This is a genomic window from Parasphingorhabdus sp., from assembly GCF_048267785.1.
Taxonomy (GTDB): Bacteria; Pseudomonadota; Alphaproteobacteria; order Sphingomonadales; family Sphingomonadaceae; genus Parasphingorhabdus.
Map to the genome: position 1 here is coordinate 1 of NZ_JBLWWU010000008.1, position 55077 is coordinate 55077.

At 57.6% G+C, this 55077-nt stretch carries 62 protein-coding genes and 1 tRNA gene (1 of these 63 only partly in view); 45 read left to right on the forward strand and 18 right to left on the reverse strand.

What is annotated here, in order from left to right; genetic code table 11:
- Nucleotides 1–185: hypothetical protein (locus ACN0VD_RS07965; protein ID WP_417593409.1), on the forward strand; the 185-nt coding region annotated here is incomplete at its 5' end.
- Nucleotides 186–237: 52 nt separating this feature from the next.
- Here ACN0VD_RS07965 and ACN0VD_RS07970 read toward each other — a convergent pair.
- Nucleotides 238–777, reverse strand: a complete 540-nt coding sequence (locus ACN0VD_RS07970) for a hypothetical protein (RefSeq protein WP_417593410.1) — start codon at nt 775–777, stop codon at nt 238–240.
- Between the two features lie 50 nt (nt 778–827).
- On the opposite strand from ACN0VD_RS07970, the gene ACN0VD_RS07975 reads away from it, so the two are divergent.
- The 4 genes from ACN0VD_RS07975 (at nt 828) to ACN0VD_RS07990 (ending at nt 4470) form a co-directional block, all read left to right on the forward strand.
- Nucleotides 828–1580 (forward strand): TlyA family RNA methyltransferase, encoded by a 753-nt coding sequence (locus ACN0VD_RS07975; protein WP_417593411.1) that lies wholly within the window; start codon nt 828–830, stop codon nt 1578–1580.
- A 77-nt stretch (nt 1581–1657) separates the two neighbouring features.
- A complete protein-coding gene (locus ACN0VD_RS07980) occupies nt 1658–2824 on the forward strand; it encodes a mechanosensitive ion channel family protein (protein WP_417593412.1) in 1167 nt (388 codons plus the stop codon).
- Between the two features lie 110 nt (nt 2825–2934).
- Entirely contained in the window at nt 2935–4113 is a 1179-nt protein-coding gene (locus ACN0VD_RS07985; RefSeq protein ID WP_417593413.1) for an acetyl-CoA C-acyltransferase, read from the forward strand.
- 63 nt (nt 4114–4176) lie between these two features.
- Nucleotides 4177–4470 (forward strand): putative quinol monooxygenase, encoded by a 294-nt coding sequence (locus ACN0VD_RS07990; protein WP_417593414.1) that lies wholly within the window; start codon nt 4177–4179, stop codon nt 4468–4470.
- Here ACN0VD_RS07990 and dgcA read toward each other — a convergent pair.
- Genes dgcA through ACN0VD_RS08005 form a run of 3 tightly spaced genes read right to left on the reverse strand, consistent with a single transcriptional unit; the run spans nt 4467 to nt 7055 of the window.
- On the reverse strand, nt 4467–5447 hold the full coding sequence (gene dgcA / locus ACN0VD_RS07995) for an N-acetyl-D-Glu racemase DgcA (protein WP_417593415.1): 981 nt from the start codon (nt 5445–5447) through the stop codon (nt 4467–4469). The two genes, ACN0VD_RS07990 and dgcA, sit on opposite strands and share 4 nt — an antisense overlap.
- 35 nt (nt 5448–5482) lie before the next feature.
- On the reverse strand, nt 5483–6895 hold the full coding sequence (locus tag ACN0VD_RS08000) for a putative O-glycosylation ligase, exosortase A system-associated (RefSeq protein ID WP_417593416.1): 1413 nt from the start codon (nt 6893–6895) through the stop codon (nt 5483–5485).
- Nucleotides 6888–7055, reverse strand: a complete 168-nt coding sequence (locus ACN0VD_RS08005) for a hypothetical protein (RefSeq protein WP_417593417.1) — start codon at nt 7053–7055, stop codon at nt 6888–6890. Before ACN0VD_RS08005 ends, ACN0VD_RS08000 begins: the two co-directional genes overlap by 8 nt.
- Nucleotides 7056–7164: 109 nt before the next feature.
- Between ACN0VD_RS08005 and ACN0VD_RS08010 the strand changes: the two genes are divergently transcribed.
- A complete protein-coding gene (locus tag ACN0VD_RS08010; protein ID WP_417593418.1) occupies nt 7165–8397 on the forward strand; it encodes a TIGR04063 family PEP-CTERM/XrtA system glycosyltransferase in 1233 nt (410 codons plus the stop codon).
- Nucleotides 8398–8434: 37 nt separating this feature from the next.
- Complete coding sequence (locus ACN0VD_RS08015; protein ID WP_417593419.1) at nt 8435–9448, forward strand: hypothetical protein; 1014 nt, start codon at nt 8435–8437, stop codon at nt 9446–9448.
- A 3-nt stretch (nt 9449–9451) separates the two neighbouring features.
- Here ACN0VD_RS08015 and ACN0VD_RS08020 read toward each other — a convergent pair whose 3' ends face one another.
- Together ACN0VD_RS08020 and ACN0VD_RS08025 are read right to left on the reverse strand one after the other, a co-directional pair.
- Nucleotides 9452–9799, reverse strand: coding sequence for a hypothetical protein (locus ACN0VD_RS08020; protein WP_417593420.1), 348 nt, complete (start codon nt 9797–9799; stop codon nt 9452–9454).
- Entirely contained in the window at nt 9789–9977 is a 189-nt protein-coding gene (locus ACN0VD_RS08025) for a hypothetical protein (RefSeq protein WP_417593575.1), read from the reverse strand. The genes ACN0VD_RS08020 and ACN0VD_RS08025 overlap by 11 nt, the downstream gene beginning before the upstream one ends.
- A gap of 83 nt (nt 9978–10060) precedes the next feature.
- On the opposite strand from ACN0VD_RS08025, the gene ACN0VD_RS08030 reads away from it, so the two are divergent.
- Both ACN0VD_RS08030 and ACN0VD_RS08035 read left to right on the forward strand, forming a co-directional pair.
- The gene (locus tag ACN0VD_RS08030) at nt 10061–10771 is read left to right on the forward strand and encodes a S24 family peptidase (RefSeq protein WP_417593421.1); all 711 of its coding nucleotides are present in this window, start codon (nt 10061–10063) and stop codon (nt 10769–10771) included.
- Nucleotides 10772–10827: 56 nt separating this feature from the next.
- Nucleotides 10828–11490 carry an MBL fold metallo-hydrolase gene (locus ACN0VD_RS08035; RefSeq protein ID WP_417593422.1) on the forward strand — a complete coding sequence of 221 codons (663 nt, stop codon included), beginning with the start codon at nt 10828–10830 and terminating at the stop codon, nt 11488–11490.
- Between the two features lie 6 nt (nt 11491–11496).
- On the opposite strand, the gene ACN0VD_RS08040 is transcribed toward ACN0VD_RS08035, so the two are convergent.
- A complete protein-coding gene (locus ACN0VD_RS08040) occupies nt 11497–11889 on the reverse strand; it encodes an MAPEG family protein (RefSeq protein ID WP_417593423.1) in 393 nt (130 codons plus the stop codon).
- A gap of 197 nt (nt 11890–12086) precedes the next feature.
- On the opposite strand from ACN0VD_RS08040, the gene rpmF reads away from it, so the two are divergent.
- The 4 genes from rpmF to ACN0VD_RS08060 all read left to right on the forward strand — a co-directional run bounded on the left by rpmF (nt 12087) and on the right by ACN0VD_RS08060 (nt 15479).
- Complete coding sequence (rpmF, locus tag ACN0VD_RS08045) at nt 12087–12266, forward strand: 50S ribosomal protein L32 (protein ID WP_176279738.1); 180 nt, start codon at nt 12087–12089, stop codon at nt 12264–12266.
- 52 nt (nt 12267–12318) lie between these two features.
- Complete coding sequence (gene plsX / locus ACN0VD_RS08050; protein WP_417593424.1) at nt 12319–13362, forward strand: phosphate acyltransferase PlsX; 1044 nt, start codon at nt 12319–12321, stop codon at nt 13360–13362.
- Nucleotides 13359–14327: a beta-ketoacyl-ACP synthase III gene (locus ACN0VD_RS08055; protein WP_417593425.1), complete on the forward strand. Its 969-nt coding sequence runs from the start codon at nt 13359–13361 to the stop codon at nt 14325–14327. Before plsX ends, ACN0VD_RS08055 begins: the two co-directional genes overlap by 4 nt.
- Nucleotides 14328–14438: 111 nt before the next feature.
- Nucleotides 14439–15479, forward strand: coding sequence for a helix-turn-helix transcriptional regulator (locus ACN0VD_RS08060; RefSeq protein ID WP_417593426.1), 1041 nt, complete (start codon nt 14439–14441; stop codon nt 15477–15479).
- 20 nt (nt 15480–15499) lie between these two features.
- Here the strand turns inward: ACN0VD_RS08060 and ACN0VD_RS08065 are convergent.
- Both ACN0VD_RS08065 and cpdR read right to left on the reverse strand, forming a co-directional pair.
- Nucleotides 15500–15574 (reverse strand) — tRNA-Val (locus ACN0VD_RS08065).
- 43 nt (nt 15575–15617) lie between these two features.
- Nucleotides 15618–15995, reverse strand: a complete 378-nt coding sequence (gene cpdR / locus ACN0VD_RS08070; protein ID WP_417593427.1) for a cell cycle two-component system response regulator CpdR — start codon at nt 15993–15995, stop codon at nt 15618–15620.
- Between the two features lie 174 nt (nt 15996–16169).
- Between cpdR and ACN0VD_RS08075 the strand changes: the two genes are divergently transcribed.
- Entirely contained in the window at nt 16170–17021 is an 852-nt protein-coding gene (locus ACN0VD_RS08075; RefSeq protein WP_417593567.1) for an N-formylglutamate amidohydrolase, read from the forward strand.
- Nucleotides 17022–17249: 228 nt separating this feature from the next.
- On the opposite strand, the gene ACN0VD_RS08080 is transcribed toward ACN0VD_RS08075, so the two are convergent.
- Both ACN0VD_RS08080 and ACN0VD_RS08085 read right to left on the reverse strand, forming a co-directional pair.
- On the reverse strand, nt 17250–18035 hold the full coding sequence (locus ACN0VD_RS08080; protein WP_417593428.1) for a SapC family protein: 786 nt from the start codon (nt 18033–18035) through the stop codon (nt 17250–17252).
- Nucleotides 18036–18086: 51 nt separating this feature from the next.
- Complete coding sequence (locus tag ACN0VD_RS08085) at nt 18087–19535, reverse strand: FAD-binding oxidoreductase (protein ID WP_417593429.1); 1449 nt, start codon at nt 19533–19535, stop codon at nt 18087–18089.
- Between the two features lie 175 nt (nt 19536–19710).
- On the opposite strand from ACN0VD_RS08085, the gene ACN0VD_RS08090 reads away from it, so the two are divergent.
- Complete coding sequence (locus tag ACN0VD_RS08090) at nt 19711–20217, forward strand: hypothetical protein (RefSeq protein ID WP_417593430.1); 507 nt, start codon at nt 19711–19713, stop codon at nt 20215–20217.
- Nucleotides 20218–20324: 107 nt separating this feature from the next.
- Nucleotides 20325–21692: a DEAD/DEAH box helicase gene (locus tag ACN0VD_RS08095; protein ID WP_417593431.1), complete on the forward strand. Its 1368-nt coding sequence runs from the start codon at nt 20325–20327 to the stop codon at nt 21690–21692.
- Between the two features lie 7 nt (nt 21693–21699).
- On the opposite strand, the gene ACN0VD_RS08100 is transcribed toward ACN0VD_RS08095, so the two are convergent.
- The gene (locus ACN0VD_RS08100; RefSeq protein WP_417593432.1) at nt 21700–22305 is read right to left on the reverse strand and encodes a hypothetical protein; all 606 of its coding nucleotides are present in this window, start codon (nt 22303–22305) and stop codon (nt 21700–21702) included.
- Between the two features lie 137 nt (nt 22306–22442).
- On the reverse strand, nt 22443–23870 hold the full coding sequence (locus tag ACN0VD_RS08105; protein WP_417593433.1) for a sigma-54-dependent transcriptional regulator: 1428 nt from the start codon (nt 23868–23870) through the stop codon (nt 22443–22445).
- 174 nt (nt 23871–24044) lie between these two features.
- Between ACN0VD_RS08105 and ACN0VD_RS08110 the strand changes: the two genes are divergently transcribed.
- The 9 genes from ACN0VD_RS08110 to ACN0VD_RS08150 all read left to right on the forward strand — a co-directional run bounded on the left by ACN0VD_RS08110 (nt 24045) and on the right by ACN0VD_RS08150 (nt 31242).
- Nucleotides 24045–24167, forward strand: a complete 123-nt coding sequence (locus ACN0VD_RS08110) for an aa3-type cytochrome c oxidase subunit IV (RefSeq protein ID WP_417593434.1) — start codon at nt 24045–24047, stop codon at nt 24165–24167.
- Between the two features lie 16 nt (nt 24168–24183).
- Nucleotides 24184–25314 (forward strand): Re/Si-specific NAD(P)(+) transhydrogenase subunit alpha, encoded by a 1131-nt coding sequence (locus ACN0VD_RS08115; RefSeq protein WP_417593435.1) that lies wholly within the window; start codon nt 24184–24186, stop codon nt 25312–25314.
- Between the two features lie 206 nt (nt 25315–25520).
- Entirely contained in the window at nt 25521–25910 is a 390-nt protein-coding gene (locus ACN0VD_RS08120; RefSeq protein WP_417593436.1) for an endonuclease domain-containing protein, read from the forward strand.
- 24 nt (nt 25911–25934) lie between these two features.
- Nucleotides 25935–26231, forward strand: a complete 297-nt coding sequence (locus ACN0VD_RS08125; protein WP_066743604.1) for an NAD(P) transhydrogenase subunit alpha — start codon at nt 25935–25937, stop codon at nt 26229–26231.
- 98 nt (nt 26232–26329) lie between these two features.
- Nucleotides 26330–27778: an NAD(P)(+) transhydrogenase (Re/Si-specific) subunit beta gene (locus ACN0VD_RS08130; RefSeq protein ID WP_417593568.1), complete on the forward strand. Its 1449-nt coding sequence runs from the start codon at nt 26330–26332 to the stop codon at nt 27776–27778.
- Nucleotides 27779–27814: 36 nt separating this feature from the next.
- Nucleotides 27815–28510, forward strand: a complete 696-nt coding sequence (locus ACN0VD_RS08135) for an aspartate/glutamate racemase family protein (RefSeq protein WP_417593437.1) — start codon at nt 27815–27817, stop codon at nt 28508–28510.
- A gap of 95 nt (nt 28511–28605) precedes the next feature.
- A complete protein-coding gene (locus tag ACN0VD_RS08140; RefSeq protein ID WP_417593438.1) occupies nt 28606–29799 on the forward strand; it encodes a parallel beta-helix domain-containing protein in 1194 nt (397 codons plus the stop codon).
- Nucleotides 29799–30809, forward strand: coding sequence for an SO2930 family diheme c-type cytochrome (locus ACN0VD_RS08145; RefSeq protein ID WP_417593439.1), 1011 nt, complete (start codon nt 29799–29801; stop codon nt 30807–30809). Before ACN0VD_RS08140 ends, ACN0VD_RS08145 begins: the two co-directional genes overlap by 1 nt.
- 10 nt (nt 30810–30819) lie before the next feature.
- Complete coding sequence (locus ACN0VD_RS08150; RefSeq protein WP_417593440.1) at nt 30820–31242, forward strand: GFA family protein; 423 nt, start codon at nt 30820–30822, stop codon at nt 31240–31242.
- A gap of 180 nt (nt 31243–31422) precedes the next feature.
- On the opposite strand, the gene ACN0VD_RS08155 is transcribed toward ACN0VD_RS08150, so the two are convergent.
- Both ACN0VD_RS08155 and ACN0VD_RS08160 read right to left on the reverse strand, forming a co-directional pair.
- Nucleotides 31423–31857 carry a DUF2147 domain-containing protein gene (locus ACN0VD_RS08155; RefSeq protein ID WP_417593441.1) on the reverse strand — a complete coding sequence of 145 codons (435 nt, stop codon included), beginning with the start codon at nt 31855–31857 and terminating at the stop codon, nt 31423–31425.
- A 30-nt stretch (nt 31858–31887) separates the two neighbouring features.
- Nucleotides 31888–33141: a multidrug effflux MFS transporter gene (locus ACN0VD_RS08160; protein WP_417593442.1), complete on the reverse strand. Its 1254-nt coding sequence runs from the start codon at nt 33139–33141 to the stop codon at nt 31888–31890.
- Between the two features lie 92 nt (nt 33142–33233).
- Between ACN0VD_RS08160 and ACN0VD_RS08165 the strand changes: the two genes are divergently transcribed.
- Nucleotides 33234–34805: a pentapeptide repeat-containing protein gene (locus tag ACN0VD_RS08165; RefSeq protein ID WP_417593443.1), complete on the forward strand. Its 1572-nt coding sequence runs from the start codon at nt 33234–33236 to the stop codon at nt 34803–34805.
- A 39-nt stretch (nt 34806–34844) separates the two neighbouring features.
- Nucleotides 34845–35951 (forward strand): DNA polymerase IV, encoded by a 1107-nt coding sequence (gene dinB, locus ACN0VD_RS08170; protein WP_417593444.1) that lies wholly within the window; start codon nt 34845–34847, stop codon nt 35949–35951.
- Between the two features lie 33 nt (nt 35952–35984).
- Here dinB and ACN0VD_RS08175 read toward each other — a convergent pair whose 3' ends face one another.
- The 3 genes from ACN0VD_RS08175 to ACN0VD_RS08185 form a co-directional block, all read right to left on the reverse strand.
- Nucleotides 35985–37358 (reverse strand): glutamate--cysteine ligase, encoded by a 1374-nt coding sequence (locus ACN0VD_RS08175; protein WP_417593445.1) that lies wholly within the window; start codon nt 37356–37358, stop codon nt 35985–35987.
- A 74-nt stretch (nt 37359–37432) separates the two neighbouring features.
- Nucleotides 37433–38014 (reverse strand): YqaA family protein, encoded by a 582-nt coding sequence (locus ACN0VD_RS08180; protein WP_417593446.1) that lies wholly within the window; start codon nt 38012–38014, stop codon nt 37433–37435.
- A 131-nt stretch (nt 38015–38145) separates the two neighbouring features.
- Nucleotides 38146–39702: an alanine/glycine:cation symporter family protein gene (locus tag ACN0VD_RS08185; RefSeq protein ID WP_417593447.1), complete on the reverse strand. Its 1557-nt coding sequence runs from the start codon at nt 39700–39702 to the stop codon at nt 38146–38148.
- A gap of 143 nt (nt 39703–39845) precedes the next feature.
- Between ACN0VD_RS08185 and ACN0VD_RS08190 the strand changes: the two genes are divergently transcribed.
- From ACN0VD_RS08190 to ACN0VD_RS08275, 18 genes are all read left to right on the forward strand, one after another.
- A complete protein-coding gene (locus tag ACN0VD_RS08190) occupies nt 39846–40916 on the forward strand; it encodes a DUF2855 family protein (protein ID WP_417593448.1) in 1071 nt (356 codons plus the stop codon).
- 73 nt (nt 40917–40989) lie between these two features.
- Nucleotides 40990–42783, forward strand: coding sequence for a patatin-like phospholipase family protein (locus tag ACN0VD_RS08195; RefSeq protein WP_417593449.1), 1794 nt, complete (start codon nt 40990–40992; stop codon nt 42781–42783).
- 172 nt (nt 42784–42955) lie between these two features.
- Nucleotides 42956–43444: a hypothetical protein gene (locus tag ACN0VD_RS08200; protein WP_417593450.1), complete on the forward strand. Its 489-nt coding sequence runs from the start codon at nt 42956–42958 to the stop codon at nt 43442–43444.
- A complete protein-coding gene (locus tag ACN0VD_RS08205; protein WP_417593569.1) occupies nt 43437–44825 on the forward strand; it encodes a DNA-packaging protein in 1389 nt (462 codons plus the stop codon). Before ACN0VD_RS08200 ends, ACN0VD_RS08205 begins: the two co-directional genes overlap by 8 nt.
- A gap of 159 nt (nt 44826–44984) precedes the next feature.
- Nucleotides 44985–46121: a phage portal protein gene (locus tag ACN0VD_RS08210; RefSeq protein WP_417593451.1), complete on the forward strand. Its 1137-nt coding sequence runs from the start codon at nt 44985–44987 to the stop codon at nt 46119–46121.
- 271 nt (nt 46122–46392) lie between these two features.
- Nucleotides 46393–46701 carry a DUF6127 family protein gene (locus ACN0VD_RS08215; RefSeq protein ID WP_417593452.1) on the forward strand — a complete coding sequence of 103 codons (309 nt, stop codon included), beginning with the start codon at nt 46393–46395 and terminating at the stop codon, nt 46699–46701.
- Complete coding sequence (locus tag ACN0VD_RS08220) at nt 46698–47216, forward strand: HK97 family phage prohead protease (RefSeq protein WP_417593453.1); 519 nt, start codon at nt 46698–46700, stop codon at nt 47214–47216. Before ACN0VD_RS08215 ends, ACN0VD_RS08220 begins: the two co-directional genes overlap by 4 nt.
- Nucleotides 47217–47266: 50 nt before the next feature.
- Nucleotides 47267–48109 carry a DUF5694 domain-containing protein gene (locus tag ACN0VD_RS08225; RefSeq protein WP_417593454.1) on the forward strand — a complete coding sequence of 281 codons (843 nt, stop codon included), beginning with the start codon at nt 47267–47269 and terminating at the stop codon, nt 48107–48109.
- A 73-nt stretch (nt 48110–48182) separates the two neighbouring features.
- Entirely contained in the window at nt 48183–49361 is a 1179-nt protein-coding gene (locus tag ACN0VD_RS08230; protein ID WP_417593455.1) for a phage major capsid protein, read from the forward strand.
- A 117-nt stretch (nt 49362–49478) separates the two neighbouring features.
- A complete protein-coding gene (locus ACN0VD_RS08235; RefSeq protein WP_417593456.1) occupies nt 49479–50024 on the forward strand; it encodes a head-tail connector protein in 546 nt (181 codons plus the stop codon).
- The gene (locus tag ACN0VD_RS08240; protein ID WP_417593457.1) at nt 50024–50350 is read left to right on the forward strand and encodes a head-tail adaptor protein; all 327 of its coding nucleotides are present in this window, start codon (nt 50024–50026) and stop codon (nt 50348–50350) included. The genes ACN0VD_RS08235 and ACN0VD_RS08240 overlap by 1 nt, the downstream gene beginning before the upstream one ends.
- Complete coding sequence (locus ACN0VD_RS08245; RefSeq protein WP_417593458.1) at nt 50347–50568, forward strand: hypothetical protein; 222 nt, start codon at nt 50347–50349, stop codon at nt 50566–50568. The genes ACN0VD_RS08240 and ACN0VD_RS08245 overlap by 4 nt, the downstream gene beginning before the upstream one ends.
- Nucleotides 50565–50963: a DUF3168 domain-containing protein gene (locus ACN0VD_RS08250; protein WP_417593459.1), complete on the forward strand. Its 399-nt coding sequence runs from the start codon at nt 50565–50567 to the stop codon at nt 50961–50963. The genes ACN0VD_RS08245 and ACN0VD_RS08250 overlap by 4 nt, the downstream gene beginning before the upstream one ends.
- Before the next feature lie 270 nt (nt 50964–51233).
- The gene (locus ACN0VD_RS08255) at nt 51234–51641 is read left to right on the forward strand and encodes a phage tail tube protein (RefSeq protein ID WP_417593460.1); all 408 of its coding nucleotides are present in this window, start codon (nt 51234–51236) and stop codon (nt 51639–51641) included.
- Nucleotides 51634–51954, forward strand: a complete 321-nt coding sequence (locus ACN0VD_RS08260; protein WP_417593461.1) for a gene transfer agent family protein — start codon at nt 51634–51636, stop codon at nt 51952–51954. The genes ACN0VD_RS08255 and ACN0VD_RS08260 overlap by 8 nt, the downstream gene beginning before the upstream one ends.
- Nucleotides 51947–52243 carry a phage tail assembly chaperone gene (locus tag ACN0VD_RS08265; protein ID WP_417593462.1) on the forward strand — a complete coding sequence of 99 codons (297 nt, stop codon included), beginning with the start codon at nt 51947–51949 and terminating at the stop codon, nt 52241–52243. The genes ACN0VD_RS08260 and ACN0VD_RS08265 overlap by 8 nt, the downstream gene beginning before the upstream one ends.
- Entirely contained in the window at nt 52236–52823 is a 588-nt protein-coding gene (locus ACN0VD_RS08270; RefSeq protein ID WP_417593463.1) for a tail tape measure protein, read from the forward strand. Before ACN0VD_RS08265 ends, ACN0VD_RS08270 begins: the two co-directional genes overlap by 8 nt.
- A gap of 1 nt (nt 52824) precedes the next feature.
- Nucleotides 52825–55077, forward strand: the 5' portion of a protein-coding gene (locus ACN0VD_RS08275; protein WP_417593464.1) for a DUF2460 domain-containing protein. 96 nt of this gene lie beyond the right edge of the window; only the first 2253 of its 2349 coding nucleotides appear in the window; it begins with the start codon at nt 52825–52827; its stop codon lies beyond the right edge, outside the window.

The following is a 55077-nucleotide window of genomic DNA, read 5'->3' on the forward strand; positions in this document are numbered from 1 at the left end:
CGGGTTGCCTGATCGCTAGATCAGATTTGCCCCCCGAACGGATTTTTCCGACCCCTGTGCTGAACCATGAGACATCGGACCACCTCCTTTCGCTTGTGAATAAAACACGAACTGTTGCATTGAAATTCTCTCCGCTGTTCGACGATTCAAATGTGAATCAAATCGGACCTGCGATCAAGTCTTGAATTTTTTTATTTTGCTGTCACAATCGCGCGTTCCGACCTGAGATCAAGCGGTTCAGGCGCGGCAGTCTTCCACCACACGACTGAATTCTGGCGAGACCGGTATAGCGAGCGATTGCAGGCCGCTTGTTTCGACGGCAAAGCGGCCGCGGCTATAAGCGATGCGGTCCATCATCAGGTCGCCCGCTGATACCGAAATCGCGGCATATTGTGGTGTTCCACCGCTATTGCTGGCGGGATAGGATTGCAGACCCGCACTGGCACGCAATCGCATGGTGGCTTTGCCACTGACCGAGCCAGAGCGGGACAGGATTAATTGCCGGCGCGATTTGTCGCAACGGATGATGAAAGTCGCATCTTCCCCGGATGGACCAAACAGAGCGAGCGAACCCCGGCTGTCTTGCCGATACACCCATCCGCCCGGGGTGATGGGCCAGTCGATCCATTCGCCCTGCGGTTGCGCCGGCGGCGGAGGCGCGGTCGCAACGGGTTTTACCGGTTGCGGAGCGGGAGCCGGTTCTGGCGGCGCGGGCGAGCAAGACGCAAGCGCAAGCAAGAGCAGCGGAATGGACAGCGGTACAGGAATGATTCTCATGGTAAAGGAATATGGCCAAAAGCACGGCGCTAGGCTAGTCCTGATTTGCAATGACCCAGTCTCAATCCAAAGTCGCGAAACAACGCGTTGACCAGATACTCGCGGATCGCGGTCTCGCTGAAAGTCGTGCCAAAGCGCAAGCCTATATCATGGCCGGTCTGGTGACCGTGGCGGGCAAGAAAATCGACAAGCCGGGGCACAAGATAGCGAGCGATGCAGCGATTGAACTGAAGGGAAAGGATCATCCCTGGGTATCGCGCGGCGGCATCAAGCTGGAGCACGGGCTGCGTCATTTTGATATTGATGTCACCGCTCTGACCGCCATGGATGTCGGTAGTAGCACCGGGGGCTTTACCGATGTTCTGCTTACCCAAGGTGCTGAAAAAGTCTACGCCGTGGACAGCGGTACCAATCAACTTGCCTGGAAGCTGCGGCAGGATGACCGGGTCATTGTGCACGAGCAAACCAGCGCCCGTATTCTCACCGGTCAGCATATCCCGGAAAAAGTCGATATCATCGTCTGCGATGCAAGTTTTATTTCGCTGGTCAAAGTGCTGGAACGGCCGCTCGAATTTGCCAAGAAAGGAGCGACCCTGATTGCGCTGATAAAGCCGCAATTTGAGGCTGAAAGACATGAAGTCGGCAAAGGCGGGGTTGTTCGGGATGAGGCGGTTCGGCAGGAAGCTTGTGAAAAAGTAAGGGCCTGGCTGGTTGCATCGGGTTGGGATATTCTGGGTATTACGGAAAGCCCGATCACCGGTCCCAAGGGCAATGTGGAGTTTCTCATCGGGGCTATAAAATAGCTGAAGGGGCGGATGCAGCGGGGTCGCGAATATCGCGCGGCTTGTTATTGGTGATGCTACTCCCTAGCTGATAGACTATGACCAATACAACCGAACCCGCGTTATTGCCGACAGTCCCGCATATCGGGGCCGCTTTCCAACGTTTGATCACAGATAGCTCTGACTGGCTGACCAACCATTATGTGGAACTTATCATTGCCCTTGGCATCGGAACCGGGATTTTCTTTCTGCTCGGTGCCGTCAAACGCTTTGCTGCCCGCTATGTCCGCAACAATGACGGCCTGACCGGATATCGTACCATCATCGTCAAGGCGATCGCCCGCACCAGCAAGATATTCATGCTGATGGTCTCCGCCCAGCTCGTAGTCAGCTTTGCCAACGCGCCCTCCAGCGTCGACCGCATCGTGCAGGTACTGTTCACCATCGCTGCCGTGGTCCAGGCGGCCATCTGGCTCCGCGAGATCATCCTGGGGCTGATCATCCGCCGAACGTCGCAGGATCCCGATCAGCACGAAACGCTACACAGCGCGATGACCCTGATCCGCATATTGGTCACCTTTGTGCTGTTCGCCATCGCGACCATCATGATTCTCGACAATCTCGGGATCAATGTCACGGGCCTGATTGCCGGTCTCGGCGTCGGCGGCATCGCCATCGGCCTCGCGGCGCAGGGGATTTTTTCCGATCTCTTTGCCGCGCTGTCGATCATCTTCGACAAGCCCTTCCGGGCCGGTGATACAATCACCTATGGCACAACCACGGGGACGATCGAGAAAATCGGCCTGAAAAGCACACGCCTGCGCTCGATCATGGGGGAAGAGGTGATCATCTCGAACACCAATCTTCTCGATATGGAAATAACCAATCTGACTCGTCTGGCGCGGCGGCGGACACGATATGGCATAGGTGTGATCTATCAGACAAAACCGGATGACGCGCGTCGGATACCCGCTCTGCTAAAGGAAATAGTTGAATCTCATGGCGCGAACTTCATCCGTTCGGGCTTTATCGGATTTGGAGACAGTTCTATCGACTTCCAGCTCGATTTCGATATCATGAGCAGCGATTATGAAGTGGTTTTCGAGGGGCGACACCGGATCGGCCTTGCGATTTTGCAACGGTTTAACGAGGAAGGTCTCGAATTTGCCTATCCGACGCAAACGACTTTTACTGCGGCGCCCGACGGAGAGATGATCCTGCCTTATCCAGAGGGCGGCTTTCCGGTGACGGTCACCAACGACTAGCGTTCCGTAACGGCAGCGCCGGGCTGAAAAAATCCCTTGTTAATTGGCCGATTAACGGGGACAATGCGCTCAAAATTCGACTCCGATCTAAACTATAAAGGAATTGCAAAATGCGTGACGCAGTCATCGTCTCCACCGCCCGTACCCCCATCGGGCGCGCCTATAAGGGCGCTTTTAACACTACAACCGGGGCCACACTCGGCCATTATTCCGCAAAAGCGGCCGTCGAAAGAGCGGGCATCGATCCCGGCAAGATCGACGATGTCGTCTGGGGCAGCGCCTTGCAACAGGGATCGCAGGGCGGCAATCTGGCCCGTCAGGTTGCATTGCGCGCCGGCTTCCCGATCGAAGTCCCAGGCATGACGATAGATCGGCAATGTTCCTCTGGGCTCATGGCGATTGCTACCGCGTCCAAACAGGTGACGCTCGATATGATGGATATCGTTGTCGGCGGCGGACAGGATTCGATTTCGACCGTCCAGACACCGGAAATGCGTGTGCAACCGGACCGTGAACTGCTCAAGATGCATGAAGATATCTATATGCCGATGTTGCAGACGGCTGAAGTGGTCGGCGAGCGCTATGGCATCAGCCGCGAAGCCTGTGACGAATATGCCCTGCAGTCGCAGATGCGCACCGCGGCGGCTCAGGAAGCTGGCCGTTTTGACGCCGAAATCGTCGAAGTGACCACCACCATGGGCGTGCAGGACAAGGAAACCAAAGAGATTTCCCACGTTGAAGTCACGATCAACAAGGATGAAGGCAACCGTCCTTCGACAACGCTCGAAGGCTTGCAAAAGCTGCAGCCCGTCCTTGGACCTGACAAGATCGTAACCGCCGGCAACGCTTCGCAGCTTTCCGACGGTTCGGCAGCCAGCGTTGTGATGGAAGCCAAGGCAGCCGAGAAAGCCGGCCTCAACCCGCTCGGACGCTATGTCGGCATGGCGGTTGCCGGCACCAAGCCTGATGAAATGGGTATCGGTCCGGTTTTCGCGATACCCAAGCTGCTTGAACGCTTTAACGTCAAAATGGACGACATCGGGCTTTGGGAACTCAATGAAGCCTTTGCGGTTCAGGTCCTGTATTGCCAGCAGAAGCTCGGTATTCCCGATGAGCTTCTCAACGTCAATGGCGGTTCGATCTCGATCGGTCACCCTTATGGCATGACCGGTGCGCGTTGTACCGGCCACGCGCTGATCGAAGGCAAGCGTCGCGGCGCGAAATATGCCGTGGTCACCATGTGCATCGGCGGCGGCCAGGGCGCAGCCGGCCTGTTCGAGATTTTCTAGAAATCAATATTTTACGGGCCGGCGGGAAATCGCCGGCCCTTTTTTTATCAGGGAGAGACTATCATGGCAGCAGTAGGCGTCATCGCAACATTAACCGTGGCCGAAGGCAAGAATGCCGATTTTGAAGCCGCGTTTTCCGAGCTCATGGCAGCGGTTAGCGCCAATGAGCCGGGTAATGAATTCTACGCGGTGTTTCAGTGCAAGGACAATCCGCAGCAATATAAGGTGCTCGAACGCTATGTCGATCAGGCAGCACTGGATGCGCACGGCAAGTCGGATCATTTCCGGGCGAGCGGTCCGAAGCTGGCGCCCTGTATGGCGGCCGCTCCGGTGATTGAATATCTGGACGGAATCTAGCTCGGGCTTTCCGAGGGCGATATTCTGCCGAATTTAAATTGAAAGGCATCGACGCGGTCCTTTGCGAGCAGCAGGGGCCCGTCGAGGTCGACCCAGTTCGCGAGCTGCGCCAGAGCGAAGGCCGGTCGAATCCCCAGCGATGTCGAGAGCATGCAGCCGACCATGATTTTCATCCCCATGGCCTGCGCTGCATGGGCCATGGCTATCGCTTCGGTCAGACCGCCAGCCTTGTCGAGTTTGATGTTCACGACATCGTAAAAGGGCGCGAGACGTTCGACATCGGCGCTGGTGTGGCAGCTTTCGTCGGCGCAAAGCGGAACCGGTGACCGGACCCCGCTGAGCAGATGATCCTGCCCGGCGCTGACCGGCTGTTCGATCAGTTCGACAGAATATTGCGCGAGCTGTGCGGCTTCGGCGGCAATGTCGAGATCGTTCCAGCTTTCGTTGGCATCGACGATCAGGCGAGCATCGGGCGCGCCGCGGTGGACGGCAGCAACCCGTTCGCGGTCGTTCTGGCCCGATAATTTCAGTTTCAGAAGGTCGTGCCCATCCTTTGCCGCCCGGCGAGCCTGAGTTTCCATGACCTCCGGCTTGTCGAGGGAGATGGTGAAGGCGGTTGTCAACGGGACAGGCTCGGGCAAGTCGGCGAGTTGCCACAGGGGCCGTTTCTGTTGTCGACACGCAAGATCCCAGAGCGCGCAATCGAGGGCATTGCGAGCGGCTCCACGGGTCATATTCTGGAGCAGCACAGCATGGGTGAACTCGGGATAATCGGCTGCAAATCGGCTGATTTCTTCGGCACAGAGTTCGGCGCTTTCGCCGTCATAATAAATAGGTGTTGCTTCGGCGAGCCCCTTGTTGATGCCATCAGAAATCTCACATAGCACGACGTCAACATGGGTTTTGGCGCCTCGACTGATAATGAAGGAACCAGCGGCCGGCCATCGTTCGATGGTGACAGAAACAGACAGAGTCATATTCTGCTATTAATCCGTATCACCGAATACGTCACTCAGTTAGTGAATGGGCGACGTGGTGGCGGCAAAGCTGTCGGTTTTGTCGCACCGGTTCCTTGTTTGGCGATCGGTTGCCACGCGGCTTCCGCTGACCGGCGCTTCATATAGGTGTCGAGACCGATCTGCAGCGCAACCAGCATATAGATGAACGGCTGATAGGCTATGCCGACGAACAATGCGCCGACGAGGAAAATGATGTGGCCGTGCTGCAAGGCAATGGCGAGGGGAGCCACCCATTGTTCGCCCTGTTTTTCGGATTTCGCATATTTCCGTCGCAGCATTTCCATGCGCCATATGCCGCCGACATGAATGAGCAACCACAGGATCAGACCGGGATAGCCTTGTTCGCCCAGCATTTCGAAATAGCTGCTGTGGAATGCGCGCGATTCATCTTCGATAAGCCGGGCGTCGACATCGTCGGGATCAATGCCCCATTGCTCATATTGCTCGACATCCACTTCCGACAATTCATAGGTCAGCTTGTTGATCCGGTAGACATCAAAGCCCCCTCCGAACGGGTGCTGGTTTGCATATTCAATCGTCCACCGCCAGACCGCGAGCCGGGTCGACGCAGACTGGTCTGCTTCATAATTTTCGATCGTCGCCATTCGCTCGGTGAAACTTTGCGGCAAAAATGGAATGGCAAGAAGGCCGAGTGCCATTGCCAGCCCCCCGTAGATCAAGCGGTGGCGGGCGAAGCGCAATTGCAGCACTGCCAAAACTCCAATGCATACCAGACCGGTGCGCGCCTGTGTGCCAATGGGGATCAGCAGAGCGGCGAAGACCAGGCAATAAGCGAATATCTTCACTCGCCAGTCTGGCGGGAAAATGGTCCCATAATTGGCGAGCCAGAGGATCAGCGGTATGATGCAGATGGCGACGGTCGAGATGATCGATCCTTCATAGAGGCCGCTATTATTGTCGACCAGCAGCACCAGAACGCCATAGCCGCCGCCGGAAGCGAGTGTCTTGATCCCGCCGGTGATGATCAGGGTGCCGGCGCACAACACCATGAACAGGGCCAGCGCTTCGAGCCGCAGTTTGGTTTTAAGCGTGAGCGGCAGGAATATTGCGAACACCAGCGCTTTCCATACCCAGTCCCATTTTTCCAGCGCCGCATCGGGGACTTCCGCCTGAACTGTCGTATATCCGCAATAGATGAGCAACAGGATCATCATCCCCTGACGGACGGAAAAGCGGCTGTCCTGCTTGTTATCGGCAAGCATGTAGCCCAGAAAGGCAAGAGCAAAGACGATCAGTGACAGGGGAACCGAGTTGAGCATGAAATAGCTCAAACGCTGCGGTGCCACGATATCCACATAGGCGTAGACCAGAGTGAACAGAAAAGGCCGTTTAAAGGCGATGAACAACAAAGCCACAAGATATCCGACGAAGACGAGATCACGCATCGGGGCGTGATCCGCTGCTGGCCGGTCGTTTCACAAAACCCGCTGGTTCCTTGTCGCGTTCCGGCGGGTCTTCGACATCAAGATCGTCGCGATGGATCAGCCGCCATGCTGCGATCAGCAGCAAGCCATGCGTCACAGCGATAGAAAAATTGTCTATCATCTACCCAATTCATCCCGGCACGAGCGGCAAAAACACGCTCTTCTGATATCGCGCGATACAGGCATTGGGTTGACGGGACGTTAATCCTTTTTTGGCAAGGCGTTGGGCCATGACGCGTATTCTTCATATTCTTGATCACAGCCTCCCGTTGCACAGCGGTTATTGTTTCCGCACACGCGCTATCATGAAGGCGCAAATTGCTGCCGGTCTGACCGTCGCCGGAATCACCGGCGTGCGCCAGAACCAGCACGGCTATATCGCAAAGCAGCCACTGGAAGAGGCCGATGGTCTCCAGTTCTTCCGTACCCTGGCTCAGGTGCATGGACCATCACCGGTGCGCGAATGGCGGGAAGTGGCGGCGCTGGCAGAGCGGATCGATCAAGTCATCCGCGACTGGCAGCCGGATATATTGCACGCCCATTCGCCCGCCCTCAACGGATTGGCCGCCTTGCGCGCCGCTGAAAAGTCAGGATTGCCGCTGGTCTACGAAATTCGAGCTTTCTGGGAAGATGCTGCGGTCGGCAATGGCACGGGCAAGGAAAATAGCCCCCGTTACTGGTTGACTCGGCAATTGGAAAATCACGTCATTAACGGAGCGGATGCGGTCGCCGTGATCTGCAACGGGTTGCGGACCGATCTGGTCGGACGTGGGGTGAAGCCTGAGAAGATAACCATTTCGCCCAACGGCGTCGATCTTGAGCTGTTTGGTAAGCCGCCGGCGCGTGACGAAAAATTTCTGGCCGAATTGGGTCTGACCGGGAAGGCCATATTGGGATTCATCGGCAGCTTTTACGATTATGAGGGACTCGACGATCTGATCGCAGCCCTGCCGATGCTGCAGCGCGTCCATCGGGATGTGCATCTGCTGCTCGTCGGCGGCGGTCCGATGGAGGATCCGCTGAAGGTGCAGGTTGATCGACTGGGGATCGGTTCTGCCGTGACCTTTACCGGGCGTGTAGAACATGCCGAAGTGGAGCGCTTTTATGGTCTGATGGACATAATGGTCTACCCGCGCAAGGCGATGCGGCTCACCGATCTGGTGACTCCGCTCAAACCGCTCGAAGCGATGGCGCAGGGTCGGGTGGTGGCAGCATCGGATGTCGGCGGTCACCGGGAGCTGATCGAAGATGGTGTTACGGGCACGCTTTTCCCCGCTGGTGATCCCGAAAAAATCGCGAAAAAACTGGCCAGTTTGCTGGATAACAGCGAGTCCTGGCCTCAAACCATTGAAATGGCGCGCAAATTTGTTGAGGCAGATCGTAACTGGTCGTCAAACATTTTGCGTTACACTCCTGTTTACCAAAGGTTGATTGCGCGCAAATCCTACGTGCGCGCAGCCTGAGATTGTGGAGAATGATGTGGACCAGACAGAGCAGGATATGGCTCGGTTTAAACAGCCCGCGATGGCCGTTGCGGGAGGGGTTGCGGCGGCGCTCGTGGTTGCAACCTTGCCGCACGTCTATCTCGAAAACATCGTTGGTGCGGTCGGACTATCGGAAATTATACCCGCCGCTGCGCCCCCTTTGGGCAATACTGCGCGAGGCTTGATTGCCTTGCTGACCGGGATGGTTTCCACTTCGGCACTCTATCTATTCTTGAACCATAAACCAAAATTTCCTCGAGGAGGCTCCAATATGAGCTTGGCAATTCGCAAAAACCTGACGACGGACGCAATCGATGACGTAGGGAAAGGCAAATCGCGCTTTGCCGCATCGAAACTGAACCTGTCGGTGAAATCACTGACAAAGTTTTTGAAGAAGCCGAAAAAATCTGCCGGACAGGTGACTGAACTGAAAGATCTGCCAGATATCAAGCCTTCGGACCGTCATCCGGATGCTCCCGCTCGTCAACCGATCTTTGCGTCCTCCGATTTGGGCGCTCCGCTTGCCGAGACAATCAGGCGGTTCGACGAGCCGGAGGTTGAGCACGATCTTGCAGAGCCTGTAGATGAAACGGCACAGCTCGACGAGGCACCTGCTGCATCCAAGGCCGACAAGATACTGCATTCGCCGACGGAAGAGGAAAAAGCACCGGTTCGAACCGAAGCCATTGCTCGACAAGAGAGTGGCGATACTTCGAGCGAGGATCTGGCAGGCTTGTCACTTGCTCAGCTTGCGGACCGTCTGGAAGCCGGTATCCGTCGACTGGAAGCACTGGAAGTCTCGAGCGAACGCGAAAAGATGGAGCCGCCCGCAAGTGTCCAGCCGCTGCCGACAGTCGAAAACACTGTTCCCCTCACCGAAGTTCCCGAACCGGTTGCGCCGACCGACATACCCCCGTTGCGGTCAGTTGATTCGGTTGAAATTGATGCTCAAAATGATCGCCAGGCGGATATGGATCTCGCGTTGAAGGCTGCGCTTGGTACGTTGGAGAGGATGACAGTCCAGCGTTGATCGCTAGTCGCTTACGGAATCTTCTACCGGATCGATAATCAGGAGGGCTTCGACGAGAAACTGCGTTTCAGATCGTTCGGTGACCAACATATCTGCGACAAAATAGCCGGGGATGGCAAATTCATGTTCCGCTATTGTCTTTGCAATATTGTCCCTTTGATCCGGGCTCGGCGCGTTCGGCCAATTCACTGCAAAACTATGTCGCGTTCCGGTGAAGGTGATGCTCGCCCACGGACGTTCGCGTTGTATCGTGACGTGAGGCTGATCTCCGGCTAGCGCTTCTAACTGCCTCGCAAGCAGGGAGCCGGGGTCCCGCCTGCAGACTTTTAGACGTTCTGGGTCAACCGGCATGGTCCGCCCTCCACATGTTCATGAAATGTTCTGCCTTGTTCGACACGGCCTCGCCGGGTTGGCGTCCGTTGCGCAGGTCCGCAACGAATCGCGGGTCGCGAACAGAGAGGCGGCCGAATTTGGTCCACGGCATGTCGGTTTCGTTCAGAAATATCTCAATTTTCCGTAACAATGGCACTGGCAATCTCCTTCTCGCCGCCCGTCGTGCGAAATGCCGACTCGATTAATAGGGAAATTCCTATCTGAAATGTGATTTCCTACATGTCTAGGAAAAATCCTATTGCCAGTTTCGGCCAACGGGGCTATGACGCTGATATTGTGACCGATGATCCGCGCACCAATCTGGAACAACTGATCCGTGAAAACGGACATGATTTTGCTGCGATCTCGAAAATGCTCGGCAAAAATGCTGCCTATATCCAGCAATATATTCGTCGTGGTTCACCGAGAAAGCTGGATGAGGAAGACCGGCGGAGGCTGGCGGAATTTTATGGCGTGGAGGAGCATTTTCTCGGTGCGCCTGCGGTTCGCGAATCCCGTCGGTCCGGCCCCGCCAGATCTGATGGCCTGCTCCGGATCAAGCAATTGCAGGTTGGTGCTTCGGCCGGTCCGGGATCGCTGGCGGATGACGAATATGCTGAATCCATGGGCTTTGGCCCGAAATGGCTGAGGCGGCTTGGCATAGATCCCGCCAATCTTTCGCTGATTGCGGTTGATGGCGATTCGATGAATCCGACCCTGGGCGACGGCGATGACATCATGGTCGACCACAGCGCTGCTTCCCGGCCCTTGCGCGACGGTATATATGTGCTGCGCATGGATGATGTGCTGCTGGTCAAGCGCGTCGCCATGGGCCCCTCGGGAAAACTGTCGATCCGCAGCGACAATCCGCAATACCCCGACTGGGACGATGTCAGCCCGGAAAGCGTGAATATTATCGGTAAAGTGGTCTGGACCGGACGGCGGCTATAGCGCCTCTCCATTTTGGGGCCTTGCAAGTTGGGCAGCGCGCCGCCAAATAGCCAGACATGACAGATGCACCCCTCAAGGCCGTGATCATTCCGGTCACGCCGCTCCAGCAAAATTGCACGCTCCTTTGGTGCACCAAGACCAACAAGGCGGCGCTCAGCGACCCCGGTGGCGATCTGAACCGGTTGAAGGCAGCGGTAGAGGAGCATGGCGTGGATCTGGAGAAGATCATCATTACCCACGGACATCTCGATCATTGTGGGCAGGCGGGAATGCTGGCGGAAGAACTGGGTATTCCGATCGAGGGGCCGCATGAGGATGATCGTTTCTGGATTGAGCAACTGGAAGGTGACGGCGCCAAATATGGCATGCAGGCAAAAAGCTTTGAGCCGAACCGCTGGCTCAAGGATGGTGACCAAGTCACGGTCGGTGATCTCGTGCTCGATGTCATCCACTGCCCCGGTCACACACCGGGCCATGTGATTTTCTACCATCAGCCGTCAAAACTGGCGGTGGTCGGCGATGTCATATTCCAGGGGTCGATCGGCCGCACCGATTTCCCGCGCGGCAATCATCAGGATTTGATCAACGCGATCACCCAAAAGCTCTGGCCTCTGGGTGATGACGTGACCTTCATTCCCGGTCACGGTCCGACCAGTCAATTCGGCTATGAGCGCAAGACCAACGCTTTTGTCGCGGATGATGTGCTGGCTGCGCGTTAGCCGAATTCAGGCAAGATAGGGAATGGTGATCGCGTAGACGCCAAGGCCGAGCAGAACTAGCATCGTCACCAATGTGCCAATCATCCGGCCTTTGCCGAATTTTCCGTCGTCCATGCCCACTCCATGCGCGACACGACCGAGCAGATAGAGTCCGCCAACAATCCAGAGCCAAGTCGGTGATGTGGGGCTGGCCAGTTCAATTGCGCCAACGAGAAGCAATACAAATGGTGCGCTTTCTATATAATTGCTGTGTGCGCGCATGCGTCGGATGACGTTCTCATTGCCACCGTCGCCAATGCTGACCTTCTCGCTGCTTCTGACTTGTCCCACGCGGACCATGAGCCAGATATTTATCAGCGCCGCCGCACCTGCTACGGTTAATGTTATCGGTAAAATCATCTTGTGTCCCAAATATGTGTAATTTAAAGCCCGTCTATAGAAGCAGAATGCTTGCAACGCACAGGAATTTCATTATACGCGCCAATTCGCGTGCAATCTGCTGAACCCCAACCAGGTGATTCTCCAAAAATACGGAGACTGGATTGTTTGGCTTGGATGCAGGCATTTGATTTTAAATTTAAAGAACAGGCTTAGCAATGGCTGTACCAAAAAGAAAAACTACACCGTCGAAGCGCGGTATGCGCCGGTCTCATGATGCTTTGAAAGTCGAAGCTTATCAGGAATGCCCGAATTGCGGTGAATTGAAGCGCCCGCACCATATGTGCGGTGCATGCGGCCATTATAATGGCCGTGAAGTCTTGGCCGCTGATCTTTAATCAGCTAGTCTCTCGGCTTCTGACGCGCAATCAAGGGGAATAACTGGTGGGAATGAGGCCGCGAATCGCGATTGATGCGATGGGCGGAGATGAAGGCCCGCGCGTCATGGTTGCAGGCGCTGCACTCGCGCGGCACCGTCATGCCGGTTTCCAGTTCCTTTTCGTCGGTGATGAAGCGCAGATCAGGGAAGCACTCAAGGATCACCCCAATCTCAGCGCGGCATCCGATATCCTGCACGCGCCGGATGTCGTGTCCGGCGACGACAAGCCGGGGCAGGCGCTCCGCAATTCCAAAACAACATCCATGGGCATGGCCGTCAATGCCGTGAAGACAGGTGAGGTGAGCGCTGCGGTCAGTGCTGGCAATACCGGCGCTCTCATGGCCATCGCCAAGCTGGCGCTGCGTACGATGCCAGGCATTGATCGCCCCGCATTATCGGCGCTGCTGCCGACGATGAAAGAGACCGATGTTGTCATGCTCGATCTCGGTGCCAATACCGAATGCAACAGCCGGAATCTGGTGCAGTTTGCGGTGATGGGTGCCGCCTATAGCCGGATCATGCACGGTTTTGATTGTCCCAAGGTGAAGTTGCTGAATATCGGTACCGAAGAAGCAAAGGGGACGGGTACGATACAGGAAGCCGCTGCTACGCTGAAAGGCGCCGCTGACCTGCATATGAAATTTCTCGGATTTACCGAGGCTGACAAGATTTCCACCGGCGAGGTCGACGTGATCGTGACCGACGGCTTTTCCGGCAATGTGGCGCTCAAGGCGCTCGAAGGAACCGCGCGCTTTGTCACTGACTTGCTGAAACAAAGTTTTCTAAGTAGCCTCCGTTCGAAAATCGGGTTCCTGATATCCCGACCGGCGACCGAGATGCTGCGTGACCACCTCGATCCCAACAATCATAACGGGGCGGTATTTCTTGGTCTGAACGGCGTGGTCGTAAAAAGCCACGGCAGTGCAGATGCAAAAGGCGTGGCCAATGCGGTCGAAGTTGCCGCTCGTCTGGTGGAGGACAGTATTTTGGAACGGATTAGCGAAGATTTGACAAAAATCAGCGAAGCAGCCCCGGTGACAGAGGTGACGAAATGAGCGTTGCCGCCAGACGTTCCGTCATCAAGGGAACAGGTTCCGCTTTGCCGCGAACCCGTGTCTCCAACGCCGAATTGGCGCAGCGGGTGGACACCACTGATGAATGGATTGTCGAGCGCACCGGCATCCGGTTCCGCTATATAGCCGAGGACGACGAGACAACGTCCAGTCTGGCTATAGAAGCGGCTGAAAAGGCCGTACAGGCTGCAGGCTTGAACGGCACTGATATCGACCTGATTATCGTCGCGACAGCAACGCCTGACCAGACATTCCCTGCCACAGCTACGATTGTTCAGGATGCGCTCGGTTGCAACGGCTGTGTTGCTTTTGATGTTGCTGCGGTCTGCTCGGGTTTCCTCTACGCGCTTTCGGTGGCAGACAGCATGATCCGGGTTGGCAGCGCACAGAATGCGCTGGTGATCGGCGCCGAGACGTTCAGCCGTATCCTGGATTGGGAAGATCGCGGAACCTGTGTCCTCTTTGGTGACGGTGCCGGTGCGATCGTGCTCGCGGGCGAGCATGGTGAACGCGGCGTTCTGGCTACACGTTTGCATGCCGATGGCGCGCATAATCAGCTATTATATGTTGATGGTGGACCCGGTACGACCGGAACGGTCGGCAAATTGCGTATGAAAGGCCGCGAGGTTTTTCGTCATGCCGTGGTCAATCTGACTTCAGTTTTGAATGAAGTGCTCGATGAAGCAGGCGAATTGATCGACAATGTCGACTGGGTGGTTCCGCATCAGGCCAATGCCCGGATATTGGACGCCACCGCGAAAAAGCTGAATCTCGCTCCGGAGAAAGTAATCAAGACCGTCGATATGCATGCCAATACTTCGGCAGCATCGGTTCCGCTGGCTCTCGATACCGCTGTGCGGGACGGTCGAATCAGGGCGGGAGACTTGCTCGTTCTGGAAGCTATGGGCGGCGGATTTACTTGGGGGGCATCGGTCATTCGTTACTGAACATTTTCTTCGCTTTATAAATTGATCTCGATTTTACATCTTCGTCGCTAATTTTACATTTTTATCGAAAGTCAGTTGAGCCAATTGCCTTCCCGACCCTAGCTTGGCAGCATGGACTATCCGATATCCACAAGTTTGACGATTTCCGCCCAATTTTTATATCGCGCCTATCTCGGGTGCCACGCGCTTCAGGCGCGTAAGCCGCAGTTGTTGAACGCTCTGCAATGTTCCGAAGCACAATTGCGAGATCCTGCCTTTCAATTGCAGATTGAATCGATTGCATGTCTCTGTGCAGCGGCGCGCGATGAACTCAACCGGGCGGACGTCCATTCGGCAATCGGTGAAAAAATGGTGCCGCACGGGTTTTCGGACCATGGCTTTTCAGCCTTTTTCCAGCCCAGTTTTGGCGAAGCCCTGATTCAGCTGGTAACGGAGCAGCGATTGGGCGGTGAACAGCCTATCGTCAAACTCATGCGACTCTCTTCTGGTGACCGGCTTGTTTGGAACGATGACAGGGTGGCCGCGCCCGATCTGGTGCATATCGTCTTTGCGCTAATTTACTATTGCGGGGAATCGCTGGCAGAGGGACGTTTCCATACCGTCAAATCCGCCCATTTCGGACATCCTCGGCCCGAAGGATTCAGGGGGTTTCCCCACGGCAATATGAAAGACGAAGCGCTCCCTTGCCATTTCAATCGGTCGTCTACCTATCTTGAATATCATCCATCGGCGATGACCAAGCCGGTACCGCGCAACAATCCAGCGATAGTTTCTGCTATCGAGCGTCAAAAGGCAGTTTTTGCGCGGAGCAGATTCGAACAGGCGAATCTTGCGAAACTGACTTATGAATATCTCTTCTATCTCCTCGACAAAGCTGGCCTCAGTCTCGATGCCGCGGCTGTGACATTTGGCATGGCAGAGCGGACATTGCGGCGCAAATTGGTGGCAGAAGGCATATCCTATCGGCAGTTGCTGGAGCAGGTGCGGAGAGATACCTGTCATCTCTATTTTCTGGAGGGGACGCGAAACCTCTCCGAAATAGCCGCAAAGCTGGGCTATAGCGAATTGAGCGCGTTTACCCGCGCCTATACAAGCTGGTATGGCCACCCACCGAGTCAGGACAGCGGGGCCTCGCCGGCGCTTGCCGCCTGATCAATCAATATACCGTGAAATGGTGGGCGTAGAGAGAGTTGAACTCCCGACCCCTTCGATGTCAACGAAGTGCTCTACCACTGAGCTATACGCCCACGCTGGAGGCCGTCTAGCCAGCCGTTTCGGCTGGCGCAAGGCTTAATTCAGGTCGCTGATACTGTCTGGCTCAAACAGCCGGTTTACCTCGAGAACCAGATCGCGCAAATGAAAGGGTTTCGACAATATTTTGGCTTTCGGAACCGACTGCCCGGCGCGTAATGTAACGCCGGAAAAACCGGTGATAAACATGACCTGGGTTTCCGGACAAACCGAAGCACAATGCTGTGCCAGTTCGATTCCGTCCATTTCCGGCATCACTATGTCCGTCAAAAGCAGGTCAAATTTTTCCGATTCCAGCAACGGGACCGCTGCAGTTCCCCGATCCACCGCGACAACTTCATAGTTGGCTTTCTCCAGAGCCCGTGTAAGATGCTCGCGCATCGCTTGTTCATCTTCCGCGAGGAGAATCCTGATCATTTTATCGCGCCTTTCCGAATATGCCTGACTACAGGCAGATTATTATGCCGAGGCCAGGATATAAGTGCAAATCGGTTAATTTTTTTCCGAAAAAGGCATTTTTTTCAATGTTCCGCACTGGATTTTTGTGGAGAGAACATGACTAGCACCAGTTCCAGAAAAAATTTACCGACAATGCCCCCTTTTTCCTTGTCCAACACAGAGGTATTGAAATTTCCAATATTGGTTAGCGTGCCGCACGCGGGTCGAGAATATCCGGTCGAGCTTCTGGATAATCTGAATGTGCCAGCATCTCATTTGCTGCGATTGGAAGACCGCTATGCGGACCGGTTGGCGGCATCGGTGATTGCTTCCGGATTCCCCGTGATCATTGCGCGAAAGCCGCGGGCGTGGGTAGATCTCAATCGTAGCCGCACCGAAATTGATCCTGATATGGTTGTCGGTATGGACCCGACCCAGACGCCCCGGATCAGCAGAAAAGTCAGGGGCGGACTGGGTATTTTACCGCGCCGACTGCATGGCGCTGGCGATCTTTGGCGGGAAAAATGGCAGCATCAGCATGTTATGGATCGTATTGAGAAAGATCACGAACCTTATCATGCGATGGTCGAGCATATTCTCGGTCAGATACGGTCCGCTTTTGGATGCGCGCTTCTCCTGGATTTGCACAGCATGCCATCGGTATGTGACGAAAAGCGCCGCAAAATCGGATTTGTAATCGGCGACCGTTTCGGCCGCAGCTGCGAATCACGCTATGCCGCGTTGGTAGCTGACCATTTTCAGGGGGAGGGCTATCATGTTCGGACGAATCACCCCTATTCCGGTGGCTATATGCTGGAGCGACACGCCAGGCCCGAACGCAATGTTCATGGACTGCAGCTCGAAGTCGATCGCTCCCTCTATCTCGATGAAAGCCAACGTGAGTTAGTCGCTGCCGCGGACGATATTACCACTTTGATTCGCGAGTGCTGCATGATGCTCGCGGAACAACTTTCCGGTCGCCATCAGCTCGAAGCAGCAGAATGAAAAAATTCCAATAAAAAACCACCTCGCCAGTTAGGCGAGGTGGCCAAGGTTCAGGGAGGTGGTATTTCAGAGAAACACCTGCATAGATCCGATCGGGGGATGCGGACCCATACAAAACATGATGTGGGCGCATATGAGACGAGTTTCAAGTCCCTATCATCGGATTATTAGTCATTTTCTGTTATCCCGGTTCCACTGAACCCGGAGATGTTGGTATCCGCGCCGGAATCAGAGCTGTACAGACGGCGCTTCGGTCACTTGCGGCATTTTACCCGCACTAACCTGTCTCGCGAAAACTTCACGCATCAGTTGTAGCGAGAAGAGATGAGCATAGATTAATGGCAACATGCCATTCTGGTTGATCTTGCGCAGTTCATCGCCGCGCATATCACGTAGTTTCTCTTCATTGACCATTTTGAATCCGCGATACACGAAGGGCTTTTCCACGCCAGTTTGCTGGATGGAAACTTCGCCATCCATCAACAGGTCCATCTTCTCGAGCTCCTGGACGAACTGCCCGGTCCGTTGGCCTGCCTGTTCAAACTGTTCGCAAAAATTCAGGATATTTTTGGTAGTTTCGCTGGGCTGATCCTTGTCGAACAAAGGGTCGCCTTCTTTAAAATCACCGATGGCATCGGTTGTCGGGTCGAAACAGAGTGAAAGTTCTTCAGCATCCGGACGCAATTTCGCGAGCATGAAGGGATAGCGGCGAACATAGGCGGGGACATAAGCCGGTTCGCTGAAACGACCCTCGTCATCCATGAAGGTGTTGACGCCTTCATTCAGGCCCATGAGAATCAGTGGAACGCTAGTTTCGCCAACCGAGAATACGATGGGATAATTGCGCGCAGCATTGGCAAATTCATCGGAAGTGATCGGAATGGCGTGTTGCGACTGCATGAAAGACGCATTGTCGAGTCCTTTGACTTTCCATTTTCCATGCTCCTTGGAATTGAGCGGGACCAGATCCTTGTAGAACATTGGTAGTGCTTGCGCTTCGGGCGTGGTCGCCATAGTCAGATTCTCCGAAAAATTACTGTTGAAACCGAATAGTTGACAAGGGCTTTAAGAGCCTGACTGGCCGGAAGCAAGAGGAACGAGTTTGCCGGGGTTCATAATGTTCTTTGGATCGATTGCCGTTTTTATGGCGCGTAGCATGGTCAGGCGAGCATCGGACGATAACCGCTCCAGTTCGGTGCGTTTGCTTTGCCCGATTCCATGTTCTGCTGATATCGAACCGCCCGCTGCAATGACAAGGTCATGGACGAGCGGTGTTATCTGGTTGGCATAATCGGTTTCCCAATTCGGTGTCTGGGCGCCCGGCGGGGCTTTTACATGTAAATGGACGTTACCATCTCCCATATGCCCGAAAGCAGCAACCTCTGTCCCTGGAAATTTCGCTTCGATAACCGGAGAGGCCTCGTTGATGAATTGGGCCATGCCGGCCACCGGAACGCTTATGTCATGCTGCAGAGCCGGTCCGTTGGCACGCTCCGCTTCTGAAATGGAATCGCGGATCTTCCAAAAATCCTCGGCCTGTTGTTCGCTGGCCGCAAGGGTTGCATCTTTGATCAAATCCCTTTCCAGTGCCGTCGCGAGCAGGTTTTCGATCACCGACCGCGGGTCTTGCGCATCCGCTTGATCGCGGACGATTTCGATCAGCACATGCCAGCGATGCGCGTCTTTCAACGGCGAACGGGTGTCTGGAATATGACGCAAAACGGACGCCAGACATGTTGCAGGAATAATTTCAAAACCCTCGAGTGACAGGGGTGCTCGGCTCTCGAGGAACCGGAACAGCTGATAGGCCTCGTCCGCACTGTCAACAGCGGCCCAGGCGACGCAGCGGTCCACCAAAGCGGGCACGGTTTTCAATGTCGCGGCTGTGACCACGCCCAATGTGCCTTCACCTCCCACGAACAAGTGCTTCAGATCATAACCGCGATTGTCTTTTTTGAGCGCGGCAAGTCCATCGAAAATGCTGCCATCCGGGAGCACGGCTTCAATGCCGGCCACTAGCGCTCGCATTGTGCCGTGGCGAAGCACCTGAGTGCCGCCAGCATTTGTGGAAATGAGACCGCCAACCGTAGCGGAGCCTTTCCCGCCGAGAGTTAGCGGGAATCTCTGTCGCTTCTCTGCAAGGGCTTCGTGCAGACTTTGGAGAACTACCCCGGCTTCGCATACGACCAGTTGGTCTTCCGGCGCTATCGACCGTATGTGATTCATTCGGCGGAGTGACAAGATGATCGATTGGCCGGACTCGTCAGGCGTCGCTCCTCCGACCATCCCGCTATTGCCTCCCTGCGGAACGACGGGGATCGCATTTTCGTTTGCAATCTTCAGGATGTCTGACGTTTCCTGGGTGGTTGCCGGGGAAAGCATGGCGATCGCTGTCCCGGTGTATCGGCCGCGCCAGTCGGTGAGCCATGGCGCCATATCATCATCGGCGCGAACAAATCCTTTTGGACCGACAACAGCCAGCATCTGTTCCTGCCATTTTTCGTTTTCTGGCATATCCATACTCCTTTGCGATCGACCGTTCGTGCGCTAACGCGTCTTACCGTGCGCTAGCCGGTTGGCGCGTAACAGGCAATTTTTCCCATGAAAATGACAAATGAAAATTTGTCAGTTCATGCAATATTCAATCGTTGCTGATATAGCGAAGACAAGGGTTAATTAAGGGATTTCGGTGAGTCTGTCACTTATTGCGATATTGCTGCTTTCTGTGCCCGATGTGGGCGGGATGCAGGAAGTGGACATTTTGTCTGCCAATCCCGTCACGACCGGAACCTATGTACCGGCGCGACCGGATGTCTATGCACAGGTCCGGATCGAAAAACGGGTGATCATCCGGGTGCCGCGCCGAAGGCCGAACGCATTGACGCCAAAAGCGGATTTTTCACAAGAAACACCACGACAGAAATATAAGGAGAAGAAAATCGGTAAATGCCTGCCAATGGACAATATTATGGGCGTGCAGATGTTTGCCGAACAATATCTCGACCTGCTTACACGGGATCGCAAGCGAATCAGAGCGCGGCTCGAAGACAATTGCCCGTCACGCAGTTTCTATTCCGGTTTTTATATGGAGAAGTCGAACGACGGGAAAATATGTGCGGGCCGCGACATCCTCCACTCGCGTACCGGAGCCAAATGCGAAATTGAACGATTTCGCGAACTTGTCCCGCAACGCTAGATCAAGCGAGAAAGCTTGACAAATTCGGTAAATACGATCATTGCCCGGCACGGTCGAGAGGCCATGACAGGATGCAAGGGTGCATCCTATATTTTTCCGGAACCACTATGAAATTTGCCGATATCGGCCTGTCTGAAGAATTGCTGAAATCCGTAGCCGAAGCTGGCTATGATGAACCGACGCCGATCCAGGCGCAGGCCATCCCATCCGTACTGATGATGAAAGATATCATTGGCATTGCCCAGACCGGCACGGGTAAAACCGCGAGTTTTGTGTTGCCGATGATTGATATTCTGGCACATGGCCGTTCGCGCGCGCGGATGCCGCGGTCGCTGATCCTTGAACCGACCCGCGAGTTGGCGGCGCAAGTCGCCGAGAATTTCGAGAAATATGGCAAGAACCATAATCTCAGCATGGCATTACTTATCGGCGGCGTTTCCATGGGTGACCAGATCAAGGCGCTGGAAAAGGGAGTCGACGTATTGATCGCGACGCCGGGCCGACTGATGGATCTGTTCGATCGCGGACGGATATTGATGTCTGGCTGCGAATTGCTGGTTATCGATGAAGCGGACCGGATGCTCGATATGGGCTTCATTCCGGATATCGAATCAATCTGTTCGAAATTGCCGGCGACGCGTCAGACCATGCTGTTTTCGGCGACGATGCCGCCGCCGATCAAGAAATTGTCCGATCAATTTCTTAACAATCCCAAATATATCGAGGTTTCGCGTCCGGCAACGGCCAATACTTCGATCGATCAATCGCTGATCGAGGTCGCTCCAAAGGCTAAGCGCAAATTGCTCGTCGACATATTGGATAATGAGGGCGTTGAAACCGCGATCATATTCTGCAATCGTAAAACCGAAGTTCGGGATCTTTGCCAGAGCCTGCGCAAGGACGGGTTTGATGCAGGGCAGATTCATGGCGACATGGATCAAGGCTCGCGTCTCGCGGAACTGGACCGGTTCAAGTCCGGCGAAATCAACATTTTATGCGCGTCCGATGTCGCCGCCCGCGGGTTGGACATCAAGGGCGTCAGCCATGTTATCAATTATGATATCCCCTGGCATCCCGATGATTATATTCACCGGATTGGCCGTACCGGCCGCGCTGGTGCCACCGGTGTTGCGATTACATTTATCACCCGCAGCGATGGGGAACATGTCGAGAGCATTCAAAAGCTGACCGGGATGAAAATTCCCGTCCGCAAGGAGCGCAAAGGCAAATCGACCAGAAATCCGGCGGAAAAGGCTCCGGAAAAACCGGATTCGGAAAACTCCACGCCGGTAAAATCGAAAGTGCCACGGCAAGAGGATCGGTCGAAAAAAACTCGTCAGGATGATGCGCCGAAGAAACCGGCCCGCACGGCAAAGGTCCAGGAAGAAAAACCGGCTGTCATTCAGGCTGACGATGTGGATGATGGCTGGAACGGCCCGATGCCGAGCTTTCTGAGCGCGAAGCTAAATCGCTAAATCGCTGCTATTTCAGCGTCAAACTGTCCAATATCGTTGCGGCCAGTGGATCCATCGTTTTGGATTGGTCGGCGGCATAGGTGACTTCCGCTTTTACCATCGTGCCATCGGGCTTGCGAAGCAGACGCTGGCTTGATTTCAGACCATTGGTCAATATTCCTGACGCGCGATATTCGTTATTGCCGACGGGCGCACCTTCCATCGCGACATTCCCATCCTCGACGGCCTGAACCGCTCTGTTCCAGGCGACATCTTCGCGATTTTCGATCCATGTAACGGCCAGTTTTGTACCGCTCACCATTTCGGTAAATACCCGGCCATTGTCGTCGCTGTCCGATTCATCGACTGTCCAGCCACTGGGCACCATCAATGTATATCCACGCAAGGCGTTGGTATAGCTTTCCATACTGGTGAGATCGACCGGGGCTGCTTCGGCATCGCCGTCCGCAGTCGCCGCTTCGTCGCGGATTGCCTGGCTTGCGGCATCGGCTTGTTTTGCGAGTTCTTCGCTCGACGGAACATCGCCTACTGCTTCCTGTTTTCCGCAGGCAGAGAGAAGCAGTGCCAGTGTGATAACGGCACCGAATGGAAGATTTGGAAGCATGTTTTTCATGCAAGCAGACTTAAAGCCAGCGGCAGGAAACATCAATGGCGATGTTGGATTTCGGGAATTGGACTATGGCCGAAAATGTCAAATCCTACAGATTCGATCCAACAGCGGTGGAGGCGGATTATCGGGGAACTGGCGGCTTATGCAGCGTTATCAATCCCCAGATCAGCCAGCTTGCGATAGAGGGTCGAGCGGCCAATGCCCAGGCGCCGGGCAACTTCGGTCATGCGACCGCGATAATGGCCGATTGCAAGGCGAATTACGTCCGCTTCAATTTCTTCCAGCGGTCGCAAGTTGCCATCCTCGCAATATAGCGTGATGCCGATACCTTCCGGACTGTTCATCAGATGCGGGTCGGCATCTCCGGATTCGGCCACGAAGGACGCGATTTGCGGAAATTCGTCGCAGGTCAGGGCGTTGCGGTCGCACATGACTGCGGCCCGGAAAAGCACGCTTTGAAGCTGACGAACATTTCCCGGCCAGCGATAACTGCGTAGCAGGTTGAGTGCTTCGTCGGTGATGCCCAGACTCCGCAGGCCCGGCTGGAGGGCGAGCCGAGCGAGAAAATGGCGCGCCAGTGCCGGAATGTCGCCGGTTCGGTCGCGCAGCGGCGGGATCGTCAGCTGGACGACATTCATCTGATAAAAGAGGTCTTCGCGGAAATTGTCATTTTCAACTTCCCGCTGGAGCTTGCGATTGGTCGCCGCGATGATTCTGACGTCTAGCTGGAAACTGTTCGGGCTGCCGAGCGGCTGGATTTCGGCATGTTTCAGGAAACGCAGCAGGCGGATCTGGGTTTCCGGTGGAATCCGGTCCACCTCGTCGAGGAACAGGGTTCCGCCCTCGGCTTGCTGGAGGAGACCAATCTTGCGGTCGAATGCACCGGTAAAAGCGCCCTTTTCATGACCAAAAAGAATCGAATCGAGGAGATTTCCGGTAATTGCACCACAATTTAGTTTCAGCATCGGCAATTTTGACCGCGGGCTTGCGGCATGAATGGCGTCGGCGATGACTTCCTTGCCGACCCCGCCTTCGCCTTCGATCAGTACCGGAACACGCGCGCGGGCGGCTTTGGCGGCAATCGCCAGTGCCGCGCGGAATGCCGGCGCAGCACCGACAATTTCTTCAAATTCGAGCGGCGCCGAAATCTTCTCGCTGAGCGGGCGCAGCTCGCCATCATCTTTGGACGATTCCACGGCGGCATTGAGTGCCTTGAGCATCAGTTCGGGGGCGACCGGCTTGATCAGATAATCGGTGGCACCCGCGCGGACAGCATCGACAGCTTCGGAGATCGATCCAACCGCAGTAAGCATCAGGACCGGCAAGGCGGGCCGACGGGATTTCAGTTCGGCAATCAAATCAGTGGCTTCGGAACCCGGCACCCAATGATCGAGGATGATGGCGTCGAGCATCATCCCGTCCTGCGTGCCCAGCGTCGCAATCGCGGTCTCCGCGTCGCGAGCGAAGATCGTGCGGAATCCGGCCCGAGAGGCCAGCGCAGAAATCAGCCGGCATTGGGCAGGCTCATCATCGATCAGCAGCAGTAATTTTGTGCCGTTTTGTGCCATTTTTCCCCCGATTGTCCCAGAATGAGGCATATTCATAGCGGCAACCGGTAAAGAGCGGATTAAAGTACCGATAAATATTCTATCGAAAATGACGGTGGGTAAGGCTTGAGCAGCGGCTTATATCGGGTTACACCCCCTGCCGGTATTGAACAGAATTGAAAATATGGGGAAGTCATGACATCGAATGATAATTTGGGCGCAGCACAGGAATCCTACAACCGTTTCCTGTCCCTGTTGAAAATCGGAACGATTGGTAGCGTTATTGTAGCAACATTGGTGGTCATTCTTATATCCTAACTGATTGGAATATTTTGTGAAAATCGCGGTTTTGAAGGAACTCGCCGAGGGCGAGAAGCGCGTTAGTGCATCGCCAGAAACGGTCAAGAAATTCATCGCTTTGGGCGCTTCCCTAGCCGTCGAAAAGGGAGCGGGCGTTTCGGCGTCGGTTGCCGACAAAGATTATCAGGAAATGGGCGCGACAATCGGCACGCGGCAAGCGGTTCTGAAAGATGCCGATATCGTCCTGGCGGTGCAGGGCCCCGACCCAGCATCGTTAAAAGCTATCAAGAAAGGGGCCTGGCTGGTTGCCAGCCTCAATCCTTTCGGAGAACGCAAACGGGTCGATGCCTATGCCAAGCTCGGTATCGATGCGCTGGCGATGGAATTCATGCCGCGGATCACCCGCGCGCAGTCGATGGATATCCTGTCCTCGCAGTCCAACCTGTCGGGTTATAAGTCCGTCATTCTCGCTGCCAATGAATATGGCCGCGCCTTTCCGATGATGATGACCGCAGCGGGCACGGTGTCCGCCGCGCGCTGTTTTGTCATGGGGGTCGGCGTTGCCGGATTGCAAGCAATCGCCACCGCCCGCCGTCTCGGCGCGCAGGTCAGCGCGACCGATGTGCGCAGCGCAACCAAGGAGCAGATACAGTCGCTTGGCGCGAAGCCGATTTTCGTTGAGTCGGTCGAAGGCATCGAGGGCGAAGGTTCGGGCGGCTATGCCACGGAAATGAGCGAGGAATATCAGAAGGCCCAGGCCGAACTGGTGTCCAGCCATATCGCCAAACAGGATATCGTGATCACCACCGCGCTGATCCCCGGTCGTGCGGCACCGCGCCTGATTTCGGACGCGCAGATCGCGACAATGCGCAACGGAAGCGTGATCGTCGATCTCGCCGCCGAACAGGGCGGCAATGTCGAGGGTGCCGTTGCTGGCAAAGTCGTGGAAAAACATGGCGTCAAGATTGTCGGCGCGCAGAATATTCCGGCGATGATGGCAGCCGACAGTTCGGCGCTATTTGCCCGCAATCTCTATAACTTCCTCAGCGCCTATTGGGATGAAGAGGCCAAAAGGCCGGTTCTGCCCGATGACGACGAGGTGACAATTGGCATACGGCTTACCAAGGATGGCAAGGTCGTGAACGAGCGCCTTCTGGCGAACTAGGGACTGTCAGTGAAAAGCATTGCATCTCTCTCCACCAAAATCCTCCCCGCCTGCGGGGAGGGGGACCGCGCGCAGCGTGGTGGAGGGGGCTTTGGTCTGGCCGCTATTTTTGCGATTATACCCGAGTTTGCGCCTAGTCTGACGCCCCCTCCGACCCGCCTGCGCTGCGCTTCGGCGGGCCACCTCCCCATGAATGGGGAGGATTTATGATGGGGGGCGCAGGTCCGTCCCAGCGCGGTAATTTGCGGCGTGCTTCGGTTGATCGCGCCCGGAAGCTACGGCGGGAAATGTCGCTTCCCGAAGTGTTGTTATGGCAGCAACTAAAGTCTCGGCCCCATGGTTTGAAGTTCAGGAAGCAACATCCGGTCGACCCTTATATCGTGGATTTCTATTGCGCGGAAAAGCGGTTGGCTGTCGAAGTTGATGGAATTGCCCATGACATGGGCGAGAACCCTATCCGGGATGAGCAGCGGAATGCCTGGCTTGCCGAACGAAAGCTGGATGTCCTGAGAATTCCGGCCAAGGATATTTTGAAAGATGTTACCGCCGCAGCGCAATCGATAGTGGACTATGCCGACAATAAGGCCTCCCGCTAAGGCGGAGGATACAGGGAAGTAAACATGGACTTTATATCAATTTTATCAATTTTCGTGATGGCCTGTTTTGTCGGCTATTATGTTGTCTGGTCGGTCACTCCGGCCTTGCACACGCCGCTGATGGCGGTGACCAATGCGATCTCCTCGGTGATCATTGTCGGGGCGCTGATTGCGGCGGCGGCGGGATCGCAGGCGGATGGTGGACAGACCGCCAAATGGCTGGGTCTGGTCGGCGTTGTTCTGGCCAGCGTGAATATTTTTGGCGGCTTTGCCGTGACCGAGCGCATGCTCGCAATGTACAAGAAGAAGGAGCGCAAATAATGGGTGCTTCTTTTGATCATCACACCAGCGCAGGCTGGGGCCTAAACCAAGGGCGCCGTATCGCATCGATAGCGGGTTGGATCCCAGCCTTCGCCGGGATGACATTTTTCGCCGCATCCCCCGCACTCGCTGCCTCCGGGGAAGCGGTAAACCCCTGGGTTGCCACCGCTTATCTGGTGTCAGGCGTCTTGTTCATTCTAGCCCTGCGCGGTCTGTCTTCGCCGGAATCGAGCCGGCGTGGCAACCGGTTCGGCATGGTGGGCATGCTGATCGCCGTGGTTACCACCCTGTGGACCCATAGCATTGCCAGCCTGCCGGAAATTGCCGGTGCGATCGCCATTGGTGGCGTCATCGGTTTCGTGACCGCACGCCGGATCGCGATGACCGATATGCCGCAACTGGTTGCCGCTTTCCACTCTCTGGTCGGTCTGGCCGCTGTGCTGGTCGGTATCGCCGCCTATCTCAATCCCGGTGCCTTTGGCATATTGGACGCGACGGGTGAAATATTGACCGTCAGCCGCGTGGAACTGGGGCTGGGCGTTGCCATTGGTGCGATCACCTTCTCCGGCTCGGTCATCGCTTTCCTGAAACTCAACGGCAATATGTCCGGCGCGCCGATCATGCTGCCGCTGCGTCATGTCATCAATCTGGGCGTATTGGCGGCGATCATCGGATTGACCGCTTATTTCGCCATTGCGCCGACCGTCGGTACGGGGGCGATCTTCTGGACGATTGTCGGCCTCAGTTTCCTGATCGGTTTCCTGCTGATCATCCCGATTGGCGGCGCGGATATGCCGGTGGTCGTGTCGATGCTGAACAGCTATTCCGGCTGGGCGGCAGCAGCTATGGGCTTCACCTTGGGCAATACCGCCATGATCATCACGGGCGCGCTGGTTGGCTCGTCCGGTGCGATCCTGTCCTATATCATGTGCAAGGCGATGAACCGCAGCTTCATCAGCGTTATTGCCGGCGGCTTTGGTGCCGATAGCGGTCCTTCTGAAGGCGCAGCCAAGATCGACCGTCCGTGGAAACGCGGTTCGGCTGAAGACGCTGCCTATATGATGAAACAGGCCGAGAATGTGATCATTATCCCGGGCTATGGCATGGCCGTGGCACAGGCGCAGCATGCGTTGCGCGAAATGGGTGACATGCTGAAAGAACAGGGCGTCAGCGTCAAATATGCAATTCACCCCGTGGCCGGTCGTATGCCGGGCCATATGAATGTGCTGCTTGCCGAGGCCAATGTGCCTTATGACGAGGTGTTCGAGCTGGAAGATATCAACAGCGAATTTGCCCAGGCCGATGTGGCCTTCATCATCGGCGCCAATGACGTGGTCAATCCGGCGGCGAAAACCGACAAGGGATCGCCGATTTACGGCATGCCGGTGTTCGATGTCGAAAAAGCCAAGACGATCTTTTTCGTCAAGCGTTCGATGGGCGGCGTTGGTTATGCCGGGGTCGACAACGAGGTCTTTTATATGGACCAGACGATGATGTTACTTTCCGATGCGAAGAAAATGTGCGAGGAAATCGTAAAAGCGCTCTAGACGCTGATTTCCTATATTTTCAGGGATAGTATTTTCATGCGTAAAATTGGCCTGATTGGCGGAATGAGCTGGGTGTCGACCGCCAGCTATTATACACGGATCAACAGCATCGTGCAGAAGCGGCTGGGCGGCTTTACCAGCCCGCATATGCTGATCGAGAGCGTGAACTTCAGCGACTATGCCCGGCTGCAACTGGACGATGACTGGGATGCGGCAGCCGGTCTGATGACCCGCGCGGCCAAGCGGCTGGAAAATAGCGGCGCGACCGCCGTGCTGATCTGTTCCAACGCGATGCACAAAATCTATGATCAGGTGCAACCCGAAGTGGGTGTGCCGATCCTCCATATCGCCGATTGTGTCGGCGACAAGATGGTTGCGGATGGTATCAAGACCGCGACCCTGATTGGTTCTCGCAATGTGATGACCGAGGGATTTTATCGGAAACGTCTGGTCGGCAAGGGCATTAGCCTCACGCCACCGGAAGAGGAGCGGGTCGAGGAGATCGACCGGATCATCTACGAGGAACTGATGTTTAATCAGGCCAAGCGCGAATCCGAACGGACGATGAAAACCTATATCACCAATATCGCCAAGGGCGGTGTCCAAGCAGTGGTGCTGGGTTCAACCGAACTCGATCTGATCATCGATACCAAGGCGAATATTCTGCCGATCTACGACAGCACCGAAATTCATGCCGACGCGGCGATCGAATGGATTTTGGCCGAGGGCTAGTCTCGCCTTTTTCCAAATCTACTGACATTGATGTCAATGCTCTTGGCATCGACCGGTTTTTGCGGCATTATCTCTGCTTCTTGGAGGAGAGAGATATGATACGCAGTTTAATGGTCGCCACCGCGCTATGTTTGAGCGCTCCGACACTCGCAAAAACGGTCACGGTCGCCCCTGGTGCCGATGCGCAGGAACGGCTTCAGGAGGCGCTGATTCTCGCGGAACCCGGTGATATCGTCGAACTGGGCGCTGGCCGGTTCGATCTGGTTGACGGTCTTTCTCTCGATGTCGACGGGGTTACCATCCGCGGGGCTGGCATGGACCAGACGGTGCTCAATTTTGCCGGACAACTGGGGGCGGGCGAAGGCCTGCTGGTGACCTCCGATCATGTCGTACTGCGCGATTTTGCGATCGAGGACAGCAAGGGCGACGGCATCAAGTCGAAGGGCGCGGACAATATCGTCTATTACAAGCTGCGGGTGGAATGGACCCGCGGGCCGCATCCGGAAAACGGTGCCTATGCCATCTATCCGGTGGAAAGCAGCAATGTTCTGGTCGACAGCGTGACCACGATTGGCTCCTCCGACGCGGGCATTTATGTCGGCCAGTCGGAAAATATCATCGTCCGCAATAGCGTGGCAAAGTTCAACGTCGCGGGAATCGAGATCGAGAACAGCATCGGGGCCGACGTCTATAATAATATCGCGGTCAACAATACGGGCGGAATTCTGGTCTTCGATCTGCCCAATATTCCCAAACAGGGCGGCCGCAACGTGCGGGTGTTTGACAATATTGTGGTCGACAACAACACCCCCAATTTCGCGCCGGAAGGCAATATTGTCGCGGAGGTGCCCACCGGCATGGGGATCATGGTGATGTCGCATTACGAGGTCGAGGTGTTTGACAATATCATCGCCGAAAACGGGACCGGCAATATATTGATCGTCTCCTATACCAAGGGACAGGACGACCCGAACTATAACCCGAAGCCGATTGGCGTGCGGGTGTTCGAGAACAAACATGGCCGGGCAGGCTATAAGCCGGCCTTTCCCGGAGGGGATATGCTGAAAGCGGCCTTTGGTGGCGCGATTCCGCCGATTATCGAAGATGGTACCGGCGAAAATATCCTGATCGGGGATGATGTGCCGGTGATGACCCTGGGCCTGACCGCACCGGGCCAGCCGCTGACCGAGGCCAAGCCGGCTATGTCCGCAGGCGCGACCGAGCCGTTTGACGGCCGGCAGCTGAAACCGGTTGTCATGCCCGCGGCGATGGAAGCCGCGATCCGATAATGCGGTTGCTGGCATCTGCTTGCGCGATGGCGGTGCTGGCCTTGTCGGCGGGGGCCGGCGAACCTGCCGGTGTCGCCGATGCGGTGATCCTGTCCGACGGTCTGCCGCGCAGCCTGTCGGACTATGGCTTTTTCAGGGATGCGGCGGCGCGGCAGCCCAATGACCGGGTGACGCCTTATTCGCTGAACACGCCTCTGTTCACCGACTATGCGGAGAAATACCGGTTCATCTACGTGCCTGAGGGCCAGCAGGCGAAGGCGAATGGCGACGGAATGCTCGACTTTCCGGTCGGCTCCGCGCTGATCAAGAGCTTTGGCTACGAGATTGACGGCAAGCACCGTCTGCTCGAAACCCGCGTCTTGCTGCACCGCGCCGATGGCTGGCTGGCGCTGCCCTATGTCTGGAATGAAGAGCAGACCGAGGCCAGGCTGAAGGTCGCGGGCGCGCGCATTCCCGTCACCTTCACCGACCCGTCGGGCAGGAAACGCTCGATCAGCTACGGCGTGCCGAACAAGAACCAGTGCAAGGAATGCCACGCCCTGTCGGATGCTGTGGTCCCTATCGGACCCAAGGCGCGCAATCTCACCCATGACGGGCAGCTTGCGGATTTTGCCAGACTCGGGCTGATCGACCAAGAACCCAAGGTCGAATATCGCGTGCCGGTCTGGGGCGAGACCAGCGCGCCGCTGAACGACCGTGCGCGCGGCTATCTCGATGTCAATTGCGCCCATTGTCACAATATCAACGGCTCGGCGAGCAACTCCGGCCTGTTCCTGACCTATGAGGAAAAAATGCCGGTCCGCTTCGGGATCAACAAGCGTCCGGTTGCGGCGGGGCGGGGCAGCGGCAGTCATGATTTCGACATCGCGCCCGGTGATCCGGACGGCAGCATCATGATCTACCGGCTGAACAGCCTCGACCCGGGCATCTCCATGCCGGAAGTCGGGCGCTCGATCGTCCATGACGAGGGCGTGGCGCTGCTCAGCCAGTGGATCGCGGAGATGAAGTAGGGGAAGAATATTGACCAACAGGATCGCCCATTGCCATTGTCGTCAATTGCAAATCACGACCATCGGCGAACCCTATGCGGTGGTGATGTGCCATTGTCGCGGCTGCCAGCAGCGAACCGGCGCGCCCTTTGGTGTCGGTGCCTATTTCAAGCTGGATGATTGCAGCATTGCCGGAACATCAAAACAATATGTCAGAACGGGCGCTAGCGGCTCGCCATTCGAGAACCGTTTTTGTCCGGACTGCGGCACCACGGTTTACTGGCTGACGCCGTTTCATCCTGACGGCATCGGGATTGCGACTGGCTGTTTTGACGGAAACGATCTGCCGGTTCCATCGCGCAGCGTCTGGGAAAGCGAACGTCACCACTGGGTAGACATGCCGTTGCAGGACCGTTGGCTGGAAGGTCGCAACGGACCAAAGGTCGAGGACTGAAGGGCACGGTGGTTCCCCGGCGAAGGCCGGGGTCCATCTCGTGCGCTATCTGATCAAAGCCAAGGGTGATTGAGCGCGCAATCGTCGGAATCGGCGTGCATCACTTCGCTTGCTCATGCGGGAATGTTGGGAGATGGACCCCGGCCTTCGCCGGGGCACAGAATATTGCCTAGCGCGCTATTATTTCGCCCTCGTCCAGTTCTGGGCCTGGCAGAAAAAGGCGACACAGCCTTTCATCTTCAAACTGTTCGCCGAATTCAGGCTGACTTCCGAGCGATAGCTTTTGCCGCTTTTTGGATCATAGACCTTGCCGCGCCAGATTTTGCCGTCGGGCGTGAATCCGGTCAATATCGCCATGCCGAGCAAGGTGCGGTTGCGCATCTTCTTGTCGGGATTGTTGATATCCTTCTGTCCGGCGCCATCGGGCGGGGTTACCAGATATTTGTAGATTCGGCCGCAAACCGTCGTGCCGCATTTGGAAATCTTGACAATGGCGTCGCGGTCCTGGGTGATCCAGTCGCCGTGAATCGAATCCGCTGCCAGAGCAGGGGTGGCAAAAGCCATGGCCGCGGGAATCAGGGCGGCTGCTATTCTGCCGGAGGTTCCTGTCGACATGGATATCTTCCCTTGCTGGTGTTTCGATGTTCAGGAACGAGGCAATAGATCGCTTGCGGTTACGCCCGTCTGAACACGACGGAACAACCTACCTTTTTCGGCCCAGAAAATAAATGCCAATGATGCGATACCGCAGACCAGAAAGCCGGTTGCGAGAGGCAGGACCGTGCCATCGAATTGCAGGCCGATCGCTGCGCCGATCATTGCCGACAGACCGGAGCGGGTAAAATTCTGGAAAGAGGAAGCCACGCCGGCGGTCTTGCCGAACGGTTGCATCGCGATCGAACTGAAATTGGCTCCGGTGAAACCGACCATTCCCATCGAAGGCACGAGCACGGCGGTAAAGGACCACAGGTTGAGCAAGTCCGCTTCTGCAAGCGCAAAATGGACGAACGACACCAGAATGAAGAAGATCAGTGCCGATTGCGACACCCGGCGGGCGCCAAAGCGCATGACGATCCGCGAGTTGGTAAAACTGGCGGCCGACATCGCGCCGGCATTCAGCGCGAAAATATAGGCAAAAATATCGCCTGCACCGAATATATCGAAGAATATCTGCTGGGCTGAGGCGATATAGGCGAACAGCGGTGCCATCATCAGGCCGCTGGCGATGACATGGCCAAAGCTGTTGCGGTTGAAAATAACCCCGTACCAGGCAGAGGCGATGGATCGGACCTTGATCGGCGTTTTGTCTTCTGGCCGCAAAGTTTCGGGCAGTCGCGTCATCACCCATAAAAATGTCGCCAGCCCGGCGCTGGCGAGCACCAGAAATATTGCCTTCCATGGTGCAACCATGAGAACCAGCTGTCCGAGCAGCGGCGCTGTGATGGGAACAATCATGAACACCATCATGATCGTCGACATCGACCGGGCCATCGCATCGCCTTCGTACCGATCGCGGATGATGCTGTTCGCCAGAACGCCCATGGCCGATGCAGCGAGCCCCTGAATGAAGCGACCGATCAGCAGCAGCTCGAAATCCCAGGCGAGCGCACATAATATGGCAAAGACGGTATATATCGCAATGGTCGCCAGCAGCACGGGTCTGCGCCCATAACGGTCGGCCAGCGAACCGTATAATATCGACCCGATCGCCATACCGTAAATATAGGAGGTGATGGTCCATTGCCGGTCATTGACGCTGGGCAGGGCAAAATCGTCGGAGATCAACCCGAGTGCAGGCAGCATGATATCGATCGCCAAAGCATTCAGCGACATCAGGCTGGCCATCATGATGATGAGCTCGGTGCGACCGATCGGAAAGGGGAGAGCTTTGTTTTGCACCTGCGGTCTATGGCAAGGTCGGCTGGTTGTGGCTATAGTAGAAATGATAAGAATGGAGCCATTGCGGCTTGCCGGAACCAGAGGAAAATTGGATGCCCAGATCGTTGTTTATGTCCCTTGTCTTGGTCGCAATGGCGCTGGGAGTTGCAAGTTCGGTCCAAGCAAAATCTCCGCAAATAGAGGTAAGCTGTGCGGCTTCTTACGGTGATATCTGGGGTGAGGGTAAAAGCGCCGTTCCGAAAAGAGAGATTGATGGTGCGTCTATTAAGAGCGTCCCGGAATTCATGCGGATGACCGGTACGCGGGAAGCAGGCCTGAAAATTATCAACGGCGGTGATTTTTCGGGTTGGGATTTTTCCGCAACACCGCTCGCCAATATCTGCTTCCAGGATAGCAAGTTGACGAATTCCAATTTTGCAGGCGTGCAAGCCCATAGCATCGGCTTCATCAAATCGGATCTGACCGGATCGAATATGCGCGGTGCGATCATGCCCGGGATATTCCTGCGCAATGCAAATCTCTCCGACGTCGCGGCACAAAATGCGGATTTCAGCGGCGGTCATTTCGATGGCGGTTGGTTTGAAGGCAGTGTCGAGGGCTGGAACGTGGATGGCGCCAACATGGCCGGCTTCACCTTTGCATGCGGTATCACGGTGCCGGATGGCTGTCCGGTCTTTCAGGGCGGGGCCAAGATGAGCGCTGAGGGAACGGATTTTTCCGGGTCCACGCTGCACAGTTTCCGCCTCTATGATGTCAAACTGACGGGAGCCATTCTGGATCAGACGATTCTCTCGCCAAGACAATTGCCCTATCTGGCGCAGGCCGAATTTCGCGGTGCGGTCATCCTGCGGGGTGGTGGCAATGACGTAAATATCAGCGCGGAGGAAGCGCGCCATCTGATTGCAGAAACAGCCCGACAAAAAGCAGCGGAAACGCAGCCGTCCTTTGACTGTGCGAAGGCGACCACTAAGGTCGAACGGGAAATCTGTGGCGAATATGCCAGCGATTTGCGCGCGGCTGACCGCGATATTGCAATCTTGTACAAACGCGCGAAGAGCATTGATTCCGGCGTCATTGCAAGCCAGCGGGCCTGGCTGAAGCAGCGTAACCGGTGCGGCGCGGATGAATATCCCTCGGACTGCATCCGGAAAAGCTATGGTGATCGCAAGGGGCAACTGCTTGGCTTGCTGGGTGAAAAGCAATGGCTGGCCCCGGGAGAGGCAGCATTGTTCATCGACGATGTGCTGCCGCTTCCCGCGGCTGTCGTGGGGTCCGAGCTATTTGCCAGAATCGCGCCGGTATTGGTCGGTGCCTCGATGACCGAGATATTGATCGAACGCGCGGATGACGGGCTTTACGCGATCAAGGGTATCGCGGTAGGCGCAAACGCGCATTTGTGCAGCATTTACGCTTCGTATCTCTATTTCGACAAGGACACGGGCTGGTATATTCCAGCGTCGGAGGGCGCTGCGATCCCGATCTTCCGGATATTGGACAATCGGTTGGAGATATTTGCCGACGGACGACCCGATTACAAACTATATCCCGAGGCAGGGAATTTCATGGGTTGCGGGATGCGCGCGAGCGTGGGCGAGACGATCCGCATCCATGTTAGCGACGAGCTGATCGAAGGCTATCGGAAATCCTTGAACGAAGAAATGTAGTTGCTCCCCAAGCGGTGCGATAGGCGCTAGGTTGGCAGGATGTCCGATTCCGCCCCCGATCTGCTCCAGCGCAAGATCATCCATATCGATATGGATGCCTTTTTCGCGAGCGTAGAGCAGCGGGATTTTCCCGAACTGCGCGGCAAGCCGGTGGCGGTCGGCGGATCGTCCAAGCGCGGGGTGGTCGCGGCCGCCTCCTATGAAGCGCGCGTGTTCGGGGTGCGTTCGGCCATGGCTTCGGTCACCGCCAAACGCCGTTGCCCCGATCTGATTTTCGTCAAGCACCGGTTCGAGGTCTATCGCGAAGTGTCGCAGCAGATCCGCGCGATATTCCGTATGCACAGCGATCTCGTCGAGCCGCTGTCGCTCGATGAAGCCTATATCGATGTCACGCAGGACAAGATGGGGATCGGCAATGCGACAAGGATTGCCGAGATGATCCGGGCGGAGATCAAAAAGCAGACCGGTCTCACCGCCAGCGCCGGCGTGAGTTACAACAAATTTATCGCCAAGATAGCCTCGGACCAGAACAAGCCCGACGGGATTTGCGTGATCAAGCCGCATCAGGGGGCGGATTTTGTCGCCGGATTACCGGTGCGGCGTTTTTACGGCGTTGGCCCGAAGACGGCGGAGCGGATGGCGAAACTGAATATCCACACCGGCGCCGATCTGCGCGCGCAATCGCAGGAATTTCTCAGCCAGCATTTCGGCAAGTCGGCAGGCTATCTCTTCCGCGCCTCGCGCGGCGTCGATCATCGCGAGGTGCGCGCGCACCGGATTCGCAAATCCGTGGGCGGCGAGCGGACCTATGGCGATGATCTGGTCAGCGACAGCGATATGCACGACGCGTTCGAACATATTATCGATATCGTCTGGAACAGCATTGAGAAATGCGAGGCGCGCGGGCGGACGGTGACGCTGAAGGCGAAATATGCCGACTTCCGGCAGGTGACGCGGTCAAAATCCACCGACCATTATGTCGCGGACAAAAATGAATTTGCAGCTATTGGCCGGGAATTGCTGGCCAGCATCATGCCGGTGGAGAATGGGGTTCGGTTGTTGGGGTTGACACTCGGTAATCTGGAGGGTGCGGAGGTGGCGGATGAGGTGACCGATAACGCGGAACAGGCTGCGTTCGAGTTTTAGGCGAGGGTCACTCTCGGCACGTCCAACCTGTCGTCAGAAACTCATCTCGTCATAGATTCGGCTGACATCGCCATTCCATTCGCCGTGATAGCGTTCGAGCAGTTGCGCCGCCGGGGATTGGCCCTTGGCAACCACTTCGCGGAGCGGGTCGAGAAAACCGCTTTCATTATCGCCGCTGCTGTTGAGGCGGTTGCGCGCGGTGAGGCCGGCGGAGGATATGTCGAGGATTTCTGCTGCCAGGTCTTTGAGCATCTGGCCGTTGGGGATCGGTGTGTCGAGCCCGAGCTTGGGCACGCCGTTGCGCAGCGCCTCACGCTCTTCCATGCTCCAGCCCTTGACCCGGTCCCAGGCGGCATCGAGTGCGTTCTGGTCGTAAAGCAGGCCGACCCAGAAGGCAGGCAGGGCGCAGATACGGTTCCACGGGCCGCCGTCGGCACCGCGCATCTCGAGGAAGCTTTTCAGGCGGACCTCAGGGAAGGCGGTCGACAGATGGTCGTTCCAGTCGGACATGGTCGGCTTCTCGCCGGGCAGAACCGACAGTTCCCCTTTCAGGAAATCGCGGAAGCTGAGGCCCGCGGCATCGATATAATTGCCATCGCGGAAGACGAAATACATCGGCACATCGAGCATATATTCGGCGTAGCGTTCGTAGCCGAAGCCTTCTTCAAAGACGAACGGCAGCATGCCGGTGCGGTGCGGATCGGTGTCGGACCAGATATGGCTGCGGAAGCTCTGGTAGCCGTTGGGCTTGCCTTCGGTGAAGGGCGAATTGGCGAACAGCGCCGTGGCGAGCGGCTGCAGCGCCAGTCCGACGCGGAATTTCTGCGCCATATCGGCTTCGCTGGCATAGTCGAGATTGACCTGGATGGTGCAGGTGCGCAGCATCATGTCGAGGCCGAGATTGCCGACGCGCGGCATATGATTGAGCATGATCTGGTAGCGGCCCTTGGGCATGATCGGCAATTCGGCGCGGGTCTTGTCCGGCCACATGCCCATGCCCAGAAAGCCGGTGCCGGTCTTTTCGCCAATCGCCTTGACCTGCTGGAGATGGCGGCCGGTTTCGTTGCAGGTTTCGTGCAGATTTTCGAGCGGCGCGCCGGACAGTTCCAGCTGGCCCGCCGGTTCGAGGCTGATCGCGCCGTCACTGCCTGACATGGCGATGACCTTGCCGCCCTCTTCGACCGGCTTCCAGCCGAATTCCTGCATCGCGAGCAACAGGTCCCTGATCCCGCCGGGCTCGTCATAGCTGGGGGCGTGATGGTCCTTGGTACAATAGACGAATTTCTCGTGCTCGGTGCCGATCCGCCAGCGATCCCGGGGCTTCTCGCCCTCAGCCATCGGATTGATCAACTGGTCGATATTCTCGATCACAGGATCGTTGCTGTTTGAAACCTGTCTAGTGCTCATTGACTGGCCTTAGAAAATCATCGGCGGCTAGGCCATAAAAAAAAGGCTGTTGCGCCAAAAGCATTTGTTACTTGTCACAGCAACCAGCGGACGGCGGCGAACCCGCCGACGAAAAGAACACCAACCGCTGTGGTGGCCAGGGCGAAATTCTTGTCGATCCACGCCTTCATCGGCGGCCCGAAAAAGCGAAGCAGTGCGGCAACCAGAAAGAAGCGCGCGGCCCGGGCGACAATCGCTGCGCCGATCAGGATATGGAGCGGCATCGCGGTGCTGCCGGCGGCGATGGTGATCACCTTGAACGGCAGCGGTGTGAAGCCGGCAAGCAAGACGACAATCCAGCCCTGTTCGTTGAAATTCTGGGCAAATATATCGAATTTCTCGGTTACCCCGTAAAATTCCAAAATCGGCATGCCGACGGTTTCGAAGACGAAATAGCCGATGGCATAGCCGAGCAAAGATCCCAGAACCGAGGCAATGGTGCAGATCAGCGCGTACCACCAGGAACGCTCCGGCTTTGCCAGACACATCGGAGCCAGCATAACATCTGGCGGGATCGGAAAGAAGCTGGATTCGGCGAAGCTGATTCCGGCGAGCCATTTCGTGGCTTGCCGATGGGCTGCCTTTTCGAGCATCCATTCGTAGAGGCGTTTCAGCATTATTTTTAGACCTCAAGCGCCGGGCGCAGGCAGCCGCCTGCTTGGCTTCCCTCGCTTCGCCCGGTTGGTTGGAGATGATATCGAGCGAAGTGAAGCACAGCCAATTGGCCGTCGCACCGAAAATCCACCATCTAGTGCCCCGGTGCGCCGGTCACTTCTTCCAGTAATTCCTTCGGCGTTTCGCGGCCATGGTCGGTACCGGCAGAGCGGTTGCCTTTGGCCAGAGCGAAGACAACACCTGAAAGTGCCAGCAAAGCAACGATATTGGGCAGGGTCATTACCGCATTGGAAATATCACCGAGACGCCAGATCAGCTCCAGCGGCGCGAAAGAACCGATGAAGATCACCAGGCACCATAAAATCCGCCATGTGAAGTGGAGCCGGTTTTCACCCTTGAGCGTCGATCCCGGAGTCAGGTCATAAAGATAGGTGATCGCCCGCTCGCCATAATAGCTCCAGGTCAGCAGGGTCGTGAACACGAACAGGATCAGCGCCACCGAAGCGATCAGGGTGCCAATCGGGATGCCGAAGATCGGGAAGGGGAAGGCCGCTGCATAAGCGCCGGAGGTCATCGCAAAGCCGTTCAGGTCGGACTGCCATGCATGTTTCACCGCTTCGGTCGTTCCATCGGACAGCGTATGGGTGAAGTCGCCCGCAACCGTGAGCATCACCAGCGCAGTCATCGTGCAGATGACAACCGTGTCGATAAAGGTTCCCATCATTGCGAAACGGCCCTGCGCGGCGGGGTCATTGGTTTGCGCGACGGCGTGGGCGATCGGGGTTGACCCCTGACCCGCCTCGTTGGAAAACAGTCCGCGCGCCACACCGGCGCGAATGGCGATAATGATCGCCGCGCCAAGGAAACCACCGCTTGCCGACTGCGCGTTGAATGCACCGTTGAAAATCCGCCCGAAGGTTTCCGGCAGGTCGGGCAAGTTGATCACCAATGCAATCAGCGCCATCAGCAGATAGGCCCCGGCCATCCACGGGACGATGGTTTCCGCGACCCGGCCAATCGACTTGATGCCGCCAATGATGACGACGAAAACTGCAATCGCTGCGGCCGCGCCGCCGATCCATTCTTCGACACCGAACAATTCATTAGCGCTGTCGCCGAGGCTGTTCGCCTGAATTCCGTTGCCGGTAACCAGAGCGGAAAATAAGGTGCCGAGGCAGAATAATATCGCCAGCCATGTCCATTTCGGGCCCAGACCGATGGTTATGTAGGTCATTGGACCGCCGCGATAGGTGCCATCTGCGGCTTGCGAACGGAAGCGTACGGCGAGCGAGCCTTCGGCAAAGGCAAGCGCCATGCCGAACAATGCGGTTACCCACATCCAGAAAATTGCACCCGGTCCCCCGAGCGTGATGGCGGTCGCTACGCCGGCGAGATTGCCGGTTCCGACCTGACCGGACAATGCTGTGGACAGGGCCGCGAAAGGGGAAATTTCGCCTGCACCCTTGCTGGATGATTTTTTGAACAGTCCGGCGAGAGACGGAAACAGTCGGCGCAAGGGATAACCGCGAAGGCCGATCATGAAATAGATGCCTGCACCCAGCAGGAACACGACCATCGGCGGAATCGGAAGTATCTCAGCCCCTTCCCATGTGCCGGCCCAGATAAAGTCCGACATATTGGTGACGGGTGCGATCGCCGCCTCAAAACCTGAAACCGGTGCTGCACTCACAAAAATTCTCCCCGATGGTGCGCAAGGCGCATATTCTTTCCCGAAGCGCAGGATTAGCAGGCGAACGGTTTTTGGCAAATGCTTTTGCCATCTGCTTTCCAGTCCCTATGCTGGGCAAAAGCGAAAAAGAAGATGGGGATGATATGATTCAGAGTCTGTGGGTTAAGAAAGAGGACCTCGCAAAAAGCGAGTGGCATGAGGCGGATTTGCCGTCGCTGGCCGACGGGCAAATATTGCTGGCGGTCGAAAAATATGCCCTGACGGCGAATAATATCACCTATGCGGTGGTCGGTGACGGCTTTGGTTACTGGAATTTCTTCCCGACCGGGGATGACGATTGGGGCATTGTGCCCGTATGGGGTTTCGCCAGGGTCGTGGCCTCGGAAAATGCCGATATTGCGGTGGGCGAGCGGGTCTATGGTTATCTGCCGATGGCGAGCCATTTGCTGGTCACGCCGACCAATGTGCAGGACGGCGGCTTTGTCGACGGTGTCGCGCATCGTCAGGGATTGGCGATCATTTACAATCAATATCACCGGCTGGGCCCTGATGAAGGCACGCTTGAGGCGGAGCGGGCGATCTTCCAGCCGCTCTTCACCACCAGTTTTCTGATCGAGGATTTCATGCGGTCCAGTGACTGGTTCGGTGCAGAAGCCCTGCTGATGACCAGCGCCTCGTCCAAAACTTCGTTAGGGCTCGCGATGGTCGCGAAAAACCTGAGTCCCGGCATCAAACGTATTGGTCTGACCTCCGCCGGCAACAAGCTTTTTGTCGAACAATCGGGACTGTATGACGAGGTTTGGACCTATGATAATCTGTCGGCAGCCGATGCCGATCGGCCGACCGTATCGGTAGACTTTGCCGGCAATGGCAAATTGCTGGGTGCTATCCATGCCCATTGGGGCGACGCACTGAAATTCAGTTCGCTGGTCGGCGCGACCCATGTTTCGGAACGTGGCGGCGCGGATGATCTGCAAGGACCGAAACCGGTACTTTTCTTCGCGCCCACCGCAGCCGAAAGCCTGATGAAGCAAATCGGTCCGGCGGCGTTCCGGGCGCGGGTCGATGAACAATTTTCCGCCTTTGTCGGCGGTGCGAGCGCCTATCTGAAGGTTGAGGATCTGGCAGGCCGCGATGCCCTGCAATCCGCCTATCTCGCCATGCTGGCAAATGAAGTTGCGCCCAGTCGCGGTTTGATGTGTCATTTCGCATGACGTCCAAGGCTTGATTGAAAAGCAATATGGCTGGATAAGGCCCGGGTAGGGTCGCACCGATTGGGGAAACAGTTTGGCTGAACCTACAGAAATCCCGGATTTGAGCCGGCACGCGCTATTTCACGATGTGGCACCGGAAGCGCTGGACGCGCTGGAATCTGTCGCAACCATGCGGCAGATTGTCGGGGGTGAGGCGCTGGTTCGTCAGGGTGAGGATGCCGACGCGCTCTATTTTGTAGAATCCGGCCGATTCCGGGTGGTGGTCAACAAAAAACGGATTGTCGCCCATATCGAGGCCGGCGAGGCGGTCGGAGAACTTGCCTTTTTTGCCGGCGGCAAGCGTACGGCCGATGTTATCGCAACGCGGGATTCGGTGGTCCGCGAGGTTTCCCGCCGGTCTTTTGACGCAATCGCGTTGCGCCATCCCGAACTATACGCGGCGATGCTGAAGCTGGTCTCGGAACGGCTGGCGGTGGCCACCGCGCGCACGTCGTCGATGTCGTCGAATATTCCGCGCGTGATTGCGCTGCTCCCTGCCGGGACCAGCAAGCTGCCGGATGGTTTCCTGGCGCGACTGGCTCAGGCTTTTGAAGCCGTGGTCCGGCCCGATATTCCGGTGGTGCCCATCGACCGTTCGACAAGCGAGGCGGCGGATGCCGGAGAATATCAATCATGGCTTGCGGAACAGGAAGCCAAGGGAGCCTATGTCCTGATCGATGGGAGCGGTTCGGAGGACTGGGGGCAGATGGTCTGTCGCAACGCCGATGCGCTGGTCATGATCGCCCGGCCCGGCCAGGCGGAACCCGAGGCCAATGCGATGGAAAAAGCCGCAATGGCCCGAATTGCGGAACCACAGCGTACCCTGCTGTTGCTCCGGTCGAACAGTGGCAAGGCGATCAGTCATAGCGGCGACTGGATCGATCCGCGCGCGCCGAAGCTGCACCATCATGTGGCGCTCGACAATGACGCGGATTTTGCCAAGGTCGCCCGGTTTTTGACCGGTCGGGCGGTGGGCGTAGTGCTTGCCGGTGGCGGTGCTCTGGGCTGCGCGCATCTGGGCGTGATAAAGGCGTTGCGGCAGGCGGACATTCCGATCGATTTCATCGGCGGTGCCAGCGCCGGGGCTGCAATGGGCGGTGCAATTGCCCGGGGGCTGACGGTCGACGAAACGCTCGACCAGATGGAGGCAATGTTCATCCACGCCAAGGCGATGAAACGGTTGACCTTGCCGCTCTATTCCTTGCTCGACCCGACGGTGTTCGATAGCGAGCTGAGAACCCGGTACGGCACCAGAGATATCGCCGACCAGCCGATCAATTTCTTCGGTGTCTCGACCAACCTGTCGACCAATGGTCTGCATATCCACCGGCGGGGACCTTTATGGGAATGCGTCCGGGCTTCGGGTTCGCTGCCGACGATATTGCCTCCTTTCATCGATAAGGACGGTAATATCCTGGTCGATGGGGGTGTTCTCGACAATGTGCCGGTCAAGGTGATGCACGGACTGAAGGCCGGGCCGAATATCGTCGTGTCGCTGGGCGATCCCAATGAAATCTGGCGGACGAAGGCGCTATATGGCGACATTCGCGGGCGTTGGCGCTTGTTGCGTGACGTGATCTTCCGGCGCAAACGGGACGCGGACTTTCCCTCGATCGTCGAAATCATGTCGCGTTCGATGGTGGTCGCCAGCCGGATGGCGTCGAAGGAAATGCTCGGCGAGCAGGATATATTGGTCAATCCGCCGATCATTCCGAATATGCAGATACTCGACTGGCATCTCGGTCGGGAACTGGCGGAAATGGCTGCGGATTATCTCAGCGAGCATGTGGTTCCGACCATCGATCTAGAAACTGACTTTACCAAATAGGTAAAAATCTCTTGACATCGTCACGCTGTTTGGGTACATATCAGGAACATCGCGAAATTGTGATTCGGGCCAACCGGCTCTGAATGACCCCGCCGGACAGGCGGGGCCGTTCCGACCGGAAGGCCCTTTTTTATGTCCGGACGGTTCGCGTCGGTCCGGCACGGAGTAGGCAATGGCAAAATCGGAAATCAGGGGAATATATGACGACAGGCGCAAGCTGAAATTCCTGAAAGAGCTCGCGATCAGTTCGCACGTGAAGAATTCTGCCACAGCAGCCAGTGTTTCGGTGTCGACCGTCTATCTGTGGCGCGAGCGCGATCCGGAATTTTACCAACAATGGATGCGCTCGCTGGCCGCTGGCTATGAGTTGCTGGAAGTCGATATGCTCGAACGCGCGCGTAACGGCGTCGAGAAGCCGGTTTTCCACGAAGGGAAAGAAGTGGCGAGAGTCCGGCACTATAATGACGGCATCGGCGTCAAACTATTGCTCGCGCACAGACATATGGTGGCGATGACCCGCGCAGCGGAGGAGGATATCAACCCCGAACAGGTGCGTGCGAGCCTGGACCGTAAGCTGGCGGATATGCGCGACAAGCTGCTCAAGCGGGAGGCGCTGGCCGAGGGGCGGGCAGGGTCGACGGCTTTTGACAATGATGAATGATGCCAATGCGACGGAGATTTTAGCCCGACTGAAACCGCGCGATCGCAACCTGTTTGTCTCGCGGCTGAGCACGATAGAGCAGCAGGAATTTTTGTACCGCTGGCCCTTCTGGGCCCGGCCCGAACAAATGCCGCCCGGCGGGGACTGGTCGATCTGGCTGATCATGGCGGGCCGCGGCTTTGGCAAGACCCGGGCCGGGGCGGAATGGGTGCGCCAGATTGCCGAAGGCGACGGCAGCGCCCGCTTCGCGCTGGTCGGTGCGAACTATGCCGAAACCCGGACGGTGATGGTCGAAGGGGAGAGCGGCCTGCTGTCGATCGCGCCGCCGAAGTTGCGGCCGGTCTGGGAACCGTCGCTGAAGCGGCTGACCTGGGAAAACGGCGCGCAGGCGCATCTCTATTCCGCCGCCGAGCCGGAAGGCTTGCGCGGTCCCCAGCACAGCCACGGCTGGTGCGACGAGATTGGCAAATGGTTGAACAATGCCGGGCAGGCGGAAGCGGCCTGGGACAATCTGAAAATGGGCCTGCGCCTCGGTTTCCGCCCGCAATTGGTGGCGACCACAACGCCGCGTCCAGTGCCGCTGGTCCGGGCGCTGGCTGGCGGCGAGGCGGTGATCACAAGAGGCCGGACACAGGATAATGACCTGCATCTGCCGGTGGCTTATCTAACCGCGATGACCGCGGATTACGGCGGAACGCGGCTGGGGCGTCAGGAACTGGACGGCGAGCTGATCGAGGATGTCGAAGGCGCGCTGTGGACGAGGGCGATGATCGAGGCGTGTCGGGTTTCTCGCAACGCCGTTCGTGTCGAGCGAAGCCGAGACACATTGGCGCCCTCTAACCGGTCTCTCGACTTCGCTCGAGACGAACGGGAGATTGGTTTTGCCCGCATCGTCATCGGCGTCGATCCGCCGGCTTCGGCAAAGGGCGATGCTTGTGGCATCATCGTCGCCGGTCTGGGCGCTGACGGCAAAGCCTATGTGCTGACCGACTGTAGCGTCGAAAAAGCCAGCCCCGAAACTTGGGCCCGCAAGGTGGCCGATGCGGCCGATCGCTTCGATGCCGACCGTGTGATTGCCGAAGCCAATCAGGGCGGGGCGATGGTCAAATCGGTGCTGCACGCGGCGAAAATTTCATTGCCGGTGAAACTGGTCCACGCCGCGCGCGGCAAGGTCGCGCGGGCCGAGCCGGTGGCGGCGCTTTATGAAAACGGGCGGGTGCACCATGTTGGCGCGTTTCCGCAACTGGAAGACGAGATGTGCGGGTTGCTGACCGGCGGCGGCTACGAAGGGCCGGGCCGGTCGCCGGATCGGGCGGATGCGCTGGTCTGGGCTTTGACGGAATTGATGCTGGGGAAAACCAGGGTGCCGCGGGTGCGGTGATGTGCCCCTGCGAATGGAGGGGGCATCTCGAGAGGCTTCGGCATTCGCGATGTGTTTCTTTGCGCCAAGATTTGACTTGAGCGCTCATCTGTTCCCGAGCGAAGTTAATCAAATTCAGGAGATGGGCCCCTGCCTGCGCAGGGGCACTGGAGAATATATATGACATTCTGGGAAAATATTGCCCTCGCCTTCAAGGGCGGGGGAGGACTATCGCGGCCGCCTTTGGGGCGGTCCTACATCGGCACTTATGGGGGCGCGGCTCTTTCGGGGGACGCGCCTTTTTCTTATGAGGGCCGGGTGCGCGAGGCTTATGTGGAGAATGCCATTGCCCAGCGGGCGGTGCGCATTGTCGCGGAAGCGGTTGGCGGCGCGCCGCTGTTGTCGGTGGATGAAAAGGTCGTGGCTCTGGTCGATGGTCTAGGGACCAGCCAGTCGCTGCTCGAGACGATCGCCGCGCATCTGTTGCTGCATGGCAATAGCTATGTTCAGGTGATCCGTGGCGAAGACGACCAACCCGCCGAGCTATACGCGCTCCGCCCCGACCGGATCACCGTCGAGCCCGATGCCAAGGGCTGGCCGGTGGCTTATGCCTATCGCGCCGGCGAACATCGCACGCGCTTTGCCGCGCAGGATGCGATGGGTCGGCCGGCGATCGTGCATTTGAAGGGCTTTCACCCGACCGACGACCATTATGGCCTCGGTTGTCTGGGTGCTGCGGCAAAAGCGGTGGCGGTACATAATGCGGCGGCGAAGTGGAACAAGGCGATCCTCGACAATGCAGCGCGGCCTTCGGGGGCTTTGGTCTATGATCCGGGTGCCGATGGGTCGGCGCTGACGGGGGAGCAGTTCGACCGGCTGAAGGCCGAAATGGATGCGAGCTTTGCCGGGGCGGGCAATGCCGGGCGGCCGATGCTGCTCGAGGGCGGTCTGAAATGGCAGTCGATGAGCATGACTCCGGCGGACATGGATTTTGTGGCGCTCAAGGAAGCGGCGGCGCGCGAGATCGCATTAGCCTTTGGCGTTCCGCCAATGCTGCTCGGGCTGCCCGGCGACAATAGCTATGCCAATTATCGCGAGGCCAACCGGGCCTTGTGGCGACTGACGATCTTGCCGCTGGCGGGGAAAATATTGGACGGATTGTCGGGCGCGCTGGGCAGCTGGTGGCCGGACGCCAAGCTGGCGGTGGACCGGGACCAGATTCCGGATTTGTCGGAGGATCGCGAGCGGTTGTGGAAACAGGTTTGCGAGGCGGATTTTCTGTCGCCGGAAGAGAAACGGGCGATGCTGGGGATTTAATTTTGTCTCGCGGCAGTTCGCTGCGCGGGATTTTTTTGAACCTCATGCGCCGGGCGGGCGCATCCGCGCCCTTGGCTTTCGCGCCATAAGGCGCGGCGGCCGGTCGGCCTTGCCTCGGCTGCGCCTCGGTTAGAAACCAATCAGGATTGGGAGCGCCGAACCGACGCGAAGCGGAGGCAAGCGCGACCGCGCGTCCGCAGCGTAGCGAGGATAGCCAAGCGGGCGGATGCCCGCGCCCGGCGCCTGAGGTTAAAACGGAGTTTTATACGAAATGCAAAATAACGAAATGCTCGCCCGCCTGATGGCGCAGGCGGAAGGCGATGGGGCTGATCTTGTGACGCTCCGCGCGATTGTCGAGGAGGCGACGGACAGCGGTGCGGTGCGGGTGCTCGACCGCTTGGGTCTGTCCGATCCCGGTGCCGAGGATGATATTGACGAATTGCGCGAGCTGCTTCGCGCCTGGCGCGATGCCAAGGCGAGCGCGTGGAAGGCGGCGATCCGCTGGATTGTACGCGGGACGCTGGCGCTGTTGCTGGTCGGGATCGCGATGCGGCTGGGTCTGGGGCACCTGGTATCGTGAGCAGTTACAAACCCGTTCGTGCTGAGCCTGTCGAAGCACCTCTTGCCGCACGGCGCCCTTCGACAGGCTCAGGGCGAACGGATCTTCCTTCGGCAATCCCTGGTACCATCCGCTTCGCGGGATATGCCGCGATATTCAACCGGACCGACAAGGGCGGCGATATCATCCGGCCCGGTGCGTTTGGCGATCTGGCGGAAGGAAAATCCCTGCCGCTGCTCTGGCAACACGACCCGCGTCAGCAGATCGGCCGCGTCGACCATGTGCGCGAAGACCGGCGCGGATTGCGGGTGATTGGTACGATATCGACGGCGACGCGGGCGGGCCGGAATGCGGCGACCGGTCTGGCGGGTGGCGCTATGAAGGGACTGAGTTTCGGTTACCGGGTTAACCGCGCCTCGGGCCAGAATCCGCGCGAGCTATTGGACCTTGATGTCGCAGAAGTGTCGCTGGTGATATTTCCGATGCAGCAATTGGCGCGCGTTCACCGGATTGAATGCGATGTTGATTTATCTTGATATCAGTCTGGCTAACAGTATTAGAGAAGTAATACACTTGGGAGATACTTATGAAAACATTCGCAGCCTGTCTGCTCGCGTTCTGCTTCGCGGTACAACCCGCGCTTGCGGAAGACGCGGCCGACGACGTCCGCGAACCCGTGCGGGTCATGATATTGGGCGTCTATCATTTCGCTAATCCAGGCGCTGATCTGAACAATGCAGAGGCCGATGACGTGCTGGCGCCCCGGCGGCAAAAAGAACTGGCGGTTCTCGCGGAGTCGCTGAAGACATTCGCGCCCACGGTTGTCGCGGTCGAAGCCGCTGCCAAGCCTCCTTATGCAGACGCCGGTTTTGGCAATTTCAAACCGGAGGATCTGACAAAAACACGTAACGAAACGGTGCAAATCGGATATCGGGTTGCCCATGTCGCCGATATCGATCGGGTCTATGCGATTGATGAACGGTCGTCGGAGGGGGAACCCGACTATTTTCCTTATGACCGCGTCCATGAGCAGGCAAAGGAAATGGGCGATGTAGAGCGTTTCGAAGCAATGTCGGACTATGGCTCGCTGATTGCCGAGTTTGAAGAGCAGCAAAAGAGCCAATCGGTTCCGGAATTGTTGAATTTCTGGAATAGCGGCCGGTTTCCTGACCATTTCTACTGGAAAGTGATGACCATCGGTGAGGGTGAGAAACAAACCGGTGCGGAACTCGCGGCTTATTGGTTCATGCGCAATGCCAAGATTTTCAACAAGCTGGTGCAGGTGACCGAGCCTGGTGATCGTGTGATCGTAGTCTATGGCAGCGGACATGGCGCATGGCTCCGCGAGATCGTGGAGAGAACGCCAGGCTATGTTCTGGAGCCGGTGATGCCCTATTTGCACAAGGCCACGGACGCATTGCCCGAATAAAGCAGGACAATTTGAAAAACCTGAGCCGCCCCTCACCGGGCGGCTTTATTATTGCCCACAGGAAAGGAAAGACATGACAGATTCTCCCAAATTCCAAACCAAGGCCGATCCGCTCGAAGCGTCATTCGACGCGGTGCTGATGGCCGAGGATGTCGCCAGCCAGAGCGACCAGATCAAATCGTTGCGCACGGATGTGGATGGCCTGAAGGTGCAAATGTCCGATATCTCGAAGGCTTCCGCCCGGCCCGCGCTGGCCGGAAATATCGATGGTGCGAAAGGGATGCCGTCTTCGGCTGACGCACAGGATTTCGTGTCCAATTATCTCCGGCGCGGAGACCAGAGCGGTATCGAGATGAAAAGCTTCTCCGGTGCATCCGGCCCCGAGGGCGGTTTTGCCGTGCCGCAGGAAATCGATGCGCTGATCGGGGCGACGCTCAAGGATATCTCGCCGATCCGGTCGATCGCGACCGTGGTGCAGACTGGCACTGCCGGCTATCGCAAGCTGGTGACCACCGGCGGCACGCCCTCCGGCTGGGTCAGCGAGACCGCGGGACGTCCGGAAACCGATACGCCGGATTTCAACGAGATCGCGCCGCCGAGCGGCGAGCTGTACGCCAATCCGGCGGCTTCGCAGGCGATGCTCGATGATGCGGCCTTTGACGTCGAATCCTGGCTGGCGGACGAGATTGCCCGCGAATTTGCCCAGGCGGAGGGGGCAGCCTTTGTCGGCGGCTCCGGCGTCAACCAGCCGCGCGGGTTCCTCAACGCGACGGTGACCGACGAGAGCGACGATGTCCGCGCCTTCGGGTCGCTGCAATATGTGCCGTCCGGCGCGTCGGGCGGCTTCGACAGCGAGGATGTGCTGGTCGATCTCGTCCACACGCTCCGCCCCGCCTACCGGCAGGGTGCAAGCTTTGTGATGAACAGCTCGACCCTCGCGCATATTCGCAAGTTCAAGACGGCGGACGGCGCATTTCTGTGGCAGCCTTCCCTCGCCAGTGGTCAGCCCGCCACATTGCTCGGCTATCCGGTGGTCGAGGCGGAGGACATGCCGGATATCGCCGCCGACAGCCTGTCGATCGCTTTCGGCAATTTCCGCGCCGGCTATCTGATCGCCGAGCGCAGCGCGACCAGCATCCTGCGCGATCCGTTCACCAACAAGCCGTTCGTCCATTTCTACGCGACCAAGCGGGTTGGCGGGCAGATCATGAACTCCGAAGCGATCAAGTTGATGCAGTTCAGCGCGTCCTAAAACCTTCTGATTGAAGCCCTTGCTGCGCTTCGGCGCAGCGCGCCCGTGCGGGTTGCTCCTCCCCTCGATCCGGCACGGGCGCATATCTCGAACCATGAATGAAAGGATGCCGCGACCGTGAGCTTCCCCATTGCAGACTGGCCGGACCTACCGGCAGCGCTGATCGCAGAGGTCAGGGATTTTGTCCGGATCGATCATCAGGCCGATGATGCCGCGATTGACGCATTTTTGCGCAGTGCCGCCTCGTTGTGCGAGGATTTTACCGGCCAGATGCTGATCGTCCGGTCGGTGACCGATATCTTGCCGGCGCGCCATGAATGGCAAAAGCTGAAGCGGCTGCCTGTGCAGTCGATTGCTTCCATCGAGCAAGTGGCGGCGGACGGACTCGCGACGGTGTTGGCGGTCGCTGACTATGCCATCGACATTGATAGCGATAGTATCGGCTGGATCAGACTGCACCGCAGCGACGGCGGTTCGCGGATTCGTGTGACCTACAACGCCGGTCTGGCGACGGACTGGGACGAGCTGCCTGCCGGTCTGCGTCAGGGGATCGTCCGGATGGCGGGCTATCTCTATGCCAATCGCGACGGTGTCGATGCCGGTGGCCCGCCCAGTGCGGTGACGGCTTTGTGGAGACCCTATCGGCGGATGAGGATCGGGTGATGGGACAGGAATTTTCAGGCATCTTGCGCGAACGCATATCGATCGAACGGCAGGCCCCCGGGCGCGATGCGCTGGCCTCTGCTGAACCGCAATATCTTACGGTGGGTGTCTTCTGGGCGGCTGCCGAAGCCTTGCACGGCGGAACGACCAGCGAAGCGGAGAGCCGCTCGGCGATGCCACGCTGGCGCTTCATTTTGCGGGAAACCCGGGCCATCAAGCCGGGAGACCAGCTCGTTTGGGGCGATCACGTAATGACCATATCGAGCGTAATTCTGGAGCACCGGTTGATTCCGAAAACGATCCTGCAGGCGGAAGAGAAGAGATGATGGAAAAATTGCAGAAACGCGGCGTAGACCTTGCTGAGCAACGGTTGGACCGCGTCAAATCTGAAATCAAATCGGTGTTGGCTGAGGAATTGCCTGGCGATGCCCGGGTCACGGAAACGACCAAGGGGATTGAGGTGGAAGCGTGTCGGTTGGGTGAACAACTGATCGAGAATAGCAGCCTGCGCGATGTCGCCTTTCTGATGCGGGCCGTGCGATGAGCAGCGCGCTGGAGGCGGTCCAGCAGCAGCTGGCGGCACAGCTGGACGGGAATGGGGCGTTGATGGATCTGGTCAGCGGCATATTTGACGGTCCACCGCCACGAGCTGCGTTTCCGTATATCGCGCTGGCGACCGGAGCCTCGCTTGATTGGAGCCACAAGAGCGGGACCGGACGCGAATTGAGTCTCGCGCTGACCATCCATGATGACGGCGAAACGGCGGCGCGTCTGCACCGGGTGATGGCGCTGGTGGAAGAGGCGCTGGAGCCTGGACTGGATGATCCGGATGGCTGGCAGATCGTCACTTTCGATTTCCGCCGTACGCGCATTTTGCGCAGCGCGGTTAGTCCGTGGAGCGGACTGATCGAATATCGCGCGAGGGTTTTGAGGACGTAGTGCCCCTGCGCAGGCAGGATGTTTTTATTTTGACCTCAAGCGCCGGGCGCGGGCATCCGCGCCCTTGGCTTTCGCGCCAAAAGGCGCGGCGGCCGGTCGGCCTTGCCTCGGCTGCGCCTCGGTTAGAAACCAATCAAGATTGGGAGCGCCAAACCGACGCGCAGCGGAGGCAAGCGCGACGGCGCGCCGGGCGAAAGCCCGCCCCGTCGGAGGCGGTCGCGCAGCGAACTGCCGCGAGACAAAAGAAATTCAACATGAAGGAAACGGAATATGGCAGCAGAAAAAGGCAGCGCCTTTCTCCTGAAAATTGGCGATGGCGAGAGCCCCGTCAGCTACACGACCATCGCGGGTCTGCGGACCACGCAGATGTCGATCAACGGTGAACCGGTGGCGATCACCAGCAAGGACAGCGGCGGCTGGCGACAATTATTGTCCGGCGCGGGCGTGCGCTCGGTATCGGTGTCCGGAGCGGGTGTGTTCACCGGCTCGGACGCGGAGATGCGGGTCAAGAACCATGCGCTGGGCGGTATCATCGACGCCTACGAACTCAGCTTCGAAGGCGGCGAACGGATGCAGGGCGATTTTCTGGTCGCCCGGCTGGATTATAGCGGCGATTATAATGGCGAGCGCAGTTATACATTGAGCCTCGAAAGCTCGGGCGCGGTCGCCAGTGTCTGACCGGCCCGCCAATGCCCTGCGCGGCGAGGCGGAGATCACGATCGACGGTACGCGCCTGATCCTGCGGCCCAGTTTTGCAGCGCTGGTCGCGGCGGAAGAGGAGCTGGGGTCGCTGTTCGATCTGGTTGAACGGGCGGCGGGCGGGCGGCTTTTGCTGTCGGAAATCGTTGCCTTGTTCTGGCATGTCGCAAGTGATCGGCCGGAACATTTGACCCGTGATCAACTGGGCGAGGGTATGATGAAACTGGGTCTCGCCGGGGTGACGCCGGCGCTGAAGATCTTGCTGAAGCAGATATTGTCGGGTCGTGGTTAGTGAAGCGTGTCCCCGCGAAGGCGGGGATCCATCTCCCGTTGGCTCGACAGACGACCTGTCTCGAGATGGACCCCGGCCTTCGCCAGGACACAATGATTTTTCATCTTCGATACAAAAATTATCCGGCACGGCCTCCGCTGTCCTCGGCTGGACACCCGAACAGTTCTGGCAGGCAACGCCTGCTGAACTGGCAACCATATTTGCGGCCTTCGCCGGCAGCGGGTCCGACAGCGTCCCGCTCGGCACCGAGCAATTTGAAAAACTGAAAGAGACTTTCCCCGATGGATGAAGAAATCGAACGGCTGGTGGTCAGCGTGCGCGCCGATACCACCGCTTTTGCCAAGGACGTGGCCGACATCAAAGGCCAGCTGGATGGTCCCCTGACTTCAGGCCTCGAGCGGGCCGGATCGGTGCTGGAGTCCACGCTCAGCCGCGCGATCCGGCGTGGCTCGCTGGAATTTGAGGATCTGCGCCGAGTGGCGCTTTCGGTGATGAACGATATCGCCAGTGCAGCGATCAACGGTGGTTTGACGGGACTGTTTGGTGGCGGTTCGAGCGGGTCCGGCGGCGGTCTGCTGAATATCGGGACATCCTTGCTTAGCGCCTTTCTCGGCGCACCGGGGCGGGCGACCGGCGGTCCGGTCAGCGGTGGCCGCGCCTATATGGTCGGCGAGCGTGGTCCGGAGATATTTGTCCCCGCCGCGGCTGGGCGGATCGAGCAGCCTGCTTCGGTTAGCGCTGCCCCCGATATCCGGCTTACGATCAATATCTCGGACAACGGCCAGGGCAGCGCCCCCGACCAGATACGTCGCTCGAGCCGGCAGGTGGCGCGCACGGTGCGGAGTATTTTGACAGCGAAGGCTGGGTGATATGGGATTCTGGCTCGCCGAGAAAAGAACCGGGCAGCGGAGCAGCTTCATCCAGCGTTTTGATCCCCGCTTCTGGACGATCAATTTTCCGCGCCCGATGATGGCGTCGGTGGTGACGACCGCAGCAGATGCGTTGCGCGTGGATGCGGTCTTCTACAATAGCGACGATCTTGCCGGTCTGATCTGGGAGAGCGAAGACAGGCTTGACCATCCGCTGCTCGCCTATGAAACGGAGCGCGACTATTCGCGGCTCACATGGCAGTTTCACTGGCGGTCTTCGGGGATCATGCCGCTTGATGCGATCAATGGCCCGACGCTGACGATCGAGGGGCGGGATGCCGCGGGCAATCCCAAATCCTGGTATGTCCGGCTCTGGAATTATGCCAGTGGGACCGCGACCGACGCGGATATCTCGATAGAATTTTCCAAGGTTGAAGGCGGGTTCCTGCTGCCGGGCGAGGCCGAGCCGGTCTTTCCCGGGGATATCGACCGGCTGTTCATTTCCATCATTCCGCCGGAATATGACGGGCAGGCCACGCGCTATGCAACGCCGAAGATCGGCTGGGTGGAAATGAGCGCGATCCGCACAGATGGTCAGGGCGCGGTGCTGGAAATCGGTGATATCATGGTGCCGGAAAACGGCCTGTCTATGGCTACTGCCTATGATGACAGTTTCAACCAGACACCCGAGCGCTTGCTGCGGATGACGCGGGCTTTGGGCTATCGCGGCGCTATCAATCACTATCTGGGTATGAGCCATTATTTCCGTCTCGAGACGGCCGACGAGGGGCTTTATGTCAGCCTGTCTGCGTCCCAGGCGGGTGAAGAATTTGCCGCCATCAACCAGCCGGCAACGGTCTGGCACCGCGACCTGATATCGCGCGCTGAGGCCATGGGTTTCTCGGTGATCCTGTCGCTGTCCTACGAACTGTTCGACGGACATTGCTGGAGTGACTGGAAGCAGCGGGCGGAAAATGGCGATCCGGCGCTGACCGGCTGGGAGCCGCCGTCCACCTTGCTCTCCCCCGCCAATGACAATGCGATGGCCTATTTGCAAGCCGTGGCGCGGGCCTTTACCGCCATTGCCCGGGACGCGGGCGCGGCGATCCGTTTTCAGGTCGGCGAGCCATGGTGGTGGATCATGCCGGACAAGCGTATCTGTCTCTATGACGATGCGGCCAGCGCGGTCTTTGGCGCAAATTCGGTCAGCATAGCCAGTATCGATGGCCCGAAGACCGCGGCGCAAAATGCCATGCTGGATCAGGCCGGAGAAATTTTGGCGGCGTCGACCGCCGCTCTGCTTGATGCGGTGAAAGAGGAAGCAGGTGCGGCGCCGGTGGAGAGCCTTTTGCTCGCCTATTTGCCGACAATTCTGGACGATCAGGCTCCCGAGGCCAAGCGGGCCAATCTGCCAGTGGGCTGGGCGTCTCCCGCTTTTGATATCCTGCAGCTTGAGGATTATGACTGGGTGATCGCGGGCAACCGCTCTGCCACGAAGGCCGGGATCGAACTGGCAACCCAGCGGCTGGGCTATCCGGTCGACCAGCAGCAATATTTTACCGGCTTTGTGCTGCAACCGGCGGATCGGTTCATCTGGAGCCATATGGTCGACGCCGTCGAGGATGCGCGCGCGAGAGGAACCCCCGATATTTTCGTCTGGGCGCTGCCGCAAGTTGCGCGCGACGGATTCACCTATTTTCAGGAAAAGGAAGAGGATGTGAACGGCTTCGACGACGTGCAATTCCCGCTCGCGATTGGCCAGGGGGCCAGCGTGTCGCCGGGTTTCTCCACCAATATCGTCACGACCATTTCCGGTCACGAGACACGCAACAGCGACTGGGCCGATGCGCGGTTGGAATTTGATGTCGGGCCGGGTGTCCGGAGCGAGGAAGAATTGCGGATATTGATAGCTTTTTTCCGCGCGCGCCGGGGAGCCGCGAAAGCCTTTCGCTTCCGTGATCCCTACGACCATAGCTCGCATGACATGGTCGGCGAGCCGACGCCGACCGACCAGTTTCTCGGCGAGGGCGATGGCCAGCGGACCATGTTCCAGCTGGTAAAGAATTACGGCGACCCCGCCGACGAGCCGCAGCAAAGGCGAATCACCCGCCCCAACCCGGAAGCGCTGCAAGTCGCCGTAGACGGGCAATTGACCGGTGGCTGGTCGCTTAGTCCGACCGGCGCCATCGCATTTGACAGTCCGCCAGCAGAAGGCAGCGATATTACCGCCGGCTTTCTGTTCGATGTGCCGGTG

Excerpts from the sequence above, each read along its gene's own strand:
- ACN0VD_RS08155 (WP_417593441.1), bottom strand. The coding sequence starts at position 31,857 with ATGTCGACAGGAACCTCCGGCAGAATAGCAGCCGCCCTGATTCCCGCG.
- ACN0VD_RS08175 (WP_417593445.1), bottom strand. The coding sequence starts at position 37,358 with ATGAGCACTAGACAGGTTTCAAACAGCAACGATCCTGTGATCGAGAAT.
- cpdR (WP_417593427.1), bottom strand. The coding sequence starts at position 15,995 with ATGATCAGGATTCTCCTCGCGGAAGATGAACAAGCGATGCGCGAGCAT.
- ACN0VD_RS08100 (WP_417593432.1), bottom strand. The coding sequence starts at position 22,305 with ATGAAAAACATGCTTCCAAATCTTCCATTCGGTGCCGTTATCACACTG.
- ACN0VD_RS08200 (WP_417593450.1), top strand. The coding sequence starts at position 42,956 with ATGGCAAAATCGGAAATCAGGGGAATATATGACGACAGGCGCAAGCTG.
- ACN0VD_RS08215 (WP_417593452.1), top strand. The coding sequence starts at position 46,393 with ATGCAAAATAACGAAATGCTCGCCCGCCTGATGGCGCAGGCGGAAGGC.
- ACN0VD_RS07985 (WP_417593413.1), top strand. The coding sequence starts at position 2,935 with ATGCGTGACGCAGTCATCGTCTCCACCGCCCGTACCCCCATCGGGCGC.
- ACN0VD_RS08145 (WP_417593439.1), top strand. The coding sequence starts at position 29,799 with ATGCGGTTGCTGGCATCTGCTTGCGCGATGGCGGTGCTGGCCTTGTCG.
- ACN0VD_RS08080 (WP_417593428.1), bottom strand. The coding sequence starts at position 18,035 with ATGGCGACCACGCCCGAAGCGCAAGCACTACCAATGTTCTACAAGGAT.
- ACN0VD_RS08015 (WP_417593419.1), top strand. The coding sequence starts at position 8,435 with ATGGCTCGGTTTAAACAGCCCGCGATGGCCGTTGCGGGAGGGGTTGCG.
- ACN0VD_RS08210 (WP_417593451.1), top strand. The coding sequence starts at position 44,985 with ATGACATTCTGGGAAAATATTGCCCTCGCCTTCAAGGGCGGGGGAGGA.
- ACN0VD_RS07990 (WP_417593414.1), top strand. The coding sequence starts at position 4,177 with ATGGCAGCAGTAGGCGTCATCGCAACATTAACCGTGGCCGAAGGCAAG.
- ACN0VD_RS08245 (WP_417593458.1), top strand. The coding sequence starts at position 50,347 with ATGATGGAAAAATTGCAGAAACGCGGCGTAGACCTTGCTGAGCAACGG.
- ACN0VD_RS08105 (WP_417593433.1), bottom strand. The coding sequence starts at position 23,870 with ATGGCACAAAACGGCACAAAATTACTGCTGCTGATCGATGATGAGCCT.
- ACN0VD_RS08255 (WP_417593460.1), top strand. The coding sequence starts at position 51,234 with ATGGCAGCAGAAAAAGGCAGCGCCTTTCTCCTGAAAATTGGCGATGGC.
- ACN0VD_RS08000 (WP_417593416.1), bottom strand. The coding sequence starts at position 6,895 with ATGCGTGATCTCGTCTTCGTCGGATATCTTGTGGCTTTGTTGTTCATC.
- ACN0VD_RS08030 (WP_417593421.1), top strand. The coding sequence starts at position 10,061 with ATGTCTAGGAAAAATCCTATTGCCAGTTTCGGCCAACGGGGCTATGAC.
- plsX (WP_417593424.1), top strand. The coding sequence starts at position 12,319 with ATGAGGCCGCGAATCGCGATTGATGCGATGGGCGGAGATGAAGGCCCG.
- dgcA (WP_417593415.1), bottom strand. The coding sequence starts at position 5,447 with ATGACTCTGTCTGTTTCTGTCACCATCGAACGATGGCCGGCCGCTGGT.
- ACN0VD_RS08035 (WP_417593422.1), top strand. The coding sequence starts at position 10,828 with ATGACAGATGCACCCCTCAAGGCCGTGATCATTCCGGTCACGCCGCTC.
- ACN0VD_RS08020 (WP_417593420.1), bottom strand. The coding sequence starts at position 9,799 with ATGCCGGTTGACCCAGAACGTCTAAAAGTCTGCAGGCGGGACCCCGGC.
- ACN0VD_RS08205 (WP_417593569.1), top strand. The coding sequence starts at position 43,437 with ATGAATGATGCCAATGCGACGGAGATTTTAGCCCGACTGAAACCGCGC.
- ACN0VD_RS08085 (WP_417593429.1), bottom strand. The coding sequence starts at position 19,535 with ATGCCAGAAAACGAAAAATGGCAGGAACAGATGCTGGCTGTTGTCGGT.
- rpmF (WP_176279738.1), top strand. The coding sequence starts at position 12,087 with ATGGCTGTACCAAAAAGAAAAACTACACCGTCGAAGCGCGGTATGCGC.
- ACN0VD_RS08225 (WP_417593454.1), top strand. The coding sequence starts at position 47,267 with ATGAAAACATTCGCAGCCTGTCTGCTCGCGTTCTGCTTCGCGGTACAA.
- ACN0VD_RS08110 (WP_417593434.1), top strand. The coding sequence starts at position 24,045 with ATGACATCGAATGATAATTTGGGCGCAGCACAGGAATCCTACAACCGT.
- ACN0VD_RS08095 (WP_417593431.1), top strand. The coding sequence starts at position 20,325 with ATGAAATTTGCCGATATCGGCCTGTCTGAAGAATTGCTGAAATCCGTA.
- ACN0VD_RS08075 (WP_417593567.1), top strand. The coding sequence starts at position 16,170 with ATGCCCCCTTTTTCCTTGTCCAACACAGAGGTATTGAAATTTCCAATA.
- ACN0VD_RS08180 (WP_417593446.1), bottom strand. The coding sequence starts at position 38,014 with ATGCTGAAACGCCTCTACGAATGGATGCTCGAAAAGGCAGCCCATCGG.
- ACN0VD_RS08230 (WP_417593455.1), top strand. The coding sequence starts at position 48,183 with ATGACAGATTCTCCCAAATTCCAAACCAAGGCCGATCCGCTCGAAGCG.
- ACN0VD_RS07980 (WP_417593412.1), top strand. The coding sequence starts at position 1,658 with ATGACCAATACAACCGAACCCGCGTTATTGCCGACAGTCCCGCATATC.
- ACN0VD_RS08140 (WP_417593438.1), top strand. The coding sequence starts at position 28,606 with ATGATACGCAGTTTAATGGTCGCCACCGCGCTATGTTTGAGCGCTCCG.
- ACN0VD_RS08040 (WP_417593423.1), bottom strand. The coding sequence starts at position 11,889 with ATGATTTTACCGATAACATTAACCGTAGCAGGTGCGGCGGCGCTGATA.
- ACN0VD_RS08130 (WP_417593568.1), top strand. The coding sequence starts at position 26,330 with ATGACATTTTTCGCCGCATCCCCCGCACTCGCTGCCTCCGGGGAAGCG.
- ACN0VD_RS08135 (WP_417593437.1), top strand. The coding sequence starts at position 27,815 with ATGCGTAAAATTGGCCTGATTGGCGGAATGAGCTGGGTGTCGACCGCC.
- ACN0VD_RS08240 (WP_417593457.1), top strand. The coding sequence starts at position 50,024 with ATGGGACAGGAATTTTCAGGCATCTTGCGCGAACGCATATCGATCGAA.
- ACN0VD_RS08055 (WP_417593425.1), top strand. The coding sequence starts at position 13,359 with ATGAGCGTTGCCGCCAGACGTTCCGTCATCAAGGGAACAGGTTCCGCT.
- ACN0VD_RS08005 (WP_417593417.1), bottom strand. The coding sequence starts at position 7,055 with ATGATAGACAATTTTTCTATCGCTGTGACGCATGGCTTGCTGCTGATC.
- ACN0VD_RS07975 (WP_417593411.1), top strand. The coding sequence starts at position 828 with ATGACCCAGTCTCAATCCAAAGTCGCGAAACAACGCGTTGACCAGATA.
- ACN0VD_RS08270 (WP_417593463.1), top strand. The coding sequence starts at position 52,236 with ATGGATGAAGAAATCGAACGGCTGGTGGTCAGCGTGCGCGCCGATACC.
- ACN0VD_RS08190 (WP_417593448.1), top strand. The coding sequence starts at position 39,846 with ATGATTCAGAGTCTGTGGGTTAAGAAAGAGGACCTCGCAAAAAGCGAG.
- ACN0VD_RS08165 (WP_417593443.1), top strand. The coding sequence starts at position 33,234 with ATGCCCAGATCGTTGTTTATGTCCCTTGTCTTGGTCGCAATGGCGCTG.
- ACN0VD_RS08060 (WP_417593426.1), top strand. The coding sequence starts at position 14,439 with ATGGACTATCCGATATCCACAAGTTTGACGATTTCCGCCCAATTTTTA.
- ACN0VD_RS08010 (WP_417593418.1), top strand. The coding sequence starts at position 7,165 with ATGACGCGTATTCTTCATATTCTTGATCACAGCCTCCCGTTGCACAGC.
- ACN0VD_RS08250 (WP_417593459.1), top strand. The coding sequence starts at position 50,565 with ATGAGCAGCGCGCTGGAGGCGGTCCAGCAGCAGCTGGCGGCACAGCTG.
- ACN0VD_RS08120 (WP_417593436.1), top strand. The coding sequence starts at position 25,521 with ATGATGGGGGGCGCAGGTCCGTCCCAGCGCGGTAATTTGCGGCGTGCT.
- ACN0VD_RS07970 (WP_417593410.1), bottom strand. The coding sequence starts at position 777 with ATGAGAATCATTCCTGTACCGCTGTCCATTCCGCTGCTCTTGCTTGCG.
- dinB (WP_417593444.1), top strand. The coding sequence starts at position 34,845 with ATGTCCGATTCCGCCCCCGATCTGCTCCAGCGCAAGATCATCCATATC.
- ACN0VD_RS08125 (WP_066743604.1), top strand. The coding sequence starts at position 25,935 with ATGGACTTTATATCAATTTTATCAATTTTCGTGATGGCCTGTTTTGTC.